Consider the following 53,717-nt stretch of genomic DNA (forward strand, 5'->3'; position numbering starts at 1 on the left):
GCGGACGAGGCCAGCGCCGTGGCGTGGCGCGAGCATCCCGAACATGCCGCGATCCGCGATGCCGGACGCGCGCGCTGGTATCTTTGGTATCGGCTCCATGTCGCGACGATCGGGCGCAGCTATGACTGGGCGGCGCCGTGACCGCCCGCGGGTTCGACCGTACCTTCGCCTTGCTGTTCACCGTGATGCTGGCGATCGCGGCGGGGAACACGGCGCTGCAATCGGTGCTGCCCGCGCTGGGCCGGTCGCTGGGCGTCGCGGACAGCGCGGTCGCGGCGGTATTCTCGGTCTCGGCGCTGCTATGGGTGGTCGCCGCGCCCTATTGGGCCAATCGATCGGACCGCTATGGCCACCGCGCGATGGTGCTGCTGGGCGTGGCGGGCTTCACGCTGTCGCTGCTGCTGTGCGGGCTGTTCCTGGTGCTGGGGATCAACGGCGTGCTGGCGCCGGTGGCGACCTTCATCGCCTTCATCCTCGCCCGCATGATCTATGGCATTTTCGGCGCCGCCGCGCCGCCGGCGGTGCAGGCGCTGGTCGCCGGACGCACCAGCCGCGACGAGCGTACCCGCGCGCTGACGCTGATCGCCTCCGCCTTTGGGCTGGGCACGATCCTGGGGCCCGCGCTCGCGCCCTATCTGGTGCTGGGCGACCTGTGGCCGGGTGGGCCGGAGATCGGGCTGGCCGGCCCCGCCTTCTTCGCCGCGCTGTTCGGGCTGATCATCCTGGTCGCCGTGCTGCGGCTGCTTCCGCAGGATGAGAGCCACACGCATGGCGGCGCGGTCGGCTATCCCTCGATCGGCGGGCAGGGCACCGGCGCCAGCGTCACGGCGACCGTCGGCGACCAGTCGCAGCGGGTGGGATTTTTCGACAAACGCATCCGGGCGTGGATCATCGTCGGGCTTGTGATCGGCCATGCCCAGGCGATGACGGGGCAGGCGATCGGATTCCTGGTGATCGACCGGCTCGGCGTGTCGCCGATGGACGCGCTGCAACCCACCGGGCTGGTGCTGATGATGGGCGCGGGCGCAGCGCTGCTGGCGCAATGGGGGCTGATCCCGCTGCTCGACCTCAAGCCGCGCGCGCTGGTGATCGTCGGGGTCGCGGTCGGCGCGCTGGGCTGTGTCGCGACGGGCAGCGCGACCTCGCTATACGGCATCGCGACGGGCTATGCGCTCGCCTCGCTCGGCTTCGGGTTCGCGCGGCCCGGCTTCACCGCCGGATCGTCGCTGGCGGTCGGTGCAGAGGGGCAGGGATCGGTCGCGGGCAAGGTGACGTCGATCAACGGCGCCGCGTTCGTGCTGGGGCCGTCGATCGGCGTCGGGCTGTACGAACTGTGGCGGCCGCTGCCCTATCTGGCTGCGGCCGCCGGACTCGCCTGCCTGCTCGGCTATGCCTGGTTCAGTCTACGACCTTCGTCCCCCGCGACTGGAGCATCCCCGGCGCGATGAAGCCGATCGGCTGGATCGCCATCGCATCCTGTTTGAGCCGGCCCGACATCGCCTGATATTCGGCCTCCATCTCGGGCGTGACGGTGGCGCGCGATTCCTTCAGCGCGGCTTCGAAATGCGCCATCGTGACTTCGCGAGTCGCCAGCGATTCGCGCAGCGCGACGAGCCCCGCGCGGCGCACGACATCCTCGAGATCGGCGCCGGTGAAGCGCACCGTCCGCTCGGCCAGCACCGCGATGCTGACGTCGCCCGCGAGCGGCATCTTCTCGGTCTGGATACGCAGGATGCGTTCGCGCCCCGCCTGATCGGGGACGCCGACATAGATCAGCTCGTCGAAGCGACCGGGACGCAGCAGCGCCGGGTCGATCAGGTTCGGGCGATTGGTCGCGCCGATCACGATCACCGATTGCAGCTCCTCCAGCCCGTCCATTTCCGACAGGATGGTGTTGACCACGCGCTCGGTCGCCTGGGGCTCGCCCATCCCGCCGCCGCGCGCCGGGACCAGCGAATCGAGCTCGTCGATGAAGATCACGCACGGCGCCACCTGGCGCGCACGGGCGAACAGCCGGGCGATCTGTTGCTCGCTCTCGCCATACCATTTGGACAGCAGGTCGCTGGACTTGGTGGCGATGAAATTGGCCTCCGCCTCGCGCGCGACGGCCTTTGCGAGCAGCGTCTTGCCGGTGCCGGGCGGGCCATAGAGCAGGAAGCCCTTGGCCGGGCGGATGCCAAGCCGGCGGAACGCGTCGGGGTCCTTGAGCGGCAGCTCGACGCCTTCCTTGAGCCGCATCTGGGCATCGTCGAGCCCGCCGACATCCTCCCAGCGGACCTGTGGCGCCTGGACCATGACTTCGCGCATCGCCGAGGGCTGGACGCGCTTGATCGCCTCGAGGAAATCGTCGCGGGTGACCGACAGCGTGTCGAGCACTTCGGGCGGGATGCTGCGATCCTCAAGGTTGAGCTTCGGCATCAGCCGCCGCACCGCCTCGATCGCCGCCTCGCGCGTCAATGCCGCGAGATCGGCGCCGACAAAGCCATAGGTGGTGCGCGCCAGTTCCTGCAGATCGACATCGTCCGACAGCGGCATGCCGCGGGTGTGGATGCCGAGAATCTCGCGGCGTCCGCGATCGTCGGGGACGCCGACCACGATCTCGCGGTCGAACCGGCCCGGCCGCCGCAGCGCCTCGTCGATCGCCTCGGGGCGATTCGTGGCGGCGATGACGACGATGTTCGCGCGCGCCTCCAGCCCGTCCATCAGCGTAAGCAATTGCGCGACGAGCCGCTTCTCGGCCTCGCCCGAGACCTGGTCGCGCTTGGGCGCGATCGAATCGATTTCGTCGATGAACACGATCGACGGCGCATCCTTGGCCGCCGCCTCGAACACCTCGCGCAGCCGCTTTTCCGACTCGCCATAGGCCGATCCCATGATCTCCGGCCCGTTGATCAGGTGGAAATTGGCATCGCTTTCATTGGCGACGGCGCGGGCGAGGCGCGTCTTGCCGGTGCCGGGCGGGCCATGGAGCAACACCCCCTTGGGCGGATCGACGCCCAGCCGCTGGAACAATTCGGGATAGCGCAGCGGCAGCTCGACCATCTCGCGGAGCTGGTCGATCGTTCCGGCCATGCCGCCGATATCGTCATAGGTGACGTCGGCGCGGCGGCTGTCGCCTGCCTTTTCATATTCGGTACGCAGCTCGACCTCGGTATTCTCGTCGATATGGACGATGCCCTTGGGCGCCGCCGAGACCACTGCGAGGCGGATTTCCTGGAGCGCATAGGCGGGCGCGTTGACGAAGCGCTGGATATTGGGATCGACGACGCGCTGGTGCCCCGCAGTCGCGACGACGTCGCCCTGGACCAGCGGGCGGCCGTAAAAGGTGCGCTGGAGCGCGGTGGCCGATCCCTGGAGGCGGAGATGCTCCTGCGCGGGGGCGAACACCACGCGAGTCGCGGGTTTGGACTGGGCGCGGCGGACCTCGACGAAATCGCCCGAGCCTACGCCGGCATTGGCGCGCTGAAGCCCGTCGATTCGCAGCAGTTCGAGCCCCTCGTCTTCGGCATAGGGCAGCACTGCGCGCGCGGGAGTCGCGCGCTTGCCCATGATCTCGATCACATCGCCTTCGGTGATGCCCAGCGCGCCCATCAGCGCGCGCGGGATATGCGCGAGCCCGCGCCCGCTGTCCTCGGGCCGCGAATTCGCGACTTGCAGCTTGCGCACCTGCGCTTCGGTGTCGGCCATTCAAAATTCCCTAAACGCCTTAAGCCGGGAACATAGGAACGCCGATCGGGTGCCGCGAGGGGCAAAAAAAAGGCGGGCCACTGGGGCCCGCCGGGAAAGGTTTAGGAGAGGATGCCTGAAAGGCCTGCTCTATGTGCAGTGCGGCGTAGATTTGTGCAAGTGCGAAAAATACGTAAAGTGATTGCACGGGTTGCAATCGGTTCCATCCGTAACGATACTGGGTGCAGAGGCGAGGATGTCATTTGCGGGCCGAAGCGGCTCGCAAAGCGCCTTGCCGCAGTGCACAAGAAAGACGATGCGAAGGCTCCCTCCCCTCACTGCCATTGAAGCATTTGTCCAGGTGGCGCGGCTCGGGTCGATCAAGGCCGCCGCCGAGGAGCTTGCGCTGTCCTCACCCGCGCTCAGCCGGCGTGTCCAGTCGCTCGAGCGATTCATCGCCAAGCCGTTGTTCGAACGCCGGCACCAGGCGCTGCGGCTCAACGCCGATGGCGAAGTGCTGCTCGCGCGAATCGCGCCCGCGCTCGATTCGATGACCGACGCCGTCGAGGCGATGACCAGCGGCGGCGAGCGGCTAAGGCTGCGGCTGGGCGTGCTGCCGCTGTTCGCGACGCAGCGGCTGTTGCCCAAGCTGCCCGAACTCAAGCGCCGCCACCCGCAGCTCCACCTCGATGTCGACACCGCCGGGCATGGCGTGGCGCGGCTGGGCGACGGGCTCGACGCGGCGATCGTGATCGCGCGCGACATCGATCCGGGGCTCTATGCGCGCCGGCTGGACCGCAACCGCGTCCATGTCATCGGCGCGCGCGCGCTGCGGGAGGGGCCCGATCCGGTGGTGCGGCCCGAGCAATTGTCGCGGCTCACCGCTTTGGTCCATCGCGACATGCCCGAGACGTTCACGGCGTGGCGCGCGGCGGCGGGATTCCCCGACCTGGAGCCGCTGGCGGTCGACCATTTCGACTCGGGCAATTTGATGCTGGAGGCCGCCGCGCAGGGGCTGGGCGTGGCGTTCATGCTCGAATCGCATTTCGAAGCGGCGCGCGACGATCGGCTCGTCCAGCTGTTCGACCTGACGGTGGAGAGCCATTACAGCTATTGGTTCGTGTGCCGCCCGCGCGCGCTGGCGCAGCGGCCGGTACGACTGTTCCACGACTGGCTGATCGACGCGCTGGGCGCGGAGAAGGAATAGAGAAGGTTTTTTCGCGCAAAGACGCAAAGGCGCTAAGAAGATAGAAACAGGCTGCCGCCCGCATTCTTCTATCTTTGCGTCTTTGCGCGGAATATTCTTCTTAAATTTACATCACACAAAGCCACAAAGGCACGAAGTAAGGAAAACTTACTCTTCGTGACTTCGTGGCTTTGTGTGAGAATCAAAACCTTGTGCTGGCGCCGTTACTCGGCGCGCATCGACACGATCTTGCCCGGCGCGCGAGGCGGCTCGCCCTTGGGGAGCGCGTCGACATGCTCCATGCCCGACACGACTTCGCCCCACACCGTATATTGGCGATCGAGGAACGTCGCGTCGTCGAGGCAGATGAAGAACTGCGAATTGGCGCTGTTCGGGTCCATCGTGCGCGCCATCGAGCACACGCCGCGGACATGCGGCTCGCCGCTGAATTCGGCGGCGAGGTTGGGCTCCTTCGAGCCGCTGGTGCCGGTGCCGGTGGGATCGCCGCCCTGCGCCATGAAGCCGTCGATCACGCGGTGGAACACCACGCCGTCGTAAAAGCCGTCATTCGACAGCTTGGCGATGCGCTCGACATGGTTGGGCGCGAGATCGGCGCGCAGCTTGATCTGCACTTCGCCCGATTCGAGCGTCATGGTGAGCATAGTGGGGTGGGACACGATGAGACTCCTCTGATTTTCTCGCCCCCTAGGCGTCCTGCGAGGGAGTTGCAAATCGGCGGCGACGGTGGCAGCGGCAGGGGCGATCAGATCAGGGAGATCGGACGATGAGCGACACCGAACTCCACGAAGACACGCCCGCGCCCGAGAGCGAGCTGGACGAGGACGACCGGCTCAAGCCCGAATTCGTCAGCGCGGTGCTGGAGGCCGTCGCGGCAGGCGATGCCGAGGCCGCGCGCGCGCGCGTCGCGCCGCTCCACCCCGCCGACATCGCCGACCTGGTCGAGCTGACTCCGGCCGAGCTGCGCCCGGCGCTGGCCGCCGCGATCTCCGACCTGATCGACGGCGACGTGCTGGCGGAGATGAACGACTGGGTCCGCGAGGCGCTGGTCGACGCACTCGAGCCGCACCAGGTCGCGAACATCGCGGCCGAACTCGATACCGACGACGCCGTCGCGATCATCGAGGACATGGATTTCGAGGACCAGCGCGAGGTGTTGCGCGCGCTCGACCCCGATGACCGTGCCGCGATCGAGGAGGCGCTGAGCTATCCCGAGGAGACCGCGGGCCGGCTGATGCAGCGCGAGATGATCGCGGTGCCCGAGCATTGGACCGTGGGCAATGTGCTCGATTACCTGCGCGCCGACGAGGAACTGACCACCGACTTTTGGGAAATCTTCGTCGTCGATCCGGCGCACCGTCCGGTCGGCACCTGCATGCTCTCCTGGATCCTGCGCAGCCCGCGCGCCGTGTCGGTCAGCGACGTGATGAAGCGCGAGCAGACGCTGATCCCCGCCGACATGGACCAGGAGGAAGTCGCGCTGCGCTTCCAGAAATACGCGCTGATCTCCGCCGCGGTGGTCGACAGCGGCGGGCGGCTGGTCGGGATGATCACGGTGGACGACGTGGTCCACATCATTTCCGAAGAGGCGGGCGAGGACATCCTCCGCCTGTCGGGCGCGGGCGAGGGCGACATTAACGAGCCGGTGCTGCTGACCGTGCGCACCCGGCTGACCTGGCTGTTCGTCAACCTCGGCACCGCGATGCTGGCGGCATCGGTGGTCGGGCTGTTCCAGGGCGAGATCGCCAAGTTCGCGCTGCTCGCGGTGCTGATGCCGATCGTCTCCGGCATGGGCGGCAATGCCGGCACCCAGACGCTGGCAGTGGTGGTGCGCGCGCTGGCGACCAACCAGCTTACCGAATCGAACACGCTGCGGATGATTTTCCGCGAGTTCCGTATCGCCGCCGCCAATGGCGCGACGCTGGGGATAGCGATCGGCACCGGCACGATGCTGATCTATGGCATCCCGGCGCTGGCACTGGTGATCGCCGCGGCGATGGTGATCAACAATCTGATCGCAGGTCTCGCAGGGGTGCTGATCCCGGTGACGCTCGACCGGTTGCGGATCGATCCGGCGGTGTCGTCGGCGGTGTTCGTGACGATGATGACCGACGTGATGGGATTCCTGTCGTTCCTCGGGCTCGCGACGTTGGTCGGCATCGGCGGGTGACTTGAACGCGAGGCGGCGCGGGGCCAGATCAGGCGCGTGCCGCTCCATCTCACCAAGGTCGCCTTTGCCTGCGACAGCGTCGATTTCCTCCGCGAGCGGCTGGAGGCGCGCGCCGCGACCGGCATGGCGCTGACCACGCGCTATCTGCCCAAGCGCGCCGACGAGATTGCGGGGGGATCGCTGTTCTGGATCCTCAAGCACCAGCTGATCGGGCGCTCGCCGATCCTCGGCTTCGGCGAGGCGGAGGGCAACCGAATCGCGATCCATCTCGAGCCGCGGCTGATCCTCGTCCAGGCGCGCCCCAAGCGGGCGCATCAGGGCTGGCGTTATCTGGAAGGCGCCGACGCCCCGCCGGACCTCGACGATGCAGGCGCGGGGATTGCCGAGATGCCGAGCGCGATGCTCGGCGAGCTGGCGGCGATGGGGCTGTTGTAGGTCCCCTGCGCAGGGAGGGCTATCGCATATGGATGCGTATGCTCCCCTATTACCGCCGTCATGCTGAACTTGTTTCAGCATCCATGGCGCAACAAGCGACGGAAATGCGCGCTGAGGGTTGGATGCTGAAACAAGTTCAGCGACTGTCTTTGGCGTCAAGCGGCGAGCCATGGGGATTTGCTCCTCAGGATGGCGTTTGCGAAGGTGAGCAGGCGGCGGGCGAGGGCGATCAGGGCGACCTTTTTGGGTTTTCCGCTGGCAACGAGGCGCTGATAGAGCGCCTGGAGCACGGGATTGTAGCGACTGGCGACGAGTGCGGCCATGAAGAGGGCCGAGCGAACGGTGGGGCGTCCTCCGCCGATCATGGCCTTTCCGCGCCATTGGCCGGACTGGCGGGTCCAGGGCGCGACGCCGGCGAGCGCGCTGATCTGGCGGCGTCCGAGCTGGCCGAGTTCGGGCAGTTCGGCGAGCAGCGTGCGGGCGGTGGTCGGGCCGACGCCTGGGATCGAGGTCAGCAGCGCTTCCTGATCGCGCCACAAGGGCGAGCCCCGCACGGCCTCGTCGATCGTCCGTTCGAGGTCGGACAGTTCCTTTTGCAGCGCAGCCAGCAGGCGCTCGATGCTTTTGCGCAGCGGCAAAAGCGTTGCGCGCCGCAGCCGCTGGCGCTCGCTCACCATCATCGCGATGATCTGCCGGCGCCGCGCCACCAGGTCGGCCAGCGCGCGCGTCTCGGTATCCGCCAGTGCGCGCGGCGGCGGGCGCGTCGCCTCGACAAAGCGCGCAATCACTGCCGCATCGATCGGGTCAGTCTTGGCGCGTTTGCCCATCGCGCGCGCAAAGTGACGGATCTGCGCGGGATTGATCACCGCCACCGGCAAGCCTGCGGCCCCCAGCGCGGCAGCCACCACTGTCTCATAGCCGCCGGTCGCCTCCAGCCCGATGCACAACGGGGCCGACGCGCCCAGTCGCGCGACCAGCGTCTCCAGACCCTCGGCATCGCGCCCGACCGTCCAGGCCTCGCCCGCGGGCGAGACATGGACGTCCAGGCGATCCTTCGAAACATCGATACCCACATACGTCATGGTCATCGTCTCCCGGGCTTGCGCAATCGGGCTTGCCTTGCAGAGGCCCAAGCGACTGTTCGGGTTCAATGACCTTACAGCGGGCTGTTCACGCTGAACTACGGGCTCTGCAACCCTTGCATGATTCGAACTTCCCGCCGAAGCCGCACCGCATTCTTCATGCAATGCTGCATTTGGCAAGTTACAAGCATGACGGGAAGTGGGAAAGCGCCCCCCGCTTCATATGCGATTGCCCTGCCTGCGCAGGCAGGGGTCCAGAGTCGCGGGCGAATCGCTTGTGGCTCTGGGCTCCCGCTTTCGCGGGAGAACGGTTCAGGCTTTAGTTCGCCAGCTGGGGGAAGGCGTTGCGGAAGGCTGCGACCTTGGGCTTGTCCCAGCGGACGATATAGGCGTGGGTGGGGTTCCGCCAGAAAAAGTCCTGATGATAGGCCTCGGCCGGGAAGAAGCCGCCCGCTTCGAGCCTGGTCACGATCGGGCGCGGATAGGCCTTCGCCTTGCCGAGCTGGGCGATATAGGCAGCGGCAACGCGGCGCTGCTCGGCATCCTGCGGGAAAATGGCGGAGCGATAGCTGGGGCCGCGATCGGGGCCCTGGCGATTGAGCTGGGTCGGATCGTGCGCGACCGAGAAATAGATTCGCAGCAGCGTGCCGTAGCTGACCTTTTTGGGGTCATAGACGATTCGCACCGCCTCGGCATGGCCGGTCGTCTCGGTCGAAACCTGCGGATAGGTGGCCGTGGCGCGGGTGCCGCCGGCATAGCCGCTGGTCACCGACTGGACGCCGCGCACCGACTGGAACACCGCCTCCATTCCCCAGAAGCAGCCGCCGGCGAACACCGCCGCCTGTGGCCCGCCGCCGCCCGGTACGTCCAGCGCGGGTGCCGGAATCGGCACCGCACGCTCGGCACCCGAAGCCCCCTGCCCGAGCAGGAAGGCGGCGACGGCGGCACTCACCGCGAGAATCGACCATTTCATCATGGCCGATAGATCGGATTTTGCGCGGTTCAGCGCAAGGCCGCACACGCAGTCTGGATTCGCGTGCACGCCTCGGTCAGCAGCGCGTCCGACGTCGCATAGCTGATCCGCATCGCGGGCGAGAGGCCGAACGCCGCGCCGTGCACCGCCGCGACCTTCGCCTCGTCGAGCAGATAGCCGATCATCGCCTCGTCGGTGTCGATCACCACGCCCTTGGGCGTCGACTTGCCGATCAGCCCGGCAAATTCGGGATAGACGTAGAACGCACCTTCGGGGCGGGGGCAGCTCATGCCGTTGATCTGGTTGAGCATCGACACAACCAGGTCGCGCCGCCCCTGGAAGGCCTTGGCGCGCTCCTTGAGGAAGCTCTGGTCCCCGTTCAGCGCCGCCACCGCCGCCGCCTGCGCGATCGAGCAGGGGTTCGAGGTCGATTGCGACTGGAGCTTGGCGATCGCCTTGATCAGCGGCACGGCGCCGCCGGCGAAACCGATCCGCCAGCCGGTCATCGCATAGGCCTTCGAACAGCCGTTCACGGTGAGCGTGCGGTCATAGAGCGAGGGGCAGACCTGCGCGATCGTGACGAATTCGAAATCATCATAAACGATGTGCTCGTACATATCGTCGGCGAAGATCCACACATGCGGATGCCGCTCCAGCACTTCGCCCAGCGCGCGCAGTTCGGCGGCGGTATAGGCGGCGCCGGTCGGGTTCGACGGCGAGTTGAGGATCACCCACTTGGTCCGCGCGGTGATCGCCGCTTCGAGCTGTTCGGGGCGCAGCTTGTAATTCTGCTCGGCGCCCGCCGCGACGAACACCGGGGTGCCCCCGGCGAACTGGACGACGTCGGGATAGCTGACCCAATAGGGCGCGGGCACGATGACTTCGTCGCCCGCCTCGACCGTGGCGACGATCGCGTTGAACAGCGTGTGCTTGCCGCCGACATTCACGGTGACCTGGGCGGGGGTGTAGTCGAGGCCATTGTCGCGCTTGAACTTGGCGACGATCGCCTCCTTCAGCTCGGGCGTGCCGTCGACATTGGTGTATTTGGTCTTGCCGGTGCGGATCGCCTCGATCGCCGCTTCCTTGACGAAATCGGGCGTATCGAAATCGGGCTCGCCCGCGCCCAGCCCGATGACATCGACGCCGGCACGCTTCAGCTCGAGCACGCGGCTGGTCATCGCGAGCGTGGCGGAGGGCTGGATGCGCTGGAGCGCGGCCGAGGTCTTCATGAAAAAGGCGCCTTTTCTTGGGGAGCGAACGGCGCGCCTATACGTCCGCGTCGGCGCGTTCCGCAACTGTAACGGCTGCAACCAAGCCGCGCAGCGCGTTTCCGACGAAGAAGCCGTGCGCCAGGTCACCTGGGCGCAGATCGCCTTCGACCGCGCGCCCGGTGGCGAGCAGCTCGGCGCGGAGCACGCCGGGGAGCAGTCCGCGGCGCAGCGGCGGGGTGACCAGCACCCCGTCGCGCTCGACGAAGAGCGAGGTAAAGCTGCCCTCGTTCACGAACCCCTCGGCATCGACGAACGCGACTTCCCAGGTGCCGGCGCGCGCGCGGGCGAGATCGTAGAAGCAGCGGCGGCTGGTCTTGTGGCGCAGGCGGAAATCGTCGGGCGCGACGCTGTGCGGCACCAAGGCGACCGCCACCGGCGCAGCCGGCGTGGGCGGAAGCGGCGCGATGCCGATCGCCAGCGCCCCCGAAGGCGCGAGCAGCAGCCGCACCCGCGCGGGATCGCGCAGCCGGAAGGTCGCGGCCTGGAGCGCGTTGCGGGCATCGTGGCGATCGAAGCGGAAGCCCAAAGCGGCGGCGCTCTCGCGAATGCGCGCCAGATGGCGTTCGAGCAGCGCGATGCCCTGGTCGGGATCGAAGCGCATCGTCTCGATCAAGTCGAACGGGCGCTCGCCCGCGGTGACGAACGCGCCCTTGGCCAGGCATTCCTCCCATTCGGGGATCGCCTCCGAATCGGCGACCACGCCCGAGCCGAGCCCGAGCGTCGCCCGACCGGCGCCGTCGCAATCGAGCGTGCGGATCGCGACGTTGAAGCGGGCATCGCCATTGGCGTCGAGCCGCCCGATCGACCCGGTATAGAGCCCGCGCGGGGCGTGTTCGACCTGCTCGATCACTTGCATCGCGCGAATCTTGGGCGCGCCGGTGACCGAGCCGCAGGGGAACAGCGCCGTGATCGCATCGATTGCGTCGCACCCCTCGCGCAGATCGGCGGTGACGACCGACACGAGCTGATGAACGGTAGGATAATGTTCCACGTGAAAGAGTTGCGGGACAGCGACGCTGCCCGGACGCGCGACGCGGGACAGGTCGTTGCGCATCAGATCGACGATCATCAGGTTTTCGGCGCGCTGCTTGGGGTCGGCCGCCAGCCCCTCCGCGGCGGCGCGATCGGCGGCGGGATCGGCCTCGCGGACCGCGGTGCCCTTCATCGGGCGCGCGCGCAGCCGCCCGCCCTCGAGCGCGAAGAACAGTTCGGGCGACAGGCTGAGCACCCAGCGCGCCCCCGTCGCGACCAGCGCGCTGCATCCGGCGCGCGCGCGCGACCGGAGCAGCGCGTACAGCGCCGCCTCGCCCCCGGCATAGCGCACGCTCGCGCGGAAGGTCAGGTTGGCCTGATAGATGTCGCCTGCTTCGATATAGGCGGCGACCTTGGCAAAGGCGCTGGCATAGGCGGCGGAATCGATCTGCGGCTCGGGCGCGCCCGCCCAGGCGCCCGCCGGGTCGGGCAGGAGCAGCGGCACATCGGCGGAGGCGATCTCGGCATAGTCGCGGAACAGCCCGAACCACAAAGGCGCACCGGTGGCGCCATAGCCGAGATAGCCCGCAGCATGGAGCCCGCGCGCGCGCGCCTCGCGGAGCCGCGCGAGCGCATCGGGCACGCCGCCCGGATCGTCGGCGGCGACGATTTCGACCGGATTGCGGTATAGCCGCGCAGGCGCCCCGTCGGCGCGCGCGTCGTCGAGCAGCACAAAGGGGGGATCGGGCAACCGCATTGCTGCGCGGAATGCAGCGGCGGGAGGCATACGGCAAGCCCATGTCGTCCCCGGGCATCGCGCCGATTGTTGCCCGAGGCGGCGCCGCGCCCTATCTGCGGGGCATGACTAGCCCCCCGATGCGCGTCGCAATCGTGCCCGTGACGCCCCTCCAGCAGAATTGCAGCCTGTTATGGTGCACGCAGACGATGCGCGGCGCCTTTGTCGATCCGGGCGGCGACCTGGACAAGCTGCGCGCGGCGGCGAAGCAGCATGGGGTGGCGATCGAGAAGATCCTGATCACGCATGGCCATATCGATCATTGCGGCGCGGCGGGCGAGTTCGCCGCCGAGCTGGGCGTGCCGATCGAGGGCCCGCACGAGGCCGATCGCTTCTGGATCGCGCGACTCGAGGATGACGGGCGCAATTATGGCGTGCGCGGCAGGCCGTTCGAGCCCGACCGCTGGCTGCACAATGGCGACCAGGTGACGGTGGGCGCGCTGGTGCTCGACGTCTATCACTGCCCCGGGCATACGCCGGGGCATGTCGTGTTCCACCACCCCGCGTCGAAGCTGGCAGTGGTCGGCGACGTGCTGTTCCAGGGATCGATCGGGCGGACCGACTTTCCGCTGGGCAATCACCAGGACCTGCTCGACGCGATCACCGGACGGCTATGGCCGCTGGGCGACGAGACCGTGTTCGTCCCCGGCCACGGCCCGGCAAGCACCTTCGCGCACGAGCGCCGCACCAATCCCTATGTGAGCGATGCGGCGCTGGCGGGGAGTTAGCCCGTTTGGAAATTCGCGAAAGAGCGAATTTCAGTGCGGCACCGGCCCGCTCCCCCGCCCGGCCACCCATAGAATACTGCCGTTGGGTGGCCGGGCGGGGGAGCGGGCCGGTGCCGCCCAATGCGCATCAGCGCATGGGATTGCCATATTGATAGGCGAGGAAGATCGCATAGCCCGCGAGCCCGACCATCACGACCATCGTCGTCAGGATGCCGATCATCCGCCCCGGTCGCCAGCCGTCCATGCCCACGCCGTGGAGCACGCGTCCGAACAGGAACACCGCCGATACCAGCCACAGCCAGAGCGGGCTGCCGCCGCCCAGCTCGATCAGCGCGACGAGGATCAGCACGATCGGCGCATATTCGGCGAAGTTGAGCTGCGCCCGCATACGCGCGACCAGCCGGGGATTGCCGCCGTCGCCGACCAGTATCTTTTCCGCGATCCGAATCTGGCTGACGCGGACGCCCAGCCACAGATTGACGAGCGCCGCAGCGCCTGTCGTCGTCAGCGCAACCGGTAACAACATGATGCGATCTCCCCAAAGTCACGGGGTGCCACGTCCGACGCGCGCTTGCAACGCGGACACAATTCGCTATACGCGCGGGCTCGCTTCGTGACCTGTCCTCTGGTCCGGCGGGCGTTCGGACTCATCCGTCGCTTGCCCGGTGCATCCTGTGGGCGTATCGCGACCTGATTCAAGTGTTGGTATAAAGGTGCCGAAATGGCCGTTCCCAAGAGAAAGACCTCGCCGTCGCGGCGTGGCATGCGCCGGTCGCACGATGCGCTCCAGGTTGAGTCGTTCCAGGAATGCTCGAACTGCGGCGAACTGAAGCGTCCGCACCATCTGTGCACGGCGTGCGGCCATTATAACGGCCGCGAGATCGTTTCCGCCGAAGCCTGAGCCTTTTTATCGTTCGGGATCCTGCTGGCATGACCAACCCCTCGCGAATCGCCGTCGATGCAATGGGCGGCGACGAGGGGATCGCTGTCATGCTGGCCGGTGCCGCGCGTGCGCGCCGCCGGTTCGAGGGGATGGAATTCATCCTTGTCGGCGACGAGGCCCGTATCCGTGCGGGCCTGGAGGCACATCCGAATCTCGCATCCGCGTCGGAGGTCGTCCACGCGGCCGGCATCGTTGCGTCCGATGAAAAGCCGAGCCAGGCGATTCGCCGCGCCAAGACGACGTCGATGGGAATCGCCATCGACCAGGTGAAAAAGGGCCGGGCGGGGGCCGCGGTCTCTGCGGGCAACACCGGCGCGCTGATGGCGATGTCGAAGCTCGCGCTGCGCACGATGCCAGGAATCGATCGCCCCGCGCTCGCCGCGCTGATGCCCAGCCTGGGCGTCAACGACACGGTGATGCTCGACCTGGGCGCCAATACCGAAGTCGATGCGCGCAATCTCGTCCAGTTCGCAGTGATGGGCGCGGCCTATGCCCGGATCGCGCTCGACCTGGAAAATCCGCGAGTCGCGCTGCTCAACATCGGCACCGAGGAAATGAAGGGCACCGACAATATCCGCGAAGCCGCCGCCGAGCTGCGCGCGGCCGAGCATCTGCGGCTGGACTTTACGGGCTTCATCGAAGGCAACAAGCTGTCGCGCGGCGATGTCGATGTGATCGTGTGCGACGGCTTTTCGGGCAATATCGCGCTCAAGACCGTCGAGGGCACCGCGCGATTCGTCGCCGACCTGCTCAAGCGCGCCTTTAGCAGCTCGACTCGCTCGAAGATCGGCTTCCTGATCTCCAAGCCCGCGACCGAGCTGCTCCGCCACCATCTCGACCCCAATAATCATAACGGCGCCGTGTTTCTCGGGCTCAACGGCATCGTCGTGAAAAGTCACGGCGGCGCCAATGAACGCGGCGTCGACACCGCGATCGGGTTTGCAGCCAAGCTGCTGCGCGACGATCTCAACCGCCGGATCGCCGAGGATCTCGGGAATTTCGAGGCTAAGGCTGCGTGACGATTCGTTCGGTGATTCTGGGTACCGGTTCGTTCCTTCCGGCCCGGCGCGTTTCCAACGCCGAGCTGGCGGCACAGGTCGACACGACCGACGAATGGATCGTCGAGCGGACGGGCATCCGCTTCCGCCACATCGCCGGCGCCGATGAGAGCACCAGCACGCTGGCGACCGCCGCTGCAAAGGCCGCGATCGAAGCCGCAGGCGTGCCCGCCGACACCCTCGACCTGATCGTGCTCGCGACCGCGACGCCCGACCAGACCTTTCCCGCCACCGCGACTCGGGTGCAGACTGCGCTCGGCATCCTCGATTGCGTCGCGTTCGACGTCGCAGCGGTGTGTTCGGGCTTCCTCTATGCCGTCCAGGTCGCCGATTCGATGCTGCGCGCGGGCGTGCATCGCCGCGCGCTGGTGATCGGTGCTGAGACGTTCAGCCGCATCCTCGACTGGGAGGATCGCGCGACCTGCGTGCTGTTCGGCGACGGCGCCGGCGCGATCGTGCTCGAGGCGCAGGACACGGCGGACGAAGGCGGGCGCGGCATCCTGTCGACCAAGCTCCATGCCGATGGCCGCTATAACGACCTTCTCTATGTCGATGGTGGCCCCTCGACCACCCAGACCGTCGGCAAGCTGCGGATGAAGGGGCGCGAGGTGTTTCGCCACGCCGTCGTCAATCTGGCGGCGGTGATGGAGGAGTCGCTGGCGGCGGCGGGGCTGGTCTCGGCGGATGTCGACTGGGTCGTGCCGCACCAGGCCAATGCCCGCATCCTCGACGCGACCGCGCGCAAATTGGGGCTCGCCCCCGAGAAAGTCGTCGTCACGGTCGACCGCCACGCCAACACCTCGGCAGCGTCGGTCCCGCTCGCACTCGACACCGCGGTGCGCGACGGGCGGATCCAGCAGGGCGACCTGATCGTGCTCGAGGCAATGGGTGGGGGTTTTACCTGGGGTGCGGCGGTCTTGCGATTCTGATATTCCCCAAAATGGCTGAAATGTTTCGAGACCGTTACGATGCCATTTGCGACGCAAACGCAATCTGATAAGGCACACGCAACAACACAGATTAGCTGGAGGTATGAGTGATGGTGGCAGCAGGGACGCTGACCAGGGCCGATCTGGCCGAATCGCTCCACCGCGAAGTGGGACTGTCCCGCGCGGATGCCTCTCGGCTGGTCGAACAAATCCTCTACCATATGTGCGAGTCGCTTTCGCGCGGCGAGAATGTGAAGATCTCCGGCTTCGGCAGCTTCATCCTGCGCGACAAGGGCGAGCGCGTCGGGCGCAACCCCAAGACCGGCGTCGAAGTGCCGATCGCACCGCGCCGGGTGCTGACCTTCCGCGCCAGCCAGATGATGCGCGACCGCATCGTCGCCGGCGGCTGAGATGGCGGCGCCGGCGCCCCCAAAGGCCGCTGGCGCGCTGCGCACGATCGGCGAGCTTGCCAAGGACATCGGGCGGCCCCAGCATATCCTGCGCTATTGGGAGACGCGGTTTCCCCAGCTTCGCCCGCTGACCCGCGCGGGCAACCGCCGCTATTACCGGCCCGAGGACGTCGCGCTGGTCCGGCGAATCGACGATCTGCTCAGCCAGCAGGGCTATACGATTCGCGGCGTGCAGCGGCTGCTCGAGGCAGAACGGGCGCCGCGCGGACGGGAAAAGTCCAGAGTGGACGCGCTGACCGAGATTCGCGACGTGCTGACCGACGCACTCGAACGCAGCTGAGCCGCGCGCGGCTCAGGGCGTGTCGGGACCCAGGCTCGAATCGAGATCGCGCGGGCGGATGAAACGCGCCAGCGCCGCGCTGCCGCCAGATATCGCCTCCCATGCGACATCGCCGAAGCGAAGCTCGGCAAGGCTGGCGGTCGGGAACTTGGTCTCCACCGCCTCACGCAGCGCCCCGCCGCCATCGGCGAGCAGCAGCACCAGTTCCTCCAGCCCCGGATTATGCCCGACCAGGAGCACGCGGTCCGCCCCCTCGGGGAGCTCGTGCACCAGATCGAGCAGCGTCGCCGCCGAGGCGAGATACAGGCGCTGGTCCCATTCGGGGGCAAGATCGCGGCCATAGCCGGCAGCGACCTGCGCCAGCGTCTCGATCACGCGCACCGCGGGCGAGGCGGCGACATGATCGAAGCCCAGCCCGAGCGCGCGCATATGCCGCCCGACCATCGCGGCGGCGCGCTGCCCCTTGGGATTGAGCGGACGATCGAAATCGCGGGCGACGGGATCGTCCCATCCCGATTTGGCGTGGCGCAGCAGCGTTAGCGTCTTCATGCGTCCCCGGTGCATCAGGCGGTTGCGCGCGCCTCATGCCGCATGCGCGCGCCCAAGGAAAGCCGAACTCGCTCGACCGCTTCGTCCAGCGGCACCCGCGCGACCGGTGTCCCCTCGGGAAAGGCGCGGAGCAGCCGCGACGGCATCGCCGAGGACAGCAGCACGAACGCGCCGCGATCGTCGGCGCGGCGGATCAGCCGCCCGAACGCCTGCGCCAGCCGCGCGCGGACGATGCGGTCGTCATAGGCGCTGCCGCCCCCCGCCAGCCGCCGCGCCGCATGGAGCACGCTGGGCTTGGGCCAGGGCACGCCCTCCATCACCACCATCCGCAGCGAATCGCCGGGCACGTCGACGCCGTCGCGCAGCGCGTCGGTGCCGATCAGCGAGGTTCGCGAATCGTCGCGGAAAATATCGACCAGCGTTCCCGTGTCGATCGGATCGACATGCTGCGCGAGCAGCGGCAGCCCCTCGCGCGCCAGCCGGTCGGCGATTCGGGCATGGACCGCGCGCAGCCGGCGAATCGCCGTGAACAGCCCGAGCGTACCCCCCTCCGCCGCGACGATCAGCCGGGCATAGGCATTGGCGAGCGCGGGCAGGTCGCCGCGCTTGATGTCGGTGACGATCAGCACCTCGGCCTGCCCCGCATAGTCGAACGGGCTCGCCGCCTCGAACCGGATCGCGGGGCGCAGCAAATGGACCGCGCCGCTGCGCGCCTCGGCGACGTCCCAGTCGCCGCCTGCGCGCAGCGTCGCCGAGGTGATCAGCGCGCCCTGGGCGGGGCGTAGCACGGTTTCGGCAAAGGGCCTGGACGGGTCGAGCCAGTGTCGGTGGAGCCCGACATCATATTCGCGCCCCTCGACGCGATCGACCGCGAGCCAATCGACGAATTGCGGGTCCGCCGGGCCGCCGACTCGCGCGATCAGCGCCAGCCACGCGCCGACGGTGTCGGTGCGCCAGCCGAGCGAGGCGATCGCGCCTTCGATCCGCGCGCGCGCCGGGCCGTCCATCCAGTCGGGCGAATCGGCGAGCACTGCCTCGAGCCGCCGCCCCAGCGCGATCATCGGGCGGACGAGTGCGTCGAGCGCCGCCCCCGCCGGCCCCGCCGCCTCGACCAGCGCGGCATCGGGCTCGGCCAATTCGGTCTCCAGCCCATAGCCGGCATCGGCGCTGCCATTGGTGTCGCGGGCATAGACCAGACCGCGCACCGCCGCGAGCAGCGCCTCGACCGGGCCGAACGGATCGCCCTCCCCCAGCCGCTGGAGCCATTTGTCGCTGGGCAGCGCCTGCGCGGCGTCGACGGCCTCGGCAATCGCGCGACCGCCCTCATCGTCATAGCTCGCGACGTCGGACAGCCGCGCCGCCAGCCCGCGCCGCCGCCCGCGCGCGCCGCCCTCCGGACCCAATATCCAGCGGCGAATCTCGATCGCCTCCTGCCCGGTCAGCGCCGCCGCGAACATCGCATCGGCGGCGTCGAACAGATGATGCCCCTCGTCGAACACATAGCGGCTGGGCCGCGTCGCCGATTCGTGCCCGCGCGCGGCGTTGACCATCACCAGCGCATGGTTGGCGATCACGACATCGGCGTCCGCCCCGGCACGCGCCGCGCGCTCGATGAAGCATTTCCGGTAATGCGGGCACCCGGCATAGATGCACTCGCCGCGCCGGTCGGTCAGCGCGGTCGATCCGTTGCGGCGGAACAAGGTGGGTAGCCAACCGGGCAAGTCGCCGCCGACCATGTCGCCATCGGCGCTGAACGCCGCCCAGCGCGCCACAAGCTGCGCCAGCACCGCCGCGCGGCCGGCAAACCCGCCCTGGAGCGCATCCTCCAGATTGAGCAGGCAGACATAGTTCTCGCGGCCCTTGCGCGTCACGATCCGGCGTTTGCGCTCGTCGGCATCGGGGAACAGCCGTTCGCCTTCGTGCGCGAGCTGGCGTTGCAGCGCCTTGGTGAAGGTCGACACCCATACCGGCCCCTCAGCCTGCTCCGCCCAGAGCGAGGCGGGGGCGAGATAGCCCAGCGTCTTGCCGATCCCCGTCCCTGCCTCCGCCAGCACGAGGTTGGGCGAATCGCGCATCTCGCGGGGCGCGAAGGCCGCCGCCGCCGCTGCGGCATAATCGCGCTGGCCCTGGCGACGCTCGGCACCGTCGCCGGTCAGCCGCGCGAGGCGCACGGCGATGTCGGCATCGTCCAGCGTCACGGTGCGCGGCGCCGGACGCGGGGCGCGCTCCTCCCATTCGGGCAGCTTGGAGAACAGCCAGCGCTCGGCCTTTTCGGGCTTGGCGAGCCGCTGCGCCAGCGCGGGCGCCCACGCCCAGTGCAGCCGGAACAGCGACTGGAGCGAATGCCACGCCCCCTCGCGCTCGGGCCAGACGCCATCGGCGACCGCGAGCAGCCGCTCGGTGGCGTCGCGCAGCAGCCCCGCGACGTCCGCATCGCTGTCGGGCATCGTAAGCCCGGTGGCACGCGCGAGGCCCTTGGGCGTCGGCACCATGAAACGGGCGGGGTGGAGGAAGGCGAACAGCTCGAGCACGTCGAGCCCCGAAATTTCCGGATGCCCCAGCCGCTGGCCGATCAGCGGCGCATTGAGCAGGATGACCGGCGTGTCCGAAGCGATCCGCAACGCCTCCCCCCGGCTGACCGCACGGGTTTCAGTGCCCGTGGCGATCCAGATGCCGCCATGGCTGGCGTGCAGCGCGGGATAGGGAAGCGGCGTCATCGCCTCCCTCTGTACACCGTTCGTTCCCGCGTGCCAGTCTCCCGCGTCCCAAATGCGATGCGCCGCCCGCAATTGCGCTCGCGCCGCGAAAGCGGCAGAGGCAGCGGACCATGACCGACATCACCGAACTCCGCGCCGCAGCGCTCGTCTCCAAGGCCTGGCCCTATGAAGAGGCCCGGAAACTGCTCAAGCGCTATCCGGACGGCGCGCCGGCCAAGGGGCATGTGCTGTTCGAGACCGGTTATGGCCCGTCGGGGCTGCCGCATATCGGCACGTTCAACGAAGTGCTGCGCACGACGATGGTGCGCCGCGCGTTCGAGACGCTGAGCGATATCCCGACGCGGCTGATCGCGTTCAGCGACGACATGGACGGCCTGCGCAAGGTGCCCGACAATGTGCCCAACAAGGAGATGCTGGCGCAGCATCTTGGCAAGCCGCTGACGCGCATTCCCGATCCGTTCGGCACGCATGAGAGCTTTGCGGCGCATAACAACGCGCTGCTGCGCGAATTCCTCGATCGCTTCGGGTTCGACTATGAATTCGTGTCGTCGACCGATTATTATGCCGACGGGACGTTCGACGCCGCGCTGAAGGGCGTGCTGCGCCATTATCAGGGCATCATGGACGTGATGCTGCCGACACTGCGCGCCGAGCGGCAGGCGACCTATTCGCCGGTGCTGCCGGTCAGCCCGAAGAGCGGCATCGTCCTCCAGGTGCCGATCGAAGTGCTCGACGCCGAAACGGGGATGATCGCCTTCGTCGATGAAGGCGAGCGGATCGAACAGTCGATCCTGGGCGGCAAGGCCAAGCTCCAGTGGAAAGTCGACTGGGCGATGCGCTGGGTCGCGCTGGGCGTCGATTACGAGATGGCGGGCAAGGACCTGATCGATTCGGTGGTCCAGTCGTCCAAGATCGCGCGCGTGCTGGGCGGGCGCCCGCCCGAGGGCTTTAATTACGAGATGTTCCTCGACGAACGCGGCGAGAAAATCTCCAAGTCCAAGGGCAATGGCCTCAGCCTCGACCAGTGGCTGACCTATGGCCCCGACGAGAGCCTGGCCTTTTACATTTATCGCGAACCTAAGAAGGCCAAGGCGCTCCATCTGGGCGTGATTCCGCGCGCGGTGGATGAATATTGGCAGTTCCGGGGGAATTATGCCGAGCAGCCGATCGCGCAGAAGCTCGGCAACCCCGTGCACCATATCCACAACGGCCCGCCGCCGGCCGAGACGCTGCCGGTGACCTTCGGGCTGCTGCTCAATCTGGTCGGGGTGATGGGCGAGGCGAGCAAGGCGCAGGTCTGGGGCTATCTTACAAATTATGTCCCGGATGCGACTCCCGAAACCTATCCGGCGCTCGACCGTCTGATCGGACATGCGCTTGCCTATGCCCGCGACTTCGTTGCGCCCACGCTGCGCAAGCGCGCGCCCGTGGGCGGCGAAGTCGACGCGCTGCGCCGGCTCGACGCCGCGCTGGCCGAACTTCCCGCCGATGCCTCGGCAGAGGATATCCAGAACCGCGTCTATGAAATCGGCAAGACCGGCGGATTCGAGACGCTGCGCGACTGGTTCAAGGCGCTGTACGAGACGCTGCTCGGCTCCGAACAGGGACCGCGCATGGGCAGCTTCATCGCGCTATACGGCATCGCGAACAGCCGCGCGCTGATCGCCGACGCACTCGCCAAGGCCGAATAGCGGGGTAAGAACGGGGCGCGCTGCCCGCAAGGAGACCAAATGCCGCCTGCCGACCGCCATGCCCCACCCTTGATACACCGCGCGCAATCGATGACACGGGCCTTCCTGCACGGCGAGGCTGCGGGCGGGATCGTGCTGATGGCGGCGGCGGCGCTGGCGATGCTGGTGGCGAACGTACCGCATTGGTCCGAAGCCTATTTCCATATGCTCCATTTCGTGACCGGCCCGGTCATCAGCCCCCGCTACGGCCCGATGACGCTGCATTTGTGGATCAACGACGCGGCGATGGCGGTATTCTTCCTGCTCGTCGGGCTGGAGATCAAACGCGAGTTCGTCGACGGGCGGCTCAATAGCTGGGAGCGCCGGCGGCTGCCGGTGCTTGCGGCAGCGGCGGGGATGGCGGTGCCTGCGCTCTTCTATCTGGGCGTGACTCGCGCCTATCCCGAACTCCATGGCGGCTGGGCGATCCCGGCGGCGACCGACATCGCCTTTGCGATCGGGGTGCTCGCGATCCTGGGGCCACGCGCGCCGACCTCGCTCAAGCTGTTCCTGACCACGGTGGCGATCGTCGACGACATGGGCGCGGTGGCAATCATCGCCGTGGGCTATACCGAGGGCATTGATTTCGCTGCGCTCGCCGGGGCGGGAATCGTGCTGGCGGCGATGTTCGCGCTCAACCGTGCCGGGTCGCAGCGGCTGATCGTCTATCTGCTGCTCGCAGTGCTGCTCTGGTATTTCGTGTTCCTGTCCGGCGTGCATGCCACGATCGCCGGAGTCGCCGCCGCGATGACCATCCCGATCGTCAAGACCCCCGCGGCGCCCGATGCCGCGCATTCGCCGCTGCACCGGCTCGAACATGGGCTCCACCCCTGGTCGGCGTTCCTGATCGTGCCGCTGTTCGGCTTTGCCAATGCCGGCGTGTCGCTGGCGGGGCTGTCACCCGCGATCCTGCTCGCGCCGCTCCCGCTGGGCATCGCGCTGGGGCTGTTCGCGGGGAAGCAGCTGGGGATATTGGGGGCGATCTGGCTTGCGGTGCGCACCCGCTTTGCCCCCCGTCCGGGCGGGGCAACCTGGCTGCAAATCTATGGCGTGTCGCTGCTCGCGGGGATCGGCTTCACGATGAGCCTGTTCATCGGCGGGCTGGCGTTTCCCGGGCGGCCCGAACTGGTCGACGAAGTGAAGATCGGCGTGCTCACCGGGTCGGTGCTCTCGGCGCTGGTCGGATTTGCGGTGCTCCGGTTCGCGCCGATCCGCCCGATGCCCGACCCGCTTGGCGAAAACCGCATCACCGATTAGCCTCGGCGGCGTGGCGATGCCCGCCCGCTCGTCGCGGCCGAAAAAAACTCCCCCGCTTATCCAATACCCAGCCAGTCGAGCCCGCCGGGCAGCGGTGCGGCGGAGAAATCCACCTGGAGGACCCGCCGGTGCGCGTGGCCCGAAGCAGCGGCAGAGGCATGTAGGATCGGCGTCGCATAGAGCCAGGCATCCCCCGCCGCCGCGAGGCAGGTCGCCGTCCCGCAGCGCGCGACCGCGCCCGCAACCTCGCCTTCGGGGACGCGGCCCAGCCGGTGCGATCCGGGCGCGATCAGCAACGGCGCGTTGTCGGCGGGCACGGCATCCAGATGCACCCGCAGCGTGACCATGCCCTCGATCACCGCGAACGGTGGTTCCACGTGGAGCAATCCCTGCTTCACTGACCAGGGCCCGAAGCCCGGAACATCGACGCGCGTGCGCACCGCGATCGTGCGGTCCTGATGCCAGCCCAGCGCCCAGTTGTTGCCCTCGCCTTTGTCGAACAGGATCGCGCGGACAGGACGCGCGTCGGCGCCCAGGACCTGCACCGCCGCAGCACCCAGCACATCGGGCGCAAGCAGTTCCGCCAGCCCCTCTACGCCATGCAACCGCACGCCGCCGCGCGCCACCGGCACCCGAGACGCCAGCGCTTCGAGCGCGGACAGAAAAGGGGCAGCCGCACCGGGAAGATGCGCTGCCCCATGGTCTTCAAGCGTAAATGCCAAGGTCAGAGCTTTTCGGTCAGCTCCGGCACCAGCTTGAACAGGTCGCCGACCAGTCCGATGTCCGCGACCTGGAAGATCGGGGCGTCCTCGTCCTTGTTGATCGCGATGATCGTCTTGCTGTCCTTCATCCCCGCCAGATGCTGGATCGCGCCGGAAATGCCGACTGCGATATAGACTTCGGGGGCGACGATCTTGCCGGTCTGGCCGACCTGATAGTCATTGGGGACATAGCCCGCGTCGACCGCCGCGCGCGATGCACCGACCGCGGCGCCGAGCTTGTCGGCGAGCGGCTCGATCAGCGCGTGGAAATTCTCGCCATTCTGGAGCGCGCGGCCGCCCGACACGATCACCTTGGCGCTGGTCAGCTCGGGGCGGACCGACTTGGCGATTTCCGCCGAGACGAAGCTGGAGAGCCCGGCATCGCCCGTAGCCGAAACGGCTTCGACCACGCCGCTGCCGCCGCTGGTCTCTGCCTTGGCAAAGGCCGTGCCGCGCACGGTGAGCACCAGCTTCTTGTCGCTGGTCTGGACGGTGGCAATCGCGTTGCCCGCATAGATCGGGCGGGTGAAAGTATCCGGCCCCTCGACCGACAGGATGTCGCTGACCTGCATCACGTCGAGCAGGGCTGCGACGCGCGGCGCGATGTTCTTGCCGTTGGTCGTCGCGGGGAACAGCACCGCGTCATGGCTGTCCATCAGCGCGGCCACCAGAGGTGCGACATTCTCGGCGAGCGCATGGCCATAGGCCGCGTCGTCGGCGACATGGACCTTGCCGACGCCCGCGATCTTCGCGGCTTCCTGGGCCACAGCGGCGACGCCTTCGCCCGCGACGAGCAGATGCACTTCACCCAGCTTCGAAGCAGCGGTGACCACTGCCAAAGTCGCGTCCTTGACGCTCTGATTGTCGTGTTCGACCCAGACCAACGTCTTCATTTCGCGACTCCCATGCCCTTGAGCTTCTCGACCAGCTCGTCGACCGAGCCCACCTTGATGCCCGCGCTGCGCTTGCCGGGCTCGACGACCTTGTGCGTGGTCAGCCGCGGCGTGACGTCGACGCCGTAATCGGCGACGGTCTTCTTCGCGATCGGCTTGGACTTGGCCTTCATGATGTTGGGCAGTGTCGCATAGCGCGGCTCGTTGAGGCGCAGATCGGTGGTGACGATCGCGGGGAGCTTGAGATCGACCGTCTCCAGCCCGCCATCGACTTCGCGCGTCACCGCGACGCGCTCGCCGGTCACTTCGACCTTCGACGCGAAGGTGCCCTGCGGCCAGCCGAGCAGCGCGGCGAGCATCTGGCCGGTCTGGTTGGCGTCATCGTCGATCGCCTGCTTGCCCAGGATGATCAGCCCCGGCTGTTCCTCCTCGGCGACCTTGGCGAGCAGCTTGGCGACGGCCAGCGGCTCGACTTCGTCCTCGGTCACGATCAGGATGCCGCGATCGGCGCCCATCGCGCGCGCGGTCAGCAGCACGTCGGTCTCGGCCTTGGGAACGCCGATCGTCACCACCACGACTTCGGTCGCGACGCCCTTTTCCTTCAGGCGCACGGCTTCCTCGATCGCGATCTCGTCGAACGGGTTCATGCTCATCTTGACGTTGGCGAGGTCGACCCCCGTCCCGTCCGCCTTCACGCGAGGCTTCACATTATAGTCAAGCACCCGCTTGACCGGCACCAGGACTTTCATCGCTCATCTCCTTGGTAGCTATTTCAGCTACCGCTTACGTCAACGTCAAGCGCAGAAGCGCGCTACCGCCGCACAATCCGTCCGGTTCGCCGAGCAACCGTCCGGGGCGCGCCAGCGTCGGCGGCGCGCCCCGGCAGCGATCACGCGACCTTCTTCACTTCCGCCACGATCTTCTGCGCGGCGTCGCCCAGGTCGTTGGCGGGAACGATCGCCAGCCCCGAAGTGGCGAGGATTTCCTTGCCCTTCTCGACGTTCGTCCCTTCGAGGCGAACGACCAGCGGCACCGAAAGGTTCACTTCCTTGGCCGCGGCGACGATGCCCTCGGCGATGATGTCGCAGCGCATGATCCCGCCGAAGATGTTGACGAGGATGCCCTTTACCGCCGGATCGCTCAGGATGATCTTGAACGCCGCCGTGACCTTTTCCTTGGTCGCGCCGCCGCCGACGTCGAGGAAGTTCGCCGGGAACATGCCGTTGAGCTTGATGATGTCCATCGTCGCCATTGCGAGGCCGGCGCCGTTGACCATGCAGCCGATGTCGCCGTCGAGCTTGATATAGGCCAGGTCGTACTTGGACGCTTCCAGCTCGGCCGGGTCTTCCTCGGTCTCGTCGCGCAGTTCCATCAGGTCGGGGTGGCGGAACAGCGCGTTCGAATCGAAGCCGACCTTGGCGTCGAGCACCATCAGCTTGCCGTCCTCGGTGACCGCCAGCGGATTGATCTCGATCTGCGCGGCGTCGGTGCCGAGGAACGCATCATACAGCTTCGACGCCGTCGACGCCGCCTGCTTGGCGAGGTCGCCGCTCAGGCCCAGCGCGTTGGCGACGGCGCGGCCATGGTGCGGCATGAAGCCGGTCGCAGGGTCGATGTCGATCGTGTGGATCTTTTCCGGCGTGTCGTGCGCGACGGTTTCGATGTCCATCCCGCCTTCGGTCGAGACGACCATGCCGATCCGGCCCGACGCACGATTGACGAGCAGCGCGAGGTAGAATTCCTTGGCGATGTCGACGCCGTCGGTGACGTAGAGGCGGTTGACCTGCTTGCCGGCGTCGCCGGTCTGGATCGTCACCAGCGTGTTGCCGAGCATGTCGGCAGCGGCGGCGCGAACCTCTTCCTCGGTCTTGGCGAGGCGGACGCCGCCCTTGGCCTCGGGCGACAGCTCCTTGAACTTGCCCTTGCCACGGCCACCGGCATGAATCTGCGCCTTGACGACATAAAGCTGCCCGGGGAGCTTCTTCGAAGCCTCGACGGCCTCCTCGACGCTCATCGCAGCAAAGCCGGCGGGGACGGGCACGCCGAACTTCGCCAGCAATTCCTTGGCCTGATATTCGTGAATGTTCATGGGAGCGCCTTCCTCGAAGATTTGGGCTGCCTAAAGCACAGCCGCCCCGGCGAATCCACCCCTGGGGATCACCTGCCGAGCCCGACGGCGCACAAAGCCGCTGAGCTTGAGGTGACGCCGAGTATCTCCGCATCGCCCAAAGCGCGGACGCGGTGGAGGAATTGCTCGACCGATTCGGAGCCCTGCGCCTTGGGCAGGTCTGCGATCCGCATCAATTGCTTCAGCGAGAGCCGGTCGACCATCCGTTCGGCCATGCACGCCGAAAGCGGGCGGGGGAGCCCGGCGCGGACCAGCCCGGAGCGCAGCCGCGCCTCCGGCACCGCACAGGCGGCGAGCGGCAGGGCGAGCGCGAGGAGCGCGAGAAGGGGTTTGGGCGTCATTGCCGCCAGCGCTATCGCCGGCGCCCGCGCGGTGCAATCCGGAGTTGCCGCATCTGGCCGAACCGTGGACACGCAAAACACCTGACGCGGCGCGCGCCAGCCCCTATATCGCGGCGATGGACATCGTGACCGGCATCCTGATCTTCGTTGCGACCGTGCTCGGCATGGAGCTGTTCGCCTATGCGGCGCATCGCTGGGTGATGCACGGCCCCGGATGGTTCCTCCACGCCAGCCACCATCGCCCCCGCCCCGGCGCGTTCGAGTTGAACGACCTGTATGCCGCGATCTTTGCGGTGCCGTCGATCGTGCTGCTGCTCGGCGGAGTGCGGCTGGGTTGGTGGCCGGGTTTTACGTGGATCGGCGCAGGGATCGCCGCGTACGGCGCGATCTATTTCGGGTTCCACGACGTGATCGTCCACCGCCGGCTGCGCACCGGCTATGTCCCGCGCTCGTCGTACATGAAGCGGATCGTCCAGGCGCACCGGCTGCACCATGCCGTGGGGACCAAGCACGGCACCGTCAGCTTCGGGTTCCTGTGGGCGCCGCGACCAGAAATACTCAAGGCAAAGCTCAAGGCGAGCGGCGTGTTAACCCAGGTTGGCACGAAGGGAGATTGACGACAGCGCGGCGCGCGCACACATGCTGGCGGCTATGGAACAGCTCAACCTGTCCGAATCCGAATGGCGCAAGCGTCTTTCGCCCGAACAATTCCATGTGCTGCGCGAAGCGGGCACCGAACGCGCGTTTTCGGGGCGGTACAACAATAACAAGGCCGACGGCGTCTATCGCTGCGCCGGGTGCCAGCTCGAATTGTTCGACAGCGTCGACAAATATGATTCGGGATCGGGCTGGCCCAGCTTCACCCAGCCGATCCTGGCCGAGCGCGTGGTCGAACATGCCGATACCAGCCACGGGATGCGCCGCGTCGAGGCGCGCTGCGCCCGGTGCGACGGCCATCTCGGCCATGTCTTTCCCGACGGGCCACCGCCCACCGGGCTGCGCTATTGCATGAATTCGGTGAGCCTCGATTTCCGTTCACGTGGCGGAAACCCGACCGCAGCTAGCAGCGGCGAGGCAGCCGGCTCCTAATCCTTGTGGGCCGTCGCAATAGGCGGTACCCAAGCCCCCCGATGGCGAACCCCCCGAAACGTTCCAAGGCCTCCCCGGTGCGCAGCGGCGCCCGGTGGAAGCGTATCGCGCTATGGATTGCGATCAGCGGAGGCGCCGCGGCGCTGGTCGCGGCGATCGCGCTGGCGATCGCAGTCTATTCGACGCGCGCCTCGCTGCCGAGCTATGACGAGCTGAAATCCTCGCCCAACGGCCAGATGATCCGCGTCCATGCGGTCGACGGCACGGTGCTGGTGTCGCTCGGGCCGAGCTATGGCGAATGGATCCCGTCCGACCAGATTCCGCAGGTGATGAAGGACGCGATCATCGCGACCGAGGACCGGCGCTTCGAATCGCATTTCGGCATCGATCCGGTCGGCATCGTCCGCGGCATCCGCGACAGCGTCGCGCGCAAGGGGCGAGTCAGCGCAGTCTCGACGATCACCCAGCAGCTCGCGCGCAACGTCTTTCTGTCGCTCAAGCGCTCCTATGGCCGCAAGGCGCGCGAGGCGGTGCTGGCGCTCGCGCTGGAGCGCAAATTCAGCAAGGACCAGATCCTCGAGCTGTACCTCAACAAGGTGTATTTCGGCGGCGGCGCCTATGGCATCGATGCCGCGAGCCGCAAATTCTTCGGCCATTCGGCGACGAATCTGAGCCTGGCCGAGGCCGCGGTGATCGCCGGGCTGGTCAAGGCGCCGTCGCATTACTCGCCCAGCGCCGATGCCGAGGCAGCCGTGGATCGCGCCAGCGTGGTGCTGAGCCTGATGGCCGAGACCGGCAAGATCAGCGAAGCGCAGGCACGCGCCACCGATCCCAAATCGGTCAAACTCGCGCCCGAGCCGCGCCAGAACAGCGTGCGCTATTTCACCGACTGGGCGCTGCCGCAGCTCGAAGTGCTGATCGACGAAAGCGACGCCCCGCTCGAGGTGTGGACGACGCTCGACCTCAACATGCAGCGCGCCGCCGACGAGGCGATCCGGCGCAATGCCCCCGGCGACGCGCAGGGCGCGCTGGTCAGCCTCGACCGCGACGGCGCGGTGCGCGCGATGGTGGGCGGCAAGGATTATGTCGCGTCGATCTACAACCGCGCGACTCAGGCGACGCGCCAGCCGGGATCGTCGTTCAAGCTGTTCGTCTATCTCGCCGCGCTCGAAGCGGGGCATAAGCCCGACGACATCGTCGTCGACGAGCCGGTGACGATCGCCGGCTGGACCCCGCGCAACAATTCGCGCCGCAATTCGGGCGAGATCACGCTGCGCACCGCCTTTGCCTATTCGATCAACACGATCGCGGCGAAGCTGGGGCAGGAAGTCGGCTTCGGCACCGTCGCCGACATGGCGCGCCGGTTCGGCATCACCACGCCGATCAACACCCAGCCGGCGATGGTGCTCGGCACCTCCAACGTCCGGCTGATCGACATGACCCGCGCCTTTGCGTCGGTGGGGCAGAAGGGCGTGGCGGTCACGCCGTTCGGCATCACCCGCGTGACCGCGAACGGCGCCGTGATCTACAGCCACGAAGTCGACACCAGCCATGTCCTCGTTGCGCCCTATGTCGCCGCGCAGATGACCGACCTGCTCCAGACCGCAGTCGCGACCGGATCGGGCCGCGCCGCCCAGATCGGGCGCCCGGTGGCGGGCAAGACCGGCACGACGACGTCGAACAAGGATGGCTGGTTCCTCGGCTTCTCGTCGGGGCTGACCACGGGGGTGTGGATGGGACGCGACGATGCGCGGACGGTCCCCGGGCTCCAGGGCGGCACTGCGCCTGCGCGTGCCTTTGCCGCATTCATGGGCAAGGCCGTGGCCGGGCGCCCGGTCGAGAATTTCGACACCAAGGTGACGCTGCCCGAATGGGAGCTCGAACCCGAGGACAATGCCTATTACGCCGCGCCCGACAATGGCGTGTTCGTCGACGAGGACGGCAACCCGGTGCCGCAGCAGGAGCAACCCACCGACCCGCGCGGCGCGCCCGCCGAACAAGCGCCGGAGGATCGCATCGACCAGGACTGGATCGACCGGATGACCGGCAATGCCCCGCCCGCAGGACAGCCCGCCCCCGGCCGGGCGCCGCGCGATTCGGGTCGCACGGTGATCGTGCCGCCGCCACCGATGGACCGCGCCACGCCACGCCCGCGCGATCTGGAATAGCTTTATTCCGAGTCGGCGGGACGCCCGACCCAGTGCAGCGCGGCGCCCTGTGCGCGCAGCCACGCCCGCGCCTCCGCCGGATCGCCTTCGTAGAGCGCGTCGACCAGCCGGTGGAACGCGGGCGCATGGTTCATATGGACGCGGTGCGCGACTTCGTGCGCCACGGTTGCGCGGCGGACGAAATCGGGCGCCAGGATCAGCCGCCAGCTATAGCGGATCGCCCCCGACGCGGCACAACTCCCCCAGCGCCCGCGCGGATCGCCGATCGAGACGCGGGTGACGCCGACGCCGGCGCGCGCGGCATAATAAGCGGTCTCTTCGCTCAGCACCCGCAATGCCTCGCCGCGCAGCCAGCGCTCGACTCGGCGATCGAGCCCCTCGGCAGGGCCGCCGCACACCAGCCGGTCGCCTTCGAGCGTCGGGGTGCGCTTGGCGGTCGCGGACCATGCAATCTCGACCTCGCGCCCGCGAAAGGCGAAACGCGCGCCGGGAACAAAGGGTTGGGATTGCGGCAGCCGCGCCTGCTGCGCCGCGATCCACTCGCGCTGTTCCTCGGCCCAGGCCAGCGCTTTCTTAAGCGAAGCGCGCGGTGGCAGGGTGAGCCGTACGCGCCCGTCGCGGGGATCGATCGCCAGCCGCATCCGCCGGGCGCGGGCATGGCGGACGATCTCGACCGCCGGGGTCACAGGATACGGTCGACCAGATGGTGCTCCAGGTCGCCGACATCGTCCTCGGACACCGTCCAGCCGCGCGTCGACTCGCCCGCGCGGTGCACCGCCTCGCGGTCGCCGCACACCAGATAATGCCATTCGGGCAACGCCTCGCCCGCCGCGCGCAGCCGATAGGCGCAGGTCGAGGGCAGCCATTCGATGCCGCTGACATTGTTGTTGTTCAGCCGCACGCACTCGCTGACATAGGCGTGGCGGTGCTTGTAATCGCTGCACATCCCCATCCGCCGATCGAGCAGCCGGCAGGCGACGTTGGTCGGGAGCAATTCGCCGGTCTCGTCATCCTCGAGCTTGTGGAGGCAGCATTTGCCGCAGCCGTCGCACAACGCCTCCCATTGCGCGCGGTCGAGCTTCGAGAGCGGCTTGGTTTCCCAGAAACGTTCGCTCACCGGACCCAGTGCCTGACCTGTTCGGCGATCGCGGCGCCGTCCTTGTCGATCGGCAGCGACGCGATCGGCTCGCCCTGCGGCCCCATCAGGAACGCGACCGCGAGGTGATCGACCAGATAGCCGCCGCCGGCACCCGCGGGCTGTTTCTTGAAATAGACCGCATAATCCTTCGCGACCTTGGCGATCTGCTCGGGCGTGCCGGTCAGCCCGACGATCCGCGGATGGAAATTGGCGACGAACTGCTTGATCGCCGCCGGCGTGTCGCGCTCCGGATCGACCGTGATGAAGATCGGCACGACCTTCTGCGCGACCTTCGCATCGGTCCGGTCGAGTTCGCGCATCGCCTGGCCGATCTTCTGCATGTCGGTGGGGCAAACATCGGGGCAATAGGTATAGCCGAAATAGACGATCCGGTAGCGACCGGCGAAATCGGTATCGCGCACCGTCCGGCCATTCTGGTCGGTCAACGCAAAGGGGCCGCCGATCCGCGCGCCCGCAAGCGGGGGCTGATCGGCAGCGCCGCCGCACCCGGCAAGCGGCGCCGCGACAAGCGCCAGCGCGGGCGCAAAAAACATCCTATTCATGGCGCCCCCAGCCATGATCTGTTATGCTGCGGCTTGCAAGAACAGGGTCCAATAAAGGGTTTCGCTTGATCATGGTGCTCCGTGCGTTCCGACTGGCGGCCGCCGCCGCGCTGGTGTTTTCCGCCACGCCGGCATTCGCGCAGAAATTTTCCGATGGTTATGAGTTCCTTGAGGCGGTGCGCAAGGCCGACGGGACCAAGGTCAACAAGTTCCTCCAGGACAAGTCGCTCCGGATCGTCAACACCAAGGACCGCCGCAACGGCCAGGGCGCGCTGCACATCGTCGCCGAACGCCGCGACCAGGTCTATCTCCGCGCGCTGCTCCAGGCGGACGATGCCAACCCCAATATCCAGGACCGCGAGGGCAATACCCCGCTGATCGTCGCGGTGAACCAGAGTTGGGCCGAGGGCGTATCGATCCTCATGAAATATCGCGCGAATATCAACCTTCCCAATGCGGCGGGCGAGAGCCCGCTGATCCGCGCGGTGCTGATCCATGACGCGAATATCGTCCGGATGCTGCTCGACGCCGGCGCCAATCCCGATCGCGGCGATTATCGCACCGGTAAGACCGCGCGCGACTATGCCGCCCAGGAAACGCGGTTTCCGGCGATTGCGCGGTTGCTGGCAAACGCGCCCAAGGGCGGTGCCGGCGGCACTGCCGCGGCGGGCCCGAAGCTCTAACCGCCCGCGTCGCGCGGCTGCGCTCAGAAGACCTGGACGCTTTCGGGATCGAGCAGCGTCAGCACCCGCCGCGCCGCGCGGCGGGCAAAGGCCAGCGTGGTCTTGCGCCGAGTCGCGCTGGCCAGCGGCACGGTCGCGGCTTCGCGCACCACCGCGGCGTCATAGCGGTCGGCGACCAGAATCCCGGCGCGCGCGGGGAGGAATCCCTCCTGGTCGAGCGGCCGCAGGTCGAACCCCTGCGGCACCGCCCAGAAGAAGCGGTCGCAATGCGGCAGATATTCGGTCCATTTGGAATCGCCGAGCAGGTCGGCGCGCGACACCTTGATCTCGACGATCACGATATTGCCGCGCGAATCGAGCGCCATCAGGTCGGCGCGGCGCCCGCCGTCCAGCGGGACCTCGGCAATCGCCACGCAATCGTGGCGCAGCAGCATGCGGCTTACGCCGCGAGCCACGTCGGCCGCATCAATGGGGGGGAGAGCAGCCGACGTGACCGCGGCCGGGGAGGGCATGGTGCGCATCCCCGAACGCTAGAACATTGCGAGAACGCGGGAAAGACCCCGCGCGCGCTTCAGCGGTAGAAGATGTGGTTGCCGATCGTCGCGACGGTCGCGCGCTTCCAGCTGGGACGCACATAGCGTGCGTGGAAGTAGAGCGCCTTCTCCGCGGGGCTGTCCCACAGATCCTTCTGCGCGACCTGCGCCACGGCCAGTGCCTTGCGCCAATGCGCGTTTGCGGGCGGGTTCGGGATCTTGCCGCCGCGCACGAACGAGAACTGACCGGGCTGGGCGACGACCGAGCAGACCGACTTGGGGAAGCGGCCCGATGTGGTGCGGTTGAGAATGACTTCCGCGACGGCCAGCTGGCCCGCAAGCGGTTCGCCCTTGGCTTCGTAATAGACACCGACGGCAAGGCAGTTGAGTTCGCTCGTCGGCGATTCGGGCGCGTCCTGCGCTGCCACGACGGCGGAGAGCGTTTCGAAATCCTGGTCTTCCGCGAGCGCTGCCTGGGGCAGCGGCTGGACGATCTCGCCGTCCTGGGTCGCGGGAAGCGATGCAGCAACCCCTTGCTGCGCGGGAACAACATGGTGTTCCTGGGGGTTTATCGAGTCGACCACCGGCTGTTGCACGGCCTGGGTCGGATCGAGCGTGGCAGCATTCGCTAGTGCGCCAGCGCAAAAGGTCAGCGCCGCGAAAGTCGCAGCGCGTGGCAGGAACTTCATTTGGTTTCAATACTATGCGGTTGGCGTGCGGCGGGCCCCGTGATGCTCTGTGGGCCGCCGGACTTCCCCCCGACTGCGTAACCGTTCGACTTCACACTTCGATCGGCACAACGCTATTTCAAACGAGCCGCCCCCTTCCCTTCACAGGCGTGCAATGTCAACCGGCGCAGATCGTTTCAGCGGCGAACCGTTCTGCCGCTGCGACGTCCAACTCGACGACCCACAGGTCCCCGTCCTGCGATCGGCGGCGCTGCCAATAGGCGGTGACCTCGCCATCGTCGGCAAGCGTGCGCGGGCCGGTGGCGATCAGCGCGGGCTGTCCATCGGGCCCCACCCCGCGTTCGAAGAAGCGGGGATTGGCGCCACGCTCCAGCGCGAGCACCAGAATCGCACCCGCCGTCGCGTCGCCGCGCGCGAGCACCATCGCCGAGCCGCCCTGTTGATGGACGCGCCGAGTCAGCGCACCGACCAGCACCGCGCTCGTCAGCCGCGCCATCAGGGCAGCCGATAGCCGGGGAGGGTGGCCAGCGGGATGCGCGATCGCATGAAAGTGCCCGTGCCGCGCGCGGCTTCGTCGCCCTGCGCGTCGATCAGCCGCGCCTCCGCGACGAAGACGCGGCGCTGGCCGCTGATCCAGCGCCCCTCCGCCACCACCGGCCCGGCGACCAAAGGCTTGGTCAGCAGCAGGTTGAAGGCCGTCGTCAGCAGGAAACGGTCGGTCACGAGGCTGTTCGCGGCATAAAAGGCCGCATCGTCGAGCATCTTGAAATAGCTCGTGCCATGCGCGGCGCCCGCGGCGTGATAGACGCGCGGATCGATTTCGAACCTAATCCGCGCGACTCCGCTCTCCGGAATCTCGAGCGCCGACTCGAACAGCCGGTTGATCGGCGCCGCGGCGTACAGCGATTCGAGCGCGCGGAAATGCGCGGCCTCGCCCGTCGCTACCGGCGGTGGCTCAGGCTGCGTCACGCGCCTCCACACCCGCGAGCAGCGCGAACACGGCGTCGTTGGACCCCGCGCCGCGCAGCTTGGCCGCGAAATTGCGATCGCGCAGCCGCCGCGAGACGCAGGCAAGCGCCTTGAGATGATCGGCGCCCGCCCCGCTGGGCGAGACCAGCAGGAACACCAGGTCGACGGGCAATTCGTCGATCGCGCCGAAATCAATCGGGTGATTCAGCCGGGCAAACACCCCGCACACCTGCTTAAGCCCATCCAGCTTGCCATGCGGAATCGCGATTCCGCCGCCAAACCCCGTCGAGCCCAGCTTTTCGCGCGCGGCCACGCGATCGGTCACTGCGCGCGGATCGAGCCCATAGGCCCGTCCCGCGGCAATGCCGAGCTGCTGGAACAGCGTCTTCTTATTGGCGGCGCTCACCCCGGAAAGCACGGCTTCCGGGACGAGCAGATCGCTGAGTTCAACCATCGTTCATCCAGTAAAGAGCCCCCCCGGCTCCAGGCATCGCCCTGCCCCCGGCAGCGACTAGGCTTGGACGCGATTGGGCTCCACCCAGCCGATCGTCCCGTCGCCGCGGCGATAGACCATATTATAGCTTCCGGTGCCGGTGTTGCGGAACAACAGCGCGTTGGTGTTGCGCAGATCGAGCATCATCACCGCGTCCGATACCGTCGCCTCGGGCACGTCGACGCGCGTCTCGGCGATGATCAGGGGAGCGTCGGCGGGCTCTTCCTCTTCGGCGGGCTCCTGGAACAGCGTGTAGCCGGCGTCATACGCGCCTTCCTCAGCCAGCGCGTTGAGCACCCCGGCCTGGCGATCCTTGAGCCGGCGGGTATAGCGGCGGAGCTGCTTGTCGATGCGGTCCGCGGCGCCGTCGAACGCGCCATTGGCCTCCATCCCGGAATTGGCTGCCTTGAGCACCAGTCCCTGCATCACGTGCATGATGATGTCGCAGGTAAAGCCATTGTCGTGGGGCCCCTTGCCAAAGGTGACCTGCGACGAGATCGCGCGCGAGAAATATTTGTCGGCGATGCCCTGAAGTCGATCGGTGACCTGCGTCTTGAGCGCTTCGCCGGTATCGACCTGGTGGCCCGAAACTCGGATATCCATGGGCATTTCTCCTACTCTAAAACTATTGCCGGACTAGCAGGCAACCGCGCGACGTCAACTCGACGCGGGCACCCCCCAGAGCGGCTCTTCCAACCCCTTGAGAAAGGCTGCGTGGCGCGCAAGTTCCACGTCCGACGCAGCAAAATGCCGCGCGGGCCGGACATGCACCCGCGCCGGCGCCTCTGCAGGCGTCTCGCGCATCACCGGCGTATCGACGGCCAGCCCCAGCGTGATCTGCCGCCCGCCGGTCAGCTCGACATAGACCTGCGCCAGCAATTGCGCGTCGAGCAGCGCGCCGTGCAGCTGGCGTGCGCTGAGGTCGATCCCGTAGCGCGAGCAGAGCGCATCGAGCGAGTGCTTCGCGCCGGGATGGCGCGTGCGTGCGATCGTCAGCGTGTCGACCATCCGCGCCATGTCGACCAGCGGTCGCCCGCATTGGCGCAACTCGCCGTTGAGGAAACCGAAGTCGAAGGTCGCATTGTGCGCGACCAGCGGGCAATCGCCCAGAAACGCGATCAGATCCTCGACGACATCGGTGAACAACGGCTTGTCGGCGAGGAAGCGGTCGCTCAGCCCATGGACGTTGAACGCCTCGATCGGGACCGGGCGCTGGGGGTTGATATAGGCGTGGTAATGGCGGCCGGTCGGCACGCGGTTGACCAGCTCGACACAGCCGATCTCGACCAGCCGGTCGCCGCCCGCGAAGCTGAGCCCCGTCGTTTCGGTATCGAACACGATTTCGCGCATGCCCGCCTTATCCTCCTCCCGGGGCGGAGAGGCAAGCGATCAGCGACGCTACGTGTTCGCGCGTATCCTCCAGGCTGGTGCCCGTCGGAATCACGTAATCGGCGCGGGCGCGCTTCTCCGCATCGGGCATCTGCCGCGCGACGATCGAGTCGAACCGCGCCTCGGTCATCCCCGGCCGGGCGAGGACGCGGGCGCGCTGGACCTCGGCGGGGGCCGAGACGACCGCGATCTTGTCGACCGATTGCCACCCGCCGGCCTCGAACAGCAGCGGCACGTCGAGCACGACCAACGGTGCCGCGGCATTGTCCGCAAGAAATGCGGCGCGCGCGGCGGCGACGGCGGGATGGACCAGCGCCTCGAGCCGGGCAAAGGCCGCAGGATCGCCGAACACCGCCTCGCCCAGCATCGTGCGGTCGACGCCCTCGGGCCCGGTGGTATCGGGAAATTCGGCCTCGATCGCCGCGACCAGCGCGCCGCCCGGCCCCTGGAGCCGATGGACCTCGGCATCGGCGTCGAACACCGGCACCCCCGCCTCGGCAAACATCCGCGCGACGGTCGACTTGCCCATGCCGATCGAGCCGGTGAGCCCCAGCACGATCATCGCAGCAGCAAGGCGCGCAATGCGTCGTCGCGGTCGCGCGGGGGCTCGGCGCCGAAGAACAGCTCGAACGCCAGCGCGGCCTGGCCGATCAGCATCTCCAGCCCGTCGACCGTCGCGAGATCGCGCGCGCGCGCCTGCGCCAGCAACGCGGTTTCGAGCGGCGCATAGACCGCGTCATAGACGACGGCGTCCTCGGGCAACGGCGACAAGTCGATCACCAGCGGCGGCTGGCCCGTCATCCCCAATGCGCTGGCGTTCACGAGCAAATCGGCAGGCGGCAGCGGCGATCCCAGCGGCACCGCATCGCCCTTCAGCCCGAAATGCGACAGCAACGCCGCGGCCTTGAGCACATTGCGGTTGAGGATCGTCACCCGCGCAATGCCGACACGCGACAGCGCGAACAGGATCGCGCGCGCCGCACCGCCCGCGCCGATCACGACGGCATGGCCGCCCTCGAGGTCCATCGCCGAAATCGGGGCATAAAATCCCCCGGCATCGGTATTGGTGCCGACCAGCGCGCCATCCTCGGCACGAACGACGGTGTTGATCGCCCCGATCGACTCGCGCACCCCGCCGCGATCCTCGACATGGTCGAGCGCGGCCTGTTTGTGCGGGATAGTGATGTTGCACCCGCGCCAGTTCGGGTCGTCGCGGCGCGCGGCGAAATAATCGCCCAGCGCCTCGGGCAGGACATGCGCCGCACGATATTCGGCCTCGATCCCCAGCGCATCGAGCCAGAATCCGTGGATCGCCGGCGATTTGGAATGCGCGATCGGATCGCCGATCACTTCTGCATAATGCTTCATGCGGTCAGCACTCCACGCACGCGCAGATAATCGAGCAACGGCAGCATCGGCAGTCCCAATATCGTGAAATGGCTTCCCTCGATGCGGCTGAACAATTGCACCCCCGGACCCTCCATCCGGTAACAGCCGACACAGCCCGCAATCGCCGGCCATTCGGCGTCGAGATAGCCGTCGATGAACGAGTCCGACAGCGTCCGGACATGCATTCGCGCGCGATCGACATGCCGCCACACCGCGCGACCGCCTTCGGAAATCACCGCCGCGCTGAACAAGTCATGGTGCCCGCCCGACATCCGCCGCAGATGCTCGCGCGCCTCGTCGCGGCTCGTGGGCTTGTCGAGCAGGCTGCCATCGTCGAGCGCGACGACCGAATCGCACCCCAGCACCAATGCGGTCGGATGCATCCCCGACAGCTTGCGCGACTTCAGTTCAGCGAGCGCATCGGACAGGTCGCGCGGGGTGATTCCCCCGGCGATCAGCGAGTCCTTCGCCGACTCCTCGTCGACCAGCGCCGCCGCGGCTTCATGCGGCACGCCCGCTGCCGACAGCATCGCCCGGCGCGATGCGCTTTGCGAGGCGAGAACCAACCTCATGCGTCGCGCGTCCGCAGCGTGCGCTCGTTGCACAGCTGGATGATCGCCGCCGCGGTCTCCTCGATCGAGCGGCGCGTTACGTCGATCACCGGCCAGCCATTGTCGGCGAACATCCGCCGGGCAAAGGCGATCTCGCGCTGGACCGACTCCTGGTCGACATAATCGGTCTCGGGGCTCTGGTTGAGCGACAAGAGCCGGTTGCGCCGGATCTGGACGAGCCGGTCGGCGCTGGTGGTCAGCCCGACGATCAGCGGGTTTTTCAGCGTGTACAATTCGGGTGGCGGCGGCGATTCGACGACGATCGGGATGTTCGCCGCCTTGTATCCGCGATTGGCGAGATAGATCGAGGTCGGCGTCTTGGACGAGCGCGAGACCCCCGCCAGCACGATATCGGCTTCCTCCCAATCCTCGGCACCGATGCCGTCGTCATGCGCGATCGTGAACTGAATCGCATCGACGCGCGCGAAATAAGCGGCGTCGAGGCTATGCTGGCGCCCCGGCCGCGCCTTCGCTTCCTGCCCCAGCAGCCCCGACAGCGCGTGGCTCACCGGATCGAGCGGCGCGATCGCGGGCAGGCCCATGGCGCGGCACCGCGTCTCAAGCGTGCGGCGGATGGTGCTGTTGACCAAGGTGAAGATCACCAGCCCCGGATTCTGCGCAATCTCCTGGAGGATGCGCTCCAGATGCGCCTCGGAGCGGACCATCGGCCAGAAATGCCGCAGCGTCTCGACATCGTCGAACTGCGCCAGCGCAGCCTTGGCGATGTTTTCCAGCGTCTCTCCGGTGGAATCGGAGAGGAGGTGGAGATGGAGCCGCACGGCTATGGGGATGGTTCTGTGGAAAACATTGCGGACAGGCGCTAGCGCAACCCGGGCGCGGGGCCAAGCTTGTGCGAACCGCGGACTCGGTTGGTGAGTCGTCCACAGCGGCATCCCCAATCGGTGCGCAGTGCCCACAGCCTGTGGAAATCGGGGATGACCGACTCGAATCCGCGGCGTTCTGCGGGCAAGCGGGAGTCAAGTTGTTGGCAGAATGCGGAGGAGCGCATAAACCCCGGGTTCCACGCGCCAACAGACTCCAACAATCCTTAGATTCTTCTTTCTATAGAAGTAGGACCCGCGCCCTGACTGACTCGACTCCCAAGCCGTTGCTCGCAGCCCTTCGCGGCGAACGCCAGCCGGTCCCCCCGATCTGGCTGATGCGCCAGGCCGGCCGCTATCTCCCCGAATATCGCGCATTGCGGGCCGAGAAGGGCGGATTCCTGGCCCTCGCGCTCGATCCCGACGCCGCGGCGGAGATCACGCTCCAGCCGATCCGCCGGTTCGGGATGGACGGCGCGATCCTGTTCTCCGACATATTGATGGTGCCCTGGGCGCTGGGGCAGGAATTATGGTTCGAGGCGGGGGAGGGGCCGCGGCTCGCGCCGACGATCGACGGGCGCGACGCGCTCGATACGCTCGGGCCCGTGGACCCGGCCAAGCTCCAGCCGATTTACGACACCGTTGCGCGGGTCGCAGCGGCACTGCCGCCCGCGACGACGTTCCTGGGTTTTGCGGGATCGCCCTGGACGGTCGCGACCTATATGATCGCAGGCGCAGGGTCGAAGGACCAGGGCAAGGCGCGAGAACTGGCCTATAGCGATCCGGTGACGATGCAGGCGCTGGTCGACCGCATCGTCGACCTGACCGTCGACTATCTGGCATTGCAGATCGCATCCGGGGTCGAGGCGGTCCAGCTGTTCGACAGCTGGGCGGGCAGCCTGTCGCCGCGCCAGTTCGAACAATGGGTGATCGCGCCCAATGCCGCGATCGTCGCACGGCTGCACGAACGCTGCCCGGGGACGCCGGTGATCGGCTTTCCGAAGGGCGCGGGGGCGAAGCTGGTCGACTATGTCGCCGGCGTGCGGCCCGATGCGGTCGGGCTCGACGAGACGGTGGACCCGGCCTGGGCCGATGCCGTGCTGCCGGCGGGGTTGCCGGTGCAGGGTAATCTCGATCCGCTGGCGCTGATGGCCGGGGGAACCGCGCTAGACGACGGAATCGACCGCATCCTGTCGGCGTTCGCCGATCGCCCGCATGTCTTCAACCTCGGGCATGGCATCGGCCAGTTCACGCCGATCGCGCATGTCGAGCATCTGCTCGCGCGGTTGCGCGGGGGCGCGCGATGACCGGGTTCCTGGGCGGCGCCTATCTATGGGTGAAGGCGTTCCACATCGTCTTCGTGATCTACTGGATGGCGGGACTGTTCCTGCTCCCGCGTTATCTGGTCCACCATCAGGAGGCGCTGGGAAGCCCGCAGGCGGCCGATTGGGCGCGGCGCGAGGCGATGTTGCGCCGGATGATCCTGACGCCCTCGCTGGTGGTCGTATGGGCTCTGGGGCTCATGCTGGCCGTCAATCTCGGGCTGCTCGATGGGCAGCCGGGGCTCGGGTGGTTGCACGGGAAGTTGCTGCTGGTCGTCGCGCTCAGCGGCTATCATGGCTGGGCAGTCGGCTATTCGAAGAAGCTGGCGCGGGGGCAGGGGGCGATTTCGTCGCGGCATCTGCGCATGCTGAATGAGGTCCCGGCGCTCGCGGCGGTGCTGATTGTCGTGCTCGCGGTGGTCAAACCCTTCTAACTCTGGTTGACTTGGCGCCGGGGCGCACCTAATTCGCTTGCACAGGCCGATCGCTTTCCTGCGGCGGTCCCTTCCTCCAGCATCGCTTATCGCGCGCATCTCCGCCGACCGACGCTCCCCCCGCTAGAATTCCGGACTCCTTATGCACCTCAAGGACCTCAAGAAAACCCCGCCCGCAGAACTGGTCTCGATGGCCGAGGATCTGGGTGTCGAGGGTGCGTCGACGCTGCGCAAGCAGGATCTGCTGTTCGCCATCCTCAAGGCCCAGGCCGAGAATGGCGAGCAGATCATGGGTGAGGGCACGATCGAAGTGCTCCCCGACGGCTTCGGCTTCCTGCGCAGCCCGCAGGCCAATTATCTCGCCGGCCCCGACGACATCTATGTCTCGCCCAACCAGGTCCGCAAATTCGGGCTGCGCACCGGTGACACCGTTGAAGGCGAAATCCGCGGGCCGAAGGACGGCGAACGCTATTTCGCGCTGACGCGGCTGGTGTCGGTCAATTTCGACGATCCCGACGCCGTCCGCCACCGCGTCAATTTCGACAATCTGACGCCGCTCTATCCCGACGAAAAGCTGACGCTCGATCCGCAGGACCCCACGGTCAAGGACAAGTCGGCGCGCGTGATCGACATCATCAGCCCGCAGGGCAAGGGCCAGCGCGCGCTGATCGTCGCGCCGCCGCGCGTCGGCAAGACCGTGCTGCTCCAGAACATCGCCAAGGCGATCACCGACAACCATCCCGAAGTCTTCCTGATCGTGCTGCTGATCGACGAGCGGCCCGAGGAAGTGACGGACATGCAGCGTTCGGTGAAGGGCGAGGTCATTTCCTCTACCTTTGACGAGCCTGCCCAGCGCCACGTCCAAGTATCTGAAATGGTTATCGAAAAGGCAAAGCGCCTGGTCGAGCACAAGAAGGATGTCGTCATCCTGCTCGATTCGATCACCCGGCTCGGCCGTGCCTACAACACCGTCGTCCCCAGCTCGGGCAAGGTGCTGACCGGCGGCGTCGATGCCAATGCGCTGCAGCGCCCGAAGCGCTTCTTCGGCGCCGCGCGCAACATCGAAGAGGGCGGCTCGCTGTCGATCATCGCCACCGCGCTGATCGACACCGGCAGCCGGATGGACGAAGTCATCTTCGAAGAGTTCAAGGGCACCGGCAATTCCGAAATCGTGCTCGACCGCAAGGTGGCGGACAAGCGCATCTTCCCGGCGCTCGACGTCGGCAAGTCGGGCACCCGCAAGGAAGAGCTGCTCGTCGACAAGAACAAGCTGTCCAAGATGTGGGTGCTCCGCCGCATCCTGATGCAGATGGGCACGATCGACGCGATGGAGTTCCTGCTCGACAAGATGAAGGATTCGAAGACCAACGAGGATTTCTTCGACTCGATGAACCAGTAGCGCCGCGCCCGCGCGGACCGGAAATGAAGCGGCGCGGGCAGCAATGCCCGCGCCGTTCGCGTTTGTAACATGGGTTGTCGCGTCCGGGCTTGCCTTCCCCCCCTCTCACGCTAGGGATTGGCGATGCTCGACATGATCCTCAGCGCAGCCGCCTCCGGCGTTGGTTCCCCCCTCGATATCTGGCACCATATCGTTGCCGATTTCTCGAACCTCGGCGACCCCGCGGCGCTGGCCGCATTCGGGTCGGTGCTGATGATCGATCTGGTGCTGGCGGGCGACAATGCGATCGTCGTCGGGGCGCTGGCAGCTGGCCTTCCGGCAGAGCAGCGCAAGAAGGTCATCCTGATCGGCATCGGCGCCGCGCTGATCCTGCGGATTATCTTTGCGCTCGCGGTCAGCTGGCTGATGGGGATCGTGGGGCTGATCTTCGCGGGCGGGCTGTTGCTGCTCTGGGTGAGCTGGAAATTCTGGCGCGAGATTCGCCACGGTGCCGAAAATGCAGGCTCGGCCGAAGTCTCCGGGGACGAGCATTCGGGCGTCCGCTCGGCGCGCAGCTTTGCCGGTGCCGCCTGGGCCGTCGCGGTCGCCGATGTCTCGATGAGCCTCGACAACGTGCTCGCGGTCGCGGGTGCGGCGCGCGAGCATCCCGGCATCCTCGTCGTCGGGCTGCTGCTGTCGGTCGCGCTGATGGGTCTGGCCGCCAACTTCATCGCCAAGCTGATCGACCGCTATCGCTGGATCGCCTATTTCGGGCTGGCGGTGATCGTCTTCGTCGCGTTCAAGATGATCTATGAGGGCTGGATCGGCAGCGGCGAGACGCCGGGGATCACCACGCTGTTCAGCTGAGCAGGGTAGGGCAGGCGCCCGCAGGCGCCTGCTCCACGTGAAACAATCAGCCGAGATGCTCGGCGAAAAACGTGGCAGTCCGTGAGTCCGCCAGCTCCGCCGCCGCTTCCGACCGGCGCTTGCCGCTCTCGGTCGCAAAGCCATGGTCCTCGCCGGGATAGTCGGCCAGCGTGACCTTGGGGTGATCGTCCAGCCCTTCGTGCATCTTCGCCTGGATATCCGGCGTCACGAAATGGTCGGCGCCGGCAATATGCAACAGCACCGGGTTGGCGATGGCGTGCTTCTCGTCGAGCAGACCGTCGATCCCGACGGCGTAATAGCCGACGCTCGCGTCGCTGTCGGTCCGCGTCGCCGCCATGAACGCCAGCCGCCCGCCGAGGCAATAGCCGACCACGCCGACCTTGCCGCCGCCCAGCTCGGCACGCGCCGCGCGGATCGTCGCTTCGATATCGGCGATGCCCAGCGCCTGGTCGAACTTGCCCATCAGCCCGAGTGCCGTCTGGAACTCCTCCGGCACATCGGGATCGAGCTGGACGCCCGGTTCGATCCGCCAAAACAGGTCGGGCGCGACGGCGAGATAGCCCTGCGCGGCCCAGGCGTCGCACTTGCTGCGGATACCGGGGTTTACCCCGAATATCTCCTGGATCACCACGATCGCCGCACGCGGCGTACCCTCGGGCGCGGCGAAATAGGCGTCGAAGCTGCCGCTGTCGTCGAGCGCGGCAATCGGGTGCATCCCATTCATAATAAACGTCCTTCGGAAAAGCGCCGCTCATGCTCGAGCAGCCAGGATTTGGTGACCGGGCCATCGCCCGCCGAATAGGCACCCAACGCACCTCCCGCGCCGAGGATGCGATGGCACGGCACGACGATCGGGAAGGGATTGCGCGCGCAAAGCTGGCCGACCGCGCGGGCGCTAGACCTAAGTGTGATCGCCAGCTCTCCATAGCTCAGCGTCTCGCCATAGCCGACCGCGACCAGTCCCGCCCGCAGCACCGCCCCACGATCGGTTGCGGCGGGAGCCAGCGCCAGCGTGAAGTGCTTGCGGGAGCCCGCGAACCACTCCGCAATCTGGTCATGTGCGTCGCGAACCGCGGCGGCGCACCCGGCGCGCGCCACGCTGCCTGGCGCTTCGATCCGGATCGCATGGACCAGCGCGTCGTCGCCCTCGATCCGGACGATGCCGATGGGCGTTGCGATCAGGGCATGGTCGCGCGCATACATGGCCCAAGGCGTACATCCGCCCCGATACGTGCTCAAGCGGAGAAGAGCGATGAAGATCAATGTCGAGGTCGAATGCACGCCGGAGGAGGCGCGCCGCTTCATGGGCCTCCCGGATCTCGCTCCGGTCCATGAGAAATATGTGTCGATGATGGTCGAGGCGATCGACAAACAGGGCAGCCCCGAGGCGTTTCAGGCGATGATCGGGAGCTGGGCGCCGATGGGCGAGGCGGGGATGAACTTCTGGCGCGGGATTTTCGACGCCGGGGCCAAGTCGGGGAACTGAGCGCCGGCGATGGATACGATTTACGCGGTGTCGAGCGGTGCGCCGCCCGCCGCAATCGCTGTGCTGCGGATCAGCGGCGCGCGGGCATTCGATGCCGTGCGTGCGCTTGCCGGGCGACTGCCTGCGCCGCGCCGGGCGAGCCTGTGCAGCCTTCGCGATCCAGCGGATTCGACGTTGCTCGATCGCGCGCTGGTGCTGGTGTTTCCTAGCCCTGAAACCGCGACCGGCGAGGATCTGGCCGAGCTTCACCTCCACGGCGGGCGCGCGGTGGTGCGCGCGGTGGAACGCGCGCTCGCCGTACTACCAGGGATGCGCGCCGCGGCTGCGGGCGAGTTCACCCGGCGCGCGCTCGCGCATGGCCGGCTCGACCTGAGCGAAGCCGAGGGGCTGGGGGATCTGCTCGCCGCCGAAACCGAGAGCCAGCGGCGGGTGGCGATCCGGTCGGCCGAGGGCGGGGTTCGGCGCGCGGTGGAGGCGTGGTCGGCGCAAACGCTGGACCTCGCCGCGCAGGTCGAGGCGTTGCTCGACCATAGCGACGAGGATGATGTATCGGCGGAGGCGCTGACGCTGTCGGCGCTCCAGGCCGAAGCGCGCGCGATTGGGCAGGCGATCGAGGCCGTGACCGCGCGCCCCCCGGTCGAACGGCTTCGCGACGGGCTCCGCGTGGTGCTTGCGGGGCCGCCCAATGCCGGCAAGTCGACCTTGCTCAATGCGCTTGCCGGGCGCGAGGCGGCGATCGTCTCGCCTGTCGCCGGGACTACGCGGGATCGGATCGAAGTGCCGCTGGTGCGCGACGGTCTGGCCTATGTGTTCACCGACACCGCCGGGCTCTCGGATGCGCCCGGCGATGCGATTGAGGCGATCGGCATTGCCCGCGCGCGCGAGGCGCTGGGCGGTGCCGATCTGCTATTGTGGCTCGGCGACGATGCGCCGCCGGAGACACCGCCGGGGCTGTGGCTCCACGCCCGTGCCGATGCGCCCGGGCGCGGCGTCACGCAGCCAGGGCAGGTCGCGGTGTCGGCTGCCACTGGGATGGGGATCGATGCCGTGTGGGAAGGGCTGGCAGAGCTGGGCGGGGCGCTCGTCCCGCCGCCCGATCTGATCGCGCTCAACCAGCGCCAGCGCGCCCTCTGCGCCGCTGCTGGCGATGCATTGCGCCGTGCCACGGGGCAGGACGACCTGTTGCTACTGGCGGAGGAACTGCGCACCGCGCTGCGCTGTTTCGACGCCGTGACGGGGCGGGCAGGGGTCGAGGCGATGCTCGACAGCCTCTTCGCGCGGTTCTGCATCGGCAAATGACGTTGTTCCATGTGGAACGCTTTTGACGTTGCCCGGCGCAGCTTGTAGCGAGCGGCCATGGATTTTGACGTCATTGTGATCGGTGGAGGACATGCCGGGACCGAAGCGGCCGCGGTAGCCGCACGTCGCGGCGCCCGCACCGCGCTGCTGAGCTTCGACCTCACCAAGCTCGGCGCGATGTCGTGCAATCCCGCGATCGGCGGGCTCGGCAAGGGGCATCTGGTCCGCGAAGTCGATGCGTTTGACGGGCTGATCGCGCGCGCGGCGGACGCCGCCGGCATCCATTATCGCATGCTCAATCGCAGCAAGGGCACCGCCGTACAGGGACCGCGCGTCCAGGCCGACCGCACCCGCTACGCCGCCGCGATCCAGGCCATGCTCGCCGCGCAGCCGGGGTTGACGCTGGTGGCGGGCGAGGCGGGCGCGCTCGAAATGGCGGGCGGAGCGGTTGCCGGAGTGCGGCTGCGCGATGGCACCGTGCTTCGTGCGCGCGCGGTGGTGCTCGCGACCGGGACCTTCCTTGGCGGGCGCATCTTCCGCGGCGAGGAGCGGATCGAGGGCGGGCGCATCGATGAGGCGGCGGCAACGATCCTTGCGCAGCAGCTCCGCGCGCTCGCGCTGCCGATGGCGCGGCTCAAGACGGGTACGCCGCCGCGGCTCGACGGGCGCACGATCGACTGGGCGCGCATCGCCGAACAGCCATCGGACGAAGACCCGTGGACGATGTCGCCGCTGACGGGCGCGCGCACCTTGCCGCAGCTCCATTGCGGGATCACCCGCACCAACGGCGCGACGCATGACGCCATTCGCGCGGGGCTCGATCGCTCGCCGCTGTTCAGCGGGGCGATTGGCGGGCAGGGGCCGCGATACTGCCCGTCGATCGAGGACAAGATCCATCGCTTCGGCGATCGCGACGGGCATCAGATCTTTCTCGAGCCTGAGGGTCTCGACACCCCGCTGATCTATCCCAACGGGATGTCGACCTCGCTGCCGGTGGATGTCCAGGCCGCGATGGTGGCGTCGATTGCCGGGCTGGAGCGCGCCCGGATCGTCACCCCCGGCTATGCGGTCGAATATGACCATATCGACCCGCGCGCGCTGGATGCGACGCTGGGGCTGGCCGCGATTCCGGGGCTGTTCTGCGCTGGGCAGATCAACGGCACCACCGGCTATGAAGAGGCGGCGGGGCAGGGGCTGGTCGCCGGCGCCAACGCAGCCGCGCACGCGCTCGGAACCGCGCCCTTGGTCCTCGATCGCGCGACGAGCTACCTCGGGGTCATGGTGGATGACCTCGTGCTGCAAGGCGTCACCGAGCCCTATCGTATGCTCACCGCCCGTGCCGAGTTCCGGCTGCGGCTCCGGGCGGACAATGCCGAAACGCGGCTGACCCCACTGGCGCGCGATCTCGGTTGCCTCGGGCCCGAGCGGCTGGCGCGGCAGGCATGGCGCGAAGAAGCACGCGCCGCGCTGGACACCCGCTTCGCCGAGACGATCACCGCGAGTGCGCTCCATGCGCGCGGCGCGCCGGTGGGGCTCGACGGGGCGCGGCGTTCGGCGCGCGAATGGCTGCGCTTTCCGGGTGTCATGCTGGATCAGGTCGCGCCGGACGTTGCGGCTGACCCCGCGCTGCTCGCCGAGTTCGTCGAGGATGCGCGTTACGCACCCTATCTCGAGCGGCAGGAAAGCGAAGTCGCGCAGCTCCGCGCGAACGACAGCGTGCGGCTGGTGGCAGGACTGAACTTCGCCGACATCCCCGGCCTCTCGAACGAAATGGTCGAACGCCTCAGCGCCGCCCGGCCCGAGACGCTCGGCGCTGCGGCGCGGATTCGCGGGATCACCCCCGCGGCGCTCTCGGCGATTCTGCTCCACGCGCGTCGCGCGGCATGACCGAGGAAGAGGCACGCCACTGGGTCCGCGGGACCTTCGGTGTTTCACGTGAAACGCTGCTGGAGCGCTTTGGAGCGTTGCTGGTAGCCGAATCGAAGCACCAGAACCTCATCGCCGCATCGACCATCGACACGCTGTGGACACGCCATCTGGTCGATTCTGCCCAGCTCATTCCGCTCGCTGCGAACGCGCCCCGCGGCGCCTGGATCGATATCGGCGCCGGGGCCGGGCTGCCTGGCATCGTCGTCGCAATCCTGGTCGAGCGCCCGGTCATACTCGTCGAGCCACGCGCCCGGCGCGTCGCCTTTCTCCGCGAGGTGGCGGACGCGCTGGGCCTCACCAAGCGGGTCACCGTCCAGCAAAGCCGCATCGAAGCCTATCACCCGACCAACCGCGCCGCCGTCATTTCCGCGCGCGCGGTGGCTGAATTGTCCACTTTGCTCGCGTCCGCACTGCATTGCAGCGATAGCGGGACACTCTGGGTGCTCCCTAAAGGCCGCAATGCACAATCAGAGGTGGAAGCTGCCGCCGCGAACTGGCAAGGTGCGTTTCACGTGGAACGAAGCATCACCGAGCCGGCGTCCGGCGTGGTGATCGCGCAGGGGGTGCGCCCAAGATGATCTGCATCGCGATCGCGAACCAGAAGGGTGGGGTGGGCAAGACCACCACCGCAATCAACGTCGGCACTGCACTCGCGGCGACGGGCAAGCGCGTCCTGCTGCTCGATCTCGATCCGCAGGGGAATTGCAGCACCGGGCTGGGCATCAGCCGCGCCGATCGCGAGCATTCGAGCTATGATCTGCTCGTCGGCGATCATGATCTCGAAGAAGTTGCGGTGCCGACCCAGGTGCCCGGCCTCGACATCGTCCCCGCGACGCAGGACCTGTCGGGCGCCGAGATCGAACTGATCGAGTTCGAGGCGCGCACGCACCGCCTCGACGCGGCGCTGGCGCGGCACAAGGGTGGGCGCTGGGACGTGGTGCTGATCGACTGCCCGCCGTCATTGGGACTGCTGACGATCAACGCGATGGTCGCCGCGCATGCGCTGCTGGTGCCGCTGCAATGCGAGTTCTTCGCACTGGAGGGGCTCAGCCAGCTGCTCACCACGGTCGAGCGCATTCGCAGCCGGTTCAATCCCGGGCTGTCGATCCTCGGCGTCGCACTGACCATGTATGATCGCCGCAACCGGCTGACCGACCAGGTGTCGGACGATGTCCGCGCGGTGCTGGGCCGCGTGGTGTTCGACACGGTGATTCCCCGCAACGTCCGACTGTCCGAGGCGCCGAGCCACGGACTGCCCGCGCTGATCTACGATCATAAATGCGCAGGCTCCGAAGCCTATATCGCGCTCGCCCGCGAGGTGATCGAGCGCCTGCCCAAGCTCAAGAAGGCCGCATGACCGAACCCGCGTCGCGTAAACCCCGTCCCGGTCTTGGCCGGGGACTCAGTGCCCTGCTCGGCGATTCGGTTCCCGAGGCTCCGATCTCCGGCGCCCCCGACACCAGCAGCACCCCCGGCGTGCGCACCCTGCCGGTCAGCGCGATGGCACCGCATCCCGATCAGCCGCGCCGCCATTTCGACGAGGACGCGCTTGAGGAGCTCGCCAAGTCGATTTCGGCGCGCGGGCTGATCCAGCCGATCGTCGTGCGCCCGCACGGCCACAGCTATCAGATCGTCGCCGGCGAGCGCCGCTGGCGCGCGGCGCAGCGTGCGCGGCTCCACGAAGTCCCGGTGATCGTCCGCGAGCTGACCGATGCCGAGACGATGGAACTGGCGCTCGTCGAGAATATCCAGCGCGAGGATCTCAACGCGATCGAAGAGGCTGAAGCCTATTCGCGGCTGATCAACCAGTTCGGCCATACCCAGGAGGCGCTGGCGCGGCTCGTCCACAAGTCGCGCAGCCATGTCGCCAATCTGTTGCGGCTCCTCGACCTGCCGGCGCCGGTGCGCCAGCTCGTCGTCGAGGGCGCGATTGAAATGGGGCATGCCCGTGCGCTGATCGGCGCGCCCGATGCCGAGCGCCTCGCGCGGGTCGTCGCCGACAAGGGGCTGTCGGTGCGCGATACCGAAAAGCTGGCGCGCGAAGCCAAGCCCGCCAAGCGCAGCGGCGGGGCCGCCGCCGAAGCCGCGCCGCGCAACGCCGATCTCGCCGCGCTCGAGCATCAATTGGGCGACGTGCTGGGGCTCAAGATCAGCATCGCGCATGGTGCGAAGGGCGGCACGCTGACACTGACCTATTCGACGCTCGACCAGCTCGACATGGTCTGCCAGCGGCTCAGCGGCGAGCGGATTTAACCCAGGTTCAGCCGCGCGCGCGGGCGGCGGCGCGGGCGATCGCGGTGCATTCGGCTTCGGCCAGGACTTCGCCTGCGCTCGCGGCGCGCATCAATGCGCGTTCGGTGGCGCGGACCCGGTCGATCGCGCGCGCGATCTGGGGCGCGGTCCAGCGGCGCAGCGCGCGCGTCGTCGCGGGCTTCTCGCGGAAGAATATCCGATTCTTCTCAAGCACTTCGTCGATACTCGCGCCCTTGTCCATATCCGCGCGCAGCTCGGATAGCGTCATCAGCCGCCGCGCGAGCTGGCGCAGTAGCGGGATCGCCGATCCGCCACCCTGGCTCAGTCGCGCAAGCTCGGACCCGATTTCGGCGACGCGCCCGTCGAGCACGGCCTCGATCGTGTGGAACAGCTCGGTATCGTTGAGGTCGGCACCGATCGCATCGAGCGCATCGCCATCGGCATCACGCGGGCGATCGGGGGCGGCGTCGAGGAACAGAGCGAGCTTCTCGATCTCGCGCGCCAGAATCGCGCGGTCGCCGCCGGTCGCGTGCGCCAGCCGCTGGGGAACGTCGCCGGTGAGCCGAAGCCCCTGTTCGCGCGCGACATTGGTTGCCATCCGTGTCGCGTCTAGCCCCTCGGGCACGTAACAGGCATGCGCCATTGCAGTGGGGGCGGCGATCGCCATCTTGACCAGCTTGCCGCTGGCCTTGAGCCCCGGGCCGATCGCGATCACCGGGTTGCCCGCGCGCTCGGCGCCGAGGAGCAAGGTTACGGCCTCGACGGCGGCCTCCTCGATTCCGGTGACGCGGATAAAGCGCACTCCGCCGAACAGTGACAGCGACGCGGCCTCGTCCGCCAGCCTTCCGGGCTGTTCGCGCAGCCCCTTCATATCGATATCGACGCGCTCCGCCTCGGGACCCAGCGCGCGCGCCAGCCGCGTGGCAAGGTCCGCTGCGCCAGCCTCGTCGGGGCCGTGGAACAGATAGAATCGCGTATTCGGGTTCGGCTTGTCGACAGCGGCGCGGATCTGCGTCGCATTCGCCTTCATGGCGTCGGCGCCGCCCGGGCGTAGCGCGCGACACGGGCGACGATCTGGTCGGCGACGATTCCCGACAGCCGCTCGAGCGCGCTGCGTTCCGCTGCGATCGTCGCATATTCGGAGCCGACGACGTCGATCCCCGCATCCGATCCCGCGGTCGCGTCGAGCACGACCGTACCGTTGGACAAGTCCACCAGCTGGTAGCGCGCGCGCAGCGTCCGCCGCTCGCGCGCGACGCTGTCGTTGCGACGCACGCCGAGCCCCGAAATCTGGTCGTCGAGTTCGACCTGGAGCCGATAGCGCGCAGCGCCGTTGCGCGTGGCGTCGAGCCGGTCGCGCAGCGCATTCGATACCAGCCATCCCGACTGGCCCACGATTGGTGCGACTTCGATCGACGCGAGCGTCGACTGGACCTGCCCGCCAGCGCCACCGCCATAGAGCGGCCGCAGCCCGCAACCCGACAGCGCAAGCGCGGCGGCGAGGAGCAGCGCGATCCTCATGCGACGATATTCACGAGCCGGTCGGGCACGACGATCACCTTTCTGGGCGCTTTGCCTTCGAGCAGCCGAACGATCTTGTCGGATGCAAGTGCCGCGGCCTCGACGTCCTCGCGCGCCATCCCCTTGGGCAATAGCAAAGTGTCGCGCAGCTTGCCATTGACCTGAATCGCCACGGTAACTTCGTCGTCGACGAGCAGGGCAGGGTCAACCTCGGGCCAGGGCGCATCGGCGACCAGCCCCGCATTGTCCATCGCGGCCCAGGCTTCCTCGGCCAGATGCGGCACCATCGGCGCGACGATGCGGACGAGGGTGCGGATCGCGGCGGTGCGCGACGCGGAGGGCTGGGCACGTTCGAGCGCGTTGACCAGCTCATACAGCTTGGCCACCGCCTTGTTGAAGGTCAGCGCCTCGACATCCTCGGCGACGCCCGCGATCGTGCGGTGGAGGCGGCGGTCGAGATCCTTGTCCGCGCCCGTCGCATCGCCCTGGTCGGACAGCCCGTCGAACAGCCGCCACAGCCGCTGGACGAAGCGCCAGGCGCCTTCGATGCCGTTCTCGCTCCACTCCAGGTCGCGCTCGGGCGGCGAGTCGGACAGCATGAACCAGCGGACCGCGTCGGCACCATATTGGTCGACGATCGGCTCGGGATCGACGGTATTCTTCTTCGACTTCGACATCTTCTCGATGCGGCCGACTTCGATGACGTCACCCGAGGCGATCTCGACTGCCCCGGCGCTGTCCTTGCGGATTTCCTCGGGCGACAGCCATTTGCCGCCGAGGGTCTTATAGGTCTCGTGCGTCACCATCCCCTGGGTGAACAGCCCGGCAAAGGGTTCGGTCACGTCGAGCTTGCCGATATGGTTCAGCGCGCGGGTGAAGAAGCGGGCGTAGAGCAGGTGGAGGATCGCATGCTCGACTCCGCCGATATATTGCCCGACCGGCAGCCATTGCTCGGCCACCGCCTTGTCGAACGGCTGATCGCTCGGCTGGCTGGCGAAGCGGATGAAATACCAGGACGAATCGAAAAAGGTGTCGAGCGTGTCGGTTTCGCGCCGGGCCTCCGCGCCGCATTGGGGGCACGCGACGTGCTTCCACGTCGGATGCCGGTCCAGCGGGTTGCCGGGCACGTCGAAGCTGACATCGTCGGGCAGCACGACCGGAAGCTGGTCGCGCGGTACGGGGACCGCGCCGCACGCATCGCAATGGATGATCGGGATCGGCGTGCCCCAATAACGCTGGCGGCTCACGCCCCAGTCGCGCAGGCGCCAGACGGTGGTGCCGGTGCCCCATCCACCCTCTTCGGCGCGCACGATCACCGC

Annotated in this window: 60 protein-coding genes (2 of these 60 running past the window's edge); 27 read left to right on the forward strand and 33 right to left on the reverse strand. The window is 67.7% G+C overall.

Annotation, left to right across the window (positions count from 1 at the left end; translation table 11 throughout):
- Together TS85_RS19835 and TS85_RS19840 are read left to right on the forward strand one after the other, a co-directional pair.
- Positions 1-141, forward strand: partial view of an antibiotic biosynthesis monooxygenase family protein gene (locus TS85_RS19835; protein ID WP_044334514.1) — the end only. The gene continues 183 nt to the left of window position 1, outside the view; 141 of the gene's 324 nt are visible here — the last part of the coding sequence; its start codon lies off the left edge, out of view; its stop codon occupies positions 139-141.
- A 44-nt stretch (positions 142-185) separates the two neighbouring features.
- The gene (locus TS85_RS19840; protein ID WP_044336682.1) at positions 186-1,448 is read left to right on the forward strand and encodes an MFS transporter; all 1,263 of its coding nucleotides are present in this window, start codon (positions 186-188) and stop codon (positions 1,446-1,448) included.
- Here TS85_RS19840 and TS85_RS19845 read toward each other — a convergent pair.
- The gene (locus TS85_RS19845) at positions 1,399-3,687 is read right to left on the reverse strand and encodes a CDC48 family AAA ATPase (protein WP_044334516.1); all 2,289 of its coding nucleotides are present in this window, start codon (positions 3,685-3,687) and stop codon (positions 1,399-1,401) included. The two genes, TS85_RS19840 and TS85_RS19845, sit on opposite strands and share 50 nt — an antisense overlap.
- Before the next feature lie 295 nt (positions 3,688-3,982).
- On the opposite strand from TS85_RS19845, the gene TS85_RS19850 reads away from it, so the two are divergent.
- Positions 3,983-4,873, forward strand: coding sequence for a LysR substrate-binding domain-containing protein (locus TS85_RS19850; protein ID WP_044334518.1), 891 nt, complete (start codon positions 3,983-3,985; stop codon positions 4,871-4,873).
- 203 nt (positions 4,874-5,076) lie between these two features.
- On the opposite strand, the gene TS85_RS19855 is transcribed toward TS85_RS19850, so the two are convergent.
- The gene (locus tag TS85_RS19855; protein WP_044334520.1) at positions 5,077-5,514 is read right to left on the reverse strand and encodes a peptidylprolyl isomerase; all 438 of its coding nucleotides are present in this window, start codon (positions 5,512-5,514) and stop codon (positions 5,077-5,079) included.
- Between the two features lie 122 nt (positions 5,515-5,636).
- On the opposite strand from TS85_RS19855, the gene mgtE reads away from it, so the two are divergent.
- Positions 5,637-7,040 (forward strand): magnesium transporter, encoded by a 1,404-nt coding sequence (gene mgtE, locus TS85_RS19860; RefSeq protein WP_044334522.1) that lies wholly within the window; start codon positions 5,637-5,639, stop codon positions 7,038-7,040.
- A 36-nt stretch (positions 7,041-7,076) separates the two neighbouring features.
- Positions 7,077-7,475, forward strand: a complete 399-nt coding sequence (locus tag TS85_RS19865; RefSeq protein WP_044334524.1) for a DUF1489 family protein — start codon at positions 7,077-7,079, stop codon at positions 7,473-7,475.
- Positions 7,476-7,630: 155 nt separating this feature from the next.
- On the opposite strand, the gene TS85_RS19870 is transcribed toward TS85_RS19865, so the two are convergent.
- From TS85_RS19870 to pabB, 4 genes are all read right to left on the reverse strand, one after another.
- Complete coding sequence (locus TS85_RS19870) at positions 7,631-8,563, reverse strand: IS110 family RNA-guided transposase (protein WP_044334526.1); 933 nt, start codon at positions 8,561-8,563, stop codon at positions 7,631-7,633.
- Positions 8,564-8,876: 313 nt separating this feature from the next.
- On the reverse strand, positions 8,877-9,533 hold the full coding sequence (msrA, locus tag TS85_RS19875; protein WP_044334528.1) for a peptide-methionine (S)-S-oxide reductase MsrA: 657 nt from the start codon (positions 9,531-9,533) through the stop codon (positions 8,877-8,879).
- A gap of 26 nt (positions 9,534-9,559) precedes the next feature.
- On the reverse strand, positions 9,560-10,759 hold the full coding sequence (locus tag TS85_RS19880; protein ID WP_044334530.1) for a pyridoxal phosphate-dependent aminotransferase: 1,200 nt from the start codon (positions 10,757-10,759) through the stop codon (positions 9,560-9,562).
- A 37-nt stretch (positions 10,760-10,796) separates the two neighbouring features.
- Positions 10,797-12,530 carry an aminodeoxychorismate synthase component I gene (gene pabB, locus TS85_RS19885; RefSeq protein ID WP_044334532.1) on the reverse strand — a complete coding sequence of 578 codons (1,734 nt, stop codon included), beginning with the start codon at positions 12,528-12,530 and terminating at the stop codon, positions 10,797-10,799.
- Positions 12,531-12,634: 104 nt separating this feature from the next.
- Between pabB and TS85_RS19890 the strand changes: the two genes are divergently transcribed.
- The gene (locus TS85_RS19890) at positions 12,635-13,297 is read left to right on the forward strand and encodes an MBL fold metallo-hydrolase (RefSeq protein ID WP_044336683.1); all 663 of its coding nucleotides are present in this window, start codon (positions 12,635-12,637) and stop codon (positions 13,295-13,297) included.
- Between the two features lie 127 nt (positions 13,298-13,424).
- Here the strand turns inward: TS85_RS19890 and TS85_RS19895 are convergent, their stop codons facing one another.
- On the reverse strand, positions 13,425-13,823 hold the full coding sequence (locus TS85_RS19895) for an MAPEG family protein (RefSeq protein WP_044334534.1): 399 nt from the start codon (positions 13,821-13,823) through the stop codon (positions 13,425-13,427).
- A 195-nt stretch (positions 13,824-14,018) separates the two neighbouring features.
- Here TS85_RS19895 and rpmF point away from each other — a divergent pair, with 195 nt between their 5' ends.
- The 5 genes from rpmF (at position 14,019) to TS85_RS19920 (ending at position 16,977) form a co-directional block, all read left to right on the forward strand.
- Positions 14,019-14,198: a 50S ribosomal protein L32 gene (rpmF, locus tag TS85_RS19900; protein ID WP_044334536.1), complete on the forward strand. Its 180-nt coding sequence runs from the start codon at positions 14,019-14,021 to the stop codon at positions 14,196-14,198.
- A 29-nt stretch (positions 14,199-14,227) separates the two neighbouring features.
- Positions 14,228-15,259, forward strand: coding sequence for a phosphate acyltransferase PlsX (plsX, locus tag TS85_RS19905; protein ID WP_044334539.1), 1,032 nt, complete (start codon positions 14,228-14,230; stop codon positions 15,257-15,259).
- Positions 15,256-16,227, forward strand: coding sequence for a beta-ketoacyl-ACP synthase III (locus tag TS85_RS19910; RefSeq protein WP_044334541.1), 972 nt, complete (start codon positions 15,256-15,258; stop codon positions 16,225-16,227). The genes plsX and TS85_RS19910 overlap by 4 nt, the downstream gene beginning before the upstream one ends.
- 110 nt (positions 16,228-16,337) lie before the next feature.
- Positions 16,338-16,637: an integration host factor subunit alpha gene (locus tag TS85_RS19915; RefSeq protein WP_044334544.1), complete on the forward strand. Its 300-nt coding sequence runs from the start codon at positions 16,338-16,340 to the stop codon at positions 16,635-16,637.
- 1 nt (position 16,638) lies between these two features.
- A complete protein-coding gene (locus tag TS85_RS19920; protein WP_044334546.1) occupies positions 16,639-16,977 on the forward strand; it encodes a MerR family transcriptional regulator in 339 nt (112 codons plus the stop codon).
- A gap of 12 nt (positions 16,978-16,989) precedes the next feature.
- Here TS85_RS19920 and TS85_RS19925 read toward each other — a convergent pair whose 3' ends face one another.
- Together TS85_RS19925 and TS85_RS19930 are read right to left on the reverse strand one after the other, a co-directional pair.
- Positions 16,990-17,526, reverse strand: a complete 537-nt coding sequence (locus tag TS85_RS19925; protein WP_044334548.1) for a SixA phosphatase family protein — start codon at positions 17,524-17,526, stop codon at positions 16,990-16,992.
- A 14-nt stretch (positions 17,527-17,540) separates the two neighbouring features.
- Entirely contained in the window at positions 17,541-20,243 is a 2,703-nt protein-coding gene (locus TS85_RS19930; protein ID WP_044334550.1) for an ATP-dependent DNA helicase, read from the reverse strand.
- 110 nt (positions 20,244-20,353) lie between these two features.
- Between TS85_RS19930 and TS85_RS19935 the strand changes: the two genes are divergently transcribed.
- Together TS85_RS19935 and nhaA are read left to right on the forward strand one after the other, a co-directional pair.
- A complete protein-coding gene (locus tag TS85_RS19935; RefSeq protein WP_044334552.1) occupies positions 20,354-21,934 on the forward strand; it encodes a lysine--tRNA ligase in 1,581 nt (526 codons plus the stop codon).
- 90 nt (positions 21,935-22,024) lie between these two features.
- Entirely contained in the window at positions 22,025-23,230 is a 1,206-nt protein-coding gene (gene nhaA / locus TS85_RS19940) for a Na+/H+ antiporter NhaA (protein ID WP_044336685.1), read from the forward strand.
- Between the two features lie 56 nt (positions 23,231-23,286).
- Here nhaA and TS85_RS19945 read toward each other — a convergent pair whose 3' ends face one another.
- The 5 genes from TS85_RS19945 to TS85_RS19965 form a co-directional block, all read right to left on the reverse strand.
- Positions 23,287-23,952 carry a phytanoyl-CoA dioxygenase family protein gene (locus tag TS85_RS19945; protein WP_227698549.1) on the reverse strand — a complete coding sequence of 222 codons (666 nt, stop codon included), beginning with the start codon at positions 23,950-23,952 and terminating at the stop codon, positions 23,287-23,289.
- Between the two features lie 2 nt (positions 23,953-23,954).
- Entirely contained in the window at positions 23,955-24,884 is a 930-nt protein-coding gene (locus tag TS85_RS19950) for an electron transfer flavoprotein subunit alpha/FixB family protein (RefSeq protein ID WP_044334556.1), read from the reverse strand.
- A complete protein-coding gene (locus TS85_RS19955; protein ID WP_044334558.1) occupies positions 24,881-25,633 on the reverse strand; it encodes an electron transfer flavoprotein subunit beta/FixA family protein in 753 nt (250 codons plus the stop codon). Before TS85_RS19955 ends, TS85_RS19950 begins: the two co-directional genes overlap by 4 nt.
- Before the next feature lie 140 nt (positions 25,634-25,773).
- Entirely contained in the window at positions 25,774-26,973 is a 1,200-nt protein-coding gene (gene sucC, locus TS85_RS19960) for an ADP-forming succinate--CoA ligase subunit beta (protein ID WP_044334560.1), read from the reverse strand.
- A 68-nt stretch (positions 26,974-27,041) separates the two neighbouring features.
- Positions 27,042-27,353 carry a hypothetical protein gene (locus TS85_RS19965; RefSeq protein WP_044334561.1) on the reverse strand — a complete coding sequence of 104 codons (312 nt, stop codon included), beginning with the start codon at positions 27,351-27,353 and terminating at the stop codon, positions 27,042-27,044.
- Positions 27,354-27,469: 116 nt separating this feature from the next.
- Here TS85_RS19965 and TS85_RS19970 point away from each other — a divergent pair, with 116 nt between their 5' ends.
- The 3 genes from TS85_RS19970 to TS85_RS19980 are packed head-to-tail and all read left to right on the forward strand — an operon-like array spanning position 27,470 to position 30,610.
- Positions 27,470-27,970, forward strand: a complete 501-nt coding sequence (locus tag TS85_RS19970; RefSeq protein ID WP_044336687.1) for a sterol desaturase family protein — start codon at positions 27,470-27,472, stop codon at positions 27,968-27,970.
- A gap of 34 nt (positions 27,971-28,004) precedes the next feature.
- Positions 28,005-28,442 carry a peptide-methionine (R)-S-oxide reductase MsrB gene (msrB, locus tag TS85_RS19975; protein WP_044334563.1) on the forward strand — a complete coding sequence of 146 codons (438 nt, stop codon included), beginning with the start codon at positions 28,005-28,007 and terminating at the stop codon, positions 28,440-28,442.
- 41 nt (positions 28,443-28,483) lie between these two features.
- Positions 28,484-30,610 carry a transglycosylase domain-containing protein gene (locus tag TS85_RS19980; RefSeq protein WP_044334564.1) on the forward strand — a complete coding sequence of 709 codons (2,127 nt, stop codon included), beginning with the start codon at positions 28,484-28,486 and terminating at the stop codon, positions 30,608-30,610.
- Positions 30,611-30,612: 2 nt separating this feature from the next.
- On the opposite strand, the gene TS85_RS19985 is transcribed toward TS85_RS19980, so the two are convergent.
- Genes TS85_RS19985 through TS85_RS19995 form a run of 3 tightly spaced genes read right to left on the reverse strand, consistent with a single transcriptional unit; the run spans position 30,613 to position 32,311 of the window.
- Entirely contained in the window at positions 30,613-31,296 is a 684-nt protein-coding gene (locus tag TS85_RS19985; RefSeq protein WP_044334565.1) for a M48 family metallopeptidase, read from the reverse strand.
- Positions 31,293-31,727 carry a YcgN family cysteine cluster protein gene (locus TS85_RS19990; protein WP_407082097.1) on the reverse strand — a complete coding sequence of 145 codons (435 nt, stop codon included), beginning with the start codon at positions 31,725-31,727 and terminating at the stop codon, positions 31,293-31,295. The genes TS85_RS19985 and TS85_RS19990 overlap by 4 nt, the downstream gene beginning before the upstream one ends.
- On the reverse strand, positions 31,724-32,311 hold the full coding sequence (locus TS85_RS19995; protein ID WP_227698550.1) for an SCO family protein: 588 nt from the start codon (positions 32,309-32,311) through the stop codon (positions 31,724-31,726). Before TS85_RS19995 ends, TS85_RS19990 begins: the two co-directional genes overlap by 4 nt.
- A gap of 71 nt (positions 32,312-32,382) precedes the next feature.
- Here TS85_RS19995 and TS85_RS20000 point away from each other — a divergent pair, with 71 nt between their 5' ends.
- Positions 32,383-32,994, forward strand: coding sequence for an ankyrin repeat domain-containing protein (locus TS85_RS20000; RefSeq protein WP_044336690.1), 612 nt, complete (start codon positions 32,383-32,385; stop codon positions 32,992-32,994).
- 23 nt (positions 32,995-33,017) lie between these two features.
- Here the strand turns inward: TS85_RS20000 and TS85_RS20005 are convergent, their stop codons facing one another.
- The 11 genes from TS85_RS20005 to TS85_RS20055 all read right to left on the reverse strand — a co-directional run bounded on the left by TS85_RS20005 (position 33,018) and on the right by TS85_RS20055 (position 39,846).
- On the reverse strand, positions 33,018-33,515 hold the full coding sequence (locus TS85_RS20005) for an MmcB family DNA repair protein (protein WP_044334568.1): 498 nt from the start codon (positions 33,513-33,515) through the stop codon (positions 33,018-33,020).
- 50 nt (positions 33,516-33,565) lie between these two features.
- Complete coding sequence (locus TS85_RS20010) at positions 33,566-34,216, reverse strand: cell wall hydrolase (protein WP_044334569.1); 651 nt, start codon at positions 34,214-34,216, stop codon at positions 33,566-33,568.
- Positions 34,217-34,373: 157 nt separating this feature from the next.
- Positions 34,374-34,712, reverse strand: coding sequence for a DUF1491 family protein (locus tag TS85_RS20015; protein ID WP_044334571.1), 339 nt, complete (start codon positions 34,710-34,712; stop codon positions 34,374-34,376).
- Positions 34,712-35,185, reverse strand: coding sequence for a PaaI family thioesterase (locus tag TS85_RS20020; RefSeq protein WP_044334573.1), 474 nt, complete (start codon positions 35,183-35,185; stop codon positions 34,712-34,714). The genes TS85_RS20015 and TS85_RS20020 overlap by 1 nt, the downstream gene beginning before the upstream one ends.
- The gene (locus TS85_RS20025) at positions 35,172-35,639 is read right to left on the reverse strand and encodes a PTS sugar transporter subunit IIA (RefSeq protein ID WP_044334575.1); all 468 of its coding nucleotides are present in this window, start codon (positions 35,637-35,639) and stop codon (positions 35,172-35,174) included. Before TS85_RS20025 ends, TS85_RS20020 begins: the two co-directional genes overlap by 14 nt.
- A gap of 57 nt (positions 35,640-35,696) precedes the next feature.
- Entirely contained in the window at positions 35,697-36,281 is a 585-nt protein-coding gene (gene hpf, locus TS85_RS20030) for a ribosome hibernation-promoting factor, HPF/YfiA family (RefSeq protein WP_044334577.1), read from the reverse strand.
- 54 nt (positions 36,282-36,335) lie between these two features.
- Positions 36,336-37,028 (reverse strand): DNA polymerase III subunit epsilon, encoded by a 693-nt coding sequence (gene dnaQ, locus TS85_RS20035; RefSeq protein WP_044334579.1) that lies wholly within the window; start codon positions 37,026-37,028, stop codon positions 36,336-36,338.
- A 7-nt stretch (positions 37,029-37,035) separates the two neighbouring features.
- Positions 37,036-37,629 carry a dephospho-CoA kinase gene (gene coaE, locus TS85_RS20040; protein ID WP_044334581.1) on the reverse strand — a complete coding sequence of 198 codons (594 nt, stop codon included), beginning with the start codon at positions 37,627-37,629 and terminating at the stop codon, positions 37,036-37,038.
- A complete protein-coding gene (gene aroE / locus TS85_RS20045) occupies positions 37,626-38,435 on the reverse strand; it encodes a shikimate dehydrogenase (RefSeq protein WP_044334583.1) in 810 nt (269 codons plus the stop codon). Before aroE ends, coaE begins: the two co-directional genes overlap by 4 nt.
- On the reverse strand, positions 38,432-39,028 hold the full coding sequence (locus TS85_RS20050) for a Maf family protein (RefSeq protein ID WP_077228716.1): 597 nt from the start codon (positions 39,026-39,028) through the stop codon (positions 38,432-38,434). Before TS85_RS20050 ends, aroE begins: the two co-directional genes overlap by 4 nt.
- The gene (locus tag TS85_RS20055) at positions 39,025-39,846 is read right to left on the reverse strand and encodes a pyruvate, water dikinase regulatory protein (protein WP_044334587.1); all 822 of its coding nucleotides are present in this window, start codon (positions 39,844-39,846) and stop codon (positions 39,025-39,027) included. The genes TS85_RS20050 and TS85_RS20055 overlap by 4 nt, the downstream gene beginning before the upstream one ends.
- 305 nt (positions 39,847-40,151) lie before the next feature.
- On the opposite strand from TS85_RS20055, the gene hemE reads away from it, so the two are divergent.
- The 4 genes from hemE to TS85_RS20075 all read left to right on the forward strand — a co-directional run bounded on the left by hemE (position 40,152) and on the right by TS85_RS20075 (position 43,889).
- Positions 40,152-41,195 carry a uroporphyrinogen decarboxylase gene (gene hemE, locus TS85_RS20060; protein WP_044336691.1) on the forward strand — a complete coding sequence of 348 codons (1,044 nt, stop codon included), beginning with the start codon at positions 40,152-40,154 and terminating at the stop codon, positions 41,193-41,195.
- Positions 41,192-41,644, forward strand: coding sequence for a CopD family protein (locus TS85_RS20065; RefSeq protein WP_044334589.1), 453 nt, complete (start codon positions 41,192-41,194; stop codon positions 41,642-41,644). The genes hemE and TS85_RS20065 overlap by 4 nt, the downstream gene beginning before the upstream one ends.
- Before the next feature lie 142 nt (positions 41,645-41,786).
- Positions 41,787-43,043, forward strand: a complete 1,257-nt coding sequence (rho, locus tag TS85_RS20070) for a transcription termination factor Rho (protein WP_044334591.1) — start codon at positions 41,787-41,789, stop codon at positions 43,041-43,043.
- Positions 43,044-43,166: 123 nt separating this feature from the next.
- Positions 43,167-43,889, forward strand: coding sequence for a TerC family protein (locus tag TS85_RS20075; protein ID WP_044334592.1), 723 nt, complete (start codon positions 43,167-43,169; stop codon positions 43,887-43,889).
- A gap of 46 nt (positions 43,890-43,935) precedes the next feature.
- On the opposite strand, the gene TS85_RS20080 is transcribed toward TS85_RS20075, so the two are convergent.
- Positions 43,936-44,634, reverse strand: coding sequence for a dienelactone hydrolase family protein (locus TS85_RS20080; protein ID WP_044334594.1), 699 nt, complete (start codon positions 44,632-44,634; stop codon positions 43,936-43,938).
- Positions 44,631-45,149 (reverse strand): methylated-DNA--[protein]-cysteine S-methyltransferase, encoded by a 519-nt coding sequence (locus TS85_RS20085; RefSeq protein WP_227698552.1) that lies wholly within the window; start codon positions 45,147-45,149, stop codon positions 44,631-44,633. Before TS85_RS20085 ends, TS85_RS20080 begins: the two co-directional genes overlap by 4 nt.
- A 13-nt stretch (positions 45,150-45,162) precedes the next feature.
- On the opposite strand from TS85_RS20085, the gene TS85_RS20090 reads away from it, so the two are divergent.
- Genes TS85_RS20090 through TS85_RS20115 form a run of 6 tightly spaced genes read left to right on the forward strand, consistent with a single transcriptional unit; the run spans position 45,163 to position 50,877 of the window.
- On the forward strand, positions 45,163-45,396 hold the full coding sequence (locus tag TS85_RS20090; RefSeq protein ID WP_044334598.1) for a DUF6489 family protein: 234 nt from the start codon (positions 45,163-45,165) through the stop codon (positions 45,394-45,396).
- Positions 45,397-45,405: 9 nt separating this feature from the next.
- On the forward strand, positions 45,406-46,695 hold the full coding sequence (gene mnmE, locus TS85_RS20095) for a tRNA uridine-5-carboxymethylaminomethyl(34) synthesis GTPase MnmE (protein ID WP_044334600.1): 1,290 nt from the start codon (positions 45,406-45,408) through the stop codon (positions 46,693-46,695).
- Between the two features lie 57 nt (positions 46,696-46,752).
- Entirely contained in the window at positions 46,753-48,582 is a 1,830-nt protein-coding gene (mnmG, locus tag TS85_RS20100; protein WP_044334602.1) for a tRNA uridine-5-carboxymethylaminomethyl(34) synthesis enzyme MnmG, read from the forward strand.
- Positions 48,579-49,202 (forward strand): 16S rRNA (guanine(527)-N(7))-methyltransferase RsmG, encoded by a 624-nt coding sequence (rsmG, locus tag TS85_RS20105; protein WP_044334604.1) that lies wholly within the window; start codon positions 48,579-48,581, stop codon positions 49,200-49,202. The genes mnmG and rsmG overlap by 4 nt, the downstream gene beginning before the upstream one ends.
- Entirely contained in the window at positions 49,199-49,981 is a 783-nt protein-coding gene (locus TS85_RS20110; protein ID WP_044334606.1) for a ParA family protein, read from the forward strand. Before rsmG ends, TS85_RS20110 begins: the two co-directional genes overlap by 4 nt.
- Positions 49,978-50,877: a ParB/RepB/Spo0J family partition protein gene (locus TS85_RS20115; protein ID WP_044334608.1), complete on the forward strand. Its 900-nt coding sequence runs from the start codon at positions 49,978-49,980 to the stop codon at positions 50,875-50,877. The genes TS85_RS20110 and TS85_RS20115 overlap by 4 nt, the downstream gene beginning before the upstream one ends.
- Positions 50,878-50,884: 7 nt before the next feature.
- Here TS85_RS20115 and holA read toward each other — a convergent pair whose 3' ends face one another.
- The 3 genes in view from holA to leuS are tightly spaced (each overlapping or abutting the next) and all read right to left on the reverse strand, a layout consistent with a single transcriptional unit that may run on beyond the window.
- Positions 50,885-51,907, reverse strand: coding sequence for a DNA polymerase III subunit delta (gene holA / locus TS85_RS20120; RefSeq protein ID WP_044334610.1), 1,023 nt, complete (start codon positions 51,905-51,907; stop codon positions 50,885-50,887).
- Complete coding sequence (lptE, locus tag TS85_RS20125; protein ID WP_044334613.1) at positions 51,904-52,398, reverse strand: LPS assembly lipoprotein LptE; 495 nt, start codon at positions 52,396-52,398, stop codon at positions 51,904-51,906. The genes holA and lptE overlap by 4 nt, the downstream gene beginning before the upstream one ends.
- On the reverse strand, positions 52,395-53,717 hold the 3' portion of the coding sequence (gene leuS, locus TS85_RS20130; protein WP_044334614.1) for a leucine--tRNA ligase. The gene runs 1,194 nt beyond the window's last position; the window shows 1,323 of its 2,517 coding nt (coding positions 1,195-2,517); its start codon lies beyond the right edge, outside the window — the gene reads right to left on this strand; the stop codon is at positions 52,395-52,397. The genes lptE and leuS overlap by 4 nt, the downstream gene beginning before the upstream one ends.

Origin of the sequence: Sphingomonas hengshuiensis, assembly GCF_000935025.1 — a bacterium.
GTDB classification, from domain to species: domain Bacteria; phylum Pseudomonadota; class Alphaproteobacteria; order Sphingomonadales; family Sphingomonadaceae; genus Sphingomonas; species Sphingomonas hengshuiensis.

Bases quoted from the DNA above. Each gene is read 5' to 3' on its own strand.
- TS85_RS20050 (WP_077228716.1), bottom strand. From the start codon at position 39,028: ATGAGGTTGGTTCTCGCCTCGCAAAGCGCATCGCGCCGGGCGATGCTG.
- plsX (WP_044334539.1), top strand. From the start codon at position 14,228: ATGACCAACCCCTCGCGAATCGCCGTCGATGCAATGGGCGGCGACGAG.
- rpmF (WP_044334536.1), top strand. From the start codon at position 14,019: ATGGCCGTTCCCAAGAGAAAGACCTCGCCGTCGCGGCGTGGCATGCGC.
- TS85_RS20115 (WP_044334608.1), top strand. From the start codon at position 49,978: ATGACCGAACCCGCGTCGCGTAAACCCCGTCCCGGTCTTGGCCGGGGA.
- TS85_RS19950 (WP_044334556.1), bottom strand. From the start codon at position 24,884: ATGAAGACGTTGGTCTGGGTCGAACACGACAATCAGAGCGTCAAGGAC.
- rsmG (WP_044334604.1), top strand. From the start codon at position 48,579: ATGACCGAGGAAGAGGCACGCCACTGGGTCCGCGGGACCTTCGGTGTT.
- TS85_RS19955 (WP_044334558.1), bottom strand. From the start codon at position 25,633: ATGAAAGTCCTGGTGCCGGTCAAGCGGGTGCTTGACTATAATGTGAAG.
- hpf (WP_044334577.1), bottom strand. From the start codon at position 36,281: ATGGATATCCGAGTTTCGGGCCACCAGGTCGATACCGGCGAAGCGCTC.
- TS85_RS20005 (WP_044334568.1), bottom strand. From the start codon at position 33,515: ATGCGCACCATGCCCTCCCCGGCCGCGGTCACGTCGGCTGCTCTCCCC.
- TS85_RS19895 (WP_044334534.1), bottom strand. From the start codon at position 13,823: ATGTTGTTACCGGTTGCGCTGACGACGACAGGCGCTGCGGCGCTCGTC.
- TS85_RS19995 (WP_227698550.1), bottom strand. From the start codon at position 32,311: ATGAATAGGATGTTTTTTGCGCCCGCGCTGGCGCTTGTCGCGGCGCCG.
- lptE (WP_044334613.1), bottom strand. From the start codon at position 52,398: ATGAGGATCGCGCTGCTCCTCGCCGCCGCGCTTGCGCTGTCGGGTTGC.
- coaE (WP_044334581.1), bottom strand. From the start codon at position 37,629: ATGATCGTGCTGGGGCTCACCGGCTCGATCGGCATGGGCAAGTCGACC.
- TS85_RS20110 (WP_044334606.1), top strand. From the start codon at position 49,199: ATGATCTGCATCGCGATCGCGAACCAGAAGGGTGGGGTGGGCAAGACC.
- rho (WP_044334591.1), top strand. From the start codon at position 41,787: ATGCACCTCAAGGACCTCAAGAAAACCCCGCCCGCAGAACTGGTCTCG.
- TS85_RS19980 (WP_044334564.1), top strand. From the start codon at position 28,484: ATGGCGAACCCCCCGAAACGTTCCAAGGCCTCCCCGGTGCGCAGCGGC.
- mgtE (WP_044334522.1), top strand. From the start codon at position 5,637: ATGAGCGACACCGAACTCCACGAAGACACGCCCGCGCCCGAGAGCGAG.
- TS85_RS20080 (WP_044334594.1), bottom strand. From the start codon at position 44,634: ATGAATGGGATGCACCCGATTGCCGCGCTCGACGACAGCGGCAGCTTC.
- TS85_RS20065 (WP_044334589.1), top strand. From the start codon at position 41,192: ATGACCGGGTTCCTGGGCGGCGCCTATCTATGGGTGAAGGCGTTCCAC.
- TS85_RS19925 (WP_044334548.1), bottom strand. From the start codon at position 17,526: ATGAAGACGCTAACGCTGCTGCGCCACGCCAAATCGGGATGGGACGAT.
- msrB (WP_044334563.1), top strand. From the start codon at position 28,005: ATGGAACAGCTCAACCTGTCCGAATCCGAATGGCGCAAGCGTCTTTCG.
- mnmE (WP_044334600.1), top strand. From the start codon at position 45,406: ATGGATACGATTTACGCGGTGTCGAGCGGTGCGCCGCCCGCCGCAATC.
- pabB (WP_044334532.1), bottom strand. From the start codon at position 12,530: ATGCGGTTGCCCGATCCCCCCTTTGTGCTGCTCGACGACGCGCGCGCC.
- TS85_RS19840 (WP_044336682.1), top strand. From the start codon at position 186: ATGCTGGCGATCGCGGCGGGGAACACGGCGCTGCAATCGGTGCTGCCC.
- TS85_RS20025 (WP_044334575.1), bottom strand. From the start codon at position 35,639: ATGGTTGAACTCAGCGATCTGCTCGTCCCGGAAGCCGTGCTTTCCGGG.
- TS85_RS20075 (WP_044334592.1), top strand. From the start codon at position 43,167: ATGCTCGACATGATCCTCAGCGCAGCCGCCTCCGGCGTTGGTTCCCCC.
- TS85_RS19850 (WP_044334518.1), top strand. From the start codon at position 3,983: ATGCGAAGGCTCCCTCCCCTCACTGCCATTGAAGCATTTGTCCAGGTG.
- TS85_RS19890 (WP_044336683.1), top strand. From the start codon at position 12,635: ATGACTAGCCCCCCGATGCGCGTCGCAATCGTGCCCGTGACGCCCCTC.
- TS85_RS19915 (WP_044334544.1), top strand. From the start codon at position 16,338: ATGGTGGCAGCAGGGACGCTGACCAGGGCCGATCTGGCCGAATCGCTC.
- TS85_RS20010 (WP_044334569.1), bottom strand. From the start codon at position 34,216: ATGAAGTTCCTGCCACGCGCTGCGACTTTCGCGGCGCTGACCTTTTGC.
- TS85_RS19920 (WP_044334546.1), top strand. From the start codon at position 16,639: ATGGCGGCGCCGGCGCCCCCAAAGGCCGCTGGCGCGCTGCGCACGATC.
- TS85_RS19970 (WP_044336687.1), top strand. From the start codon at position 27,470: ATGGACATCGTGACCGGCATCCTGATCTTCGTTGCGACCGTGCTCGGC.
- TS85_RS20015 (WP_044334571.1), bottom strand. From the start codon at position 34,712: ATGGCGCGGCTGACGAGCGCGGTGCTGGTCGGTGCGCTGACTCGGCGC.
- mnmG (WP_044334602.1), top strand. From the start codon at position 46,753: ATGGATTTTGACGTCATTGTGATCGGTGGAGGACATGCCGGGACCGAA.
- TS85_RS19870 (WP_044334526.1), bottom strand. From the start codon at position 8,563: ATGACCATGACGTATGTGGGTATCGATGTTTCGAAGGATCGCCTGGAC.
- TS85_RS20000 (WP_044336690.1), top strand. From the start codon at position 32,383: ATGGTGCTCCGTGCGTTCCGACTGGCGGCCGCCGCCGCGCTGGTGTTT.
- TS85_RS19880 (WP_044334530.1), bottom strand. From the start codon at position 10,759: ATGAAGACCTCGGCCGCGCTCCAGCGCATCCAGCCCTCCGCCACGCTC.
- TS85_RS20090 (WP_044334598.1), top strand. From the start codon at position 45,163: ATGAAGATCAATGTCGAGGTCGAATGCACGCCGGAGGAGGCGCGCCGC.
- msrA (WP_044334528.1), bottom strand. From the start codon at position 9,533: ATGATGAAATGGTCGATTCTCGCGGTGAGTGCCGCCGTCGCCGCCTTC.
- TS85_RS19930 (WP_044334550.1), bottom strand. From the start codon at position 20,243: ATGACGCCGCTTCCCTATCCCGCGCTGCACGCCAGCCATGGCGGCATC.
- dnaQ (WP_044334579.1), bottom strand. From the start codon at position 37,028: ATGCGCGAAATCGTGTTCGATACCGAAACGACGGGGCTCAGCTTCGCG.
- aroE (WP_044334583.1), bottom strand. From the start codon at position 38,435: ATGAAGCATTATGCAGAAGTGATCGGCGATCCGATCGCGCATTCCAAA.
- TS85_RS19845 (WP_044334516.1), bottom strand. From the start codon at position 3,687: ATGGCCGACACCGAAGCGCAGGTGCGCAAGCTGCAAGTCGCGAATTCG.
- holA (WP_044334610.1), bottom strand. From the start codon at position 51,907: ATGAAGGCGAATGCGACGCAGATCCGCGCCGCTGTCGACAAGCCGAAC.
- sucC (WP_044334560.1), bottom strand. From the start codon at position 26,973: ATGAACATTCACGAATATCAGGCCAAGGAATTGCTGGCGAAGTTCGGC.
- TS85_RS19935 (WP_044334552.1), top strand. From the start codon at position 20,354: ATGACCGACATCACCGAACTCCGCGCCGCAGCGCTCGTCTCCAAGGCC.
- nhaA (WP_044336685.1), top strand. From the start codon at position 22,025: ATGACACGGGCCTTCCTGCACGGCGAGGCTGCGGGCGGGATCGTGCTG.
- TS85_RS19855 (WP_044334520.1), bottom strand. From the start codon at position 5,514: ATGCTCACCATGACGCTCGAATCGGGCGAAGTGCAGATCAAGCTGCGC.
- TS85_RS19965 (WP_044334561.1), bottom strand. From the start codon at position 27,353: ATGACGCCCAAACCCCTTCTCGCGCTCCTCGCGCTCGCCCTGCCGCTC.